This is a genomic window from Paenarthrobacter sp. NPDC089322, from assembly GCF_040684895.1.
In the GTDB taxonomy this organism is placed as follows: domain Bacteria; phylum Actinomycetota; class Actinomycetes; order Actinomycetales; family Micrococcaceae; genus Arthrobacter.
Genome location: NZ_JBFBGW010000014.1, coordinates 1 through 55,451, shown reverse-complemented (window position 1 = coordinate 55,451; position 55,451 = coordinate 1). Strand labels below are relative to the sequence as shown.

Below are 55,451 nucleotides of genomic sequence, written 5' to 3'. Positions count from 1 at the left end.
CTCATAGGTGCCATTAGCAAATCGGCGCTGGTCCCCTTCCACTTCTGGTTGCCGGGCGCCATGGCCGCCCCGACACCCGTGAGCGCCTACCTGCATGCCGCCGCCATGGTGAAGGCCGGCATTTACATCGTGGCCCGCTTGGCCCCGGGCTTCTCCGAAGCCGACTTGTGGCTGCCCATGGTCCTGGGCCTGGGGTTGGCCACCATGCTCGTGGGCGGGTACAGGGCGCTCAGGCAGACCGACATCAAGCTCATCCTTGCCTACGGCACCGTCAGCCAACTGGGCTTCCTCACTATGGTGGTTGGTCTCGGAAAGCCGGATGCCGCGTTGGCCGGCCTGGCGCTGCTGCTGGCCCATGGGCTGTTCAAGGCGGCCTTGTTCCTGGTGGTGGGCATCATCGACCATCAATCCGGGACCCGCGATATCCGTAAGCTTTCCGGAGTCTTCCGTTCGTCCCGCGCGCTTGGCGTGGTGGCCGCCATAGCTGCTGCCTCCATGGCCGGAGTGCCGCCGTTGGCCGGCTTCGTGGCCAAGGAATCAGTTTTCGAAGCGTTCGTACACTATGGTGCTGGCACTGACGCCCCCGCGTGGGGCCCGTGGTTACTGGTGGGCCTTGTGATCGGTTCCATCCTTACTTTCGCGTACAGCGCCCGGTTCATGTGGGGTGCTTTCGCCACCAAGTCAGGCGTTGAGCCGACACCGTTCAAAGCAATCAAGCCGTCCTTCCTGGCCGCACCGGCCATCCTGAGCTTCCTCACCATCGCATACGGCTTGTGGCCTGTTCCGGTTGATGGTTGGATCCAGCCTTACGCTGCGCTTTTTGCCGGCATAGAGGGCGCCGTCGACGCCGGGCACTTGGCTTTGTGGCACGGGCTTACTCCCGCTCTGGGTCTGACTGCGGTGACCTTCCTCGTGGGCGCAGCAATGTTTTACGGCCGCAATCTGGTCTCCCGCGCACAGGGGCTGGTCCCCGACTGGGTGGACGGCGACCGCGCTTACCAGAACACGATCGGTGCCTTGGACGACGTCGCAGTGTGGGTCACCGGACGAACCCAGCGTGGTTCCTTGTATTTCTACCTCACGGTCATTCTGACAGTGGCTTTCGCGGTGCCGCTCGCTGCGTTGATTGCAGCCAACAAGCCGCTGCCTGAGGATGTCTATTTCGTCGATCCCAACTCTCCTTTGCAACTGATTGCGGGAGTGGGTATCGTCGCCGGCGCGTTGGCCGCCGTCCGCGCCAACAAGCGATTCCTGGCAGTGCTCATGGTGTCCGTCACGGGCTACGGCATCGCGCTGATGTTCGCCCTGCAGGGCGCACCGGACCTTGCACTGACTCAGATGCTGGTGGAAACCATCGTGTTGGTTGCGTTCGTGCTGGCCATGCGCAGCCTTCCCGCCGAGCTGCGTGACCGCACAGGTGGCCGCCTCCGCGTCATTCGCGTGATCATCGGCGCAGCATTCGGCATCACCATGATCTTCGTGGCCATTTACGCCATGGGAGCCCGTGTGGCCACGCCCGTTTCCTTGGATTTCCCGCGGCTCGCCTACGAGGGCGGTGGTGGCCTGAACGTGGTCAACGTGACACTTGTGGACATCCGCGCGTGGGACACCTTTGGCGAGATTTCCGTTTTGGCCGTCGCAGCGACGGGTGTCGCAAGCCTGATCTTCGTCCGCAGCCGCGGCGACCGCATCAGAACCTCAGCCACGGTGCCCGAAGGCAGTGTGGGGCGCCGCACCGGCGTCGACCGTGACTCCCGCGATGGCGCCACCCTGGCAGTGGCACGGAAGTTCAGCGACGTCACCCGCGACGCCTGGCTCGTCGCCGGGCGCACGCTGGCGCCCGAGCGGAGGTCCATCATCTTCGAAGTGGTCACCCGGCTGATCTTCCACTCCATGATCGTCTTCTCCATCTACCTCCTCCTCGCCGGTCATAACCTGCCGGGCGGCGGATTTGCCGGTGGCCTGACTGCCGGCCTTGCCCTGACCATCCGTTACCTTGCCGGCGGCCGGTTCGAGCTGAGCGAGGCAGCGACAGTGAGTGCCGGCACCCTTTTGGGGACGGGACTCGCGACGGCGGCAGCGTCCGGCTTCGTTCCGCTCCTGCTCGGTGGACAGGTGTTCCAGAGCGCGATCATCGAGTTCTGGCTGCCCGTGTTCGGGGACGTCAAATTCGTCACCTCCACGATCTTCGATATCGGTGTGTACATCGTGGTGGTCGGGCTGGCCCTCGATGTCCTTCGCAGCCTGGGAGCCGAGATCGACGAGCACTTTGAAGGCAAAAAGGTACCGCTCGGCGAGGCCGATGTTGCCGAATCCACCGCGTCCGGGAAGGGTAACGCATGAGCATCAACCTGACCCTGCTGATCATCATGGGGGTGCTGTATGCGTGCGGCATCTACCTGATCCTGGAACGCAGCCTGACCCGTGTGTTGCTGGGACTGATGCTCCTGGCCAATGCCACCAACCTGCTGATTCTGTGCACGGGCGGGTATGCCGGCCTTGCGCCTCTGTTCACCAAGGACACAAACCCTGGTGACTACAACGATCCTTTGCCACAGGCGCTGATCCTGACCTCCATCGTCATTTCGTTCGCTGTTACGGCCTTCATGCTCGGCATCATCTACCGCACTTGGGCGCTGGCCCGCCAGGACGAAATCCAGGACGACCTCGAGGACCGCCGCGTGGCCAAGACTCCAAGCTTCGACGCAGAAGACGACGCCATCGTGCCATTGGAGACCTCGGAGTTCGCAGTCACTCCCGCAAGCCCCGACGAACGGGCGAAGGCCGACGCCACGGAAACCCCCGGTACGGCCCCAACCAAGGAAGGAGGCAGCGCGTGAACCTCGCAAACCTGTCGCCGCTCGCTGTCCTCCTGCCGATCCTGGGCGCGGCTCTTGCGTTCGTGCTGATCCGGCACACCGCTGCCCAGCGCATGGTCAGCATCGGCATCCTCAGCGCCACCCTGTTGCTCGAATGCGTGCTGCTGATGTCCGTCTGGGACGGCGGTACCACGTCCGTGACGCTGGGAGGCTGGTTGCCTCCGTGGGGCGTAGTCCTTGTGGTGGACCAGTTCTCCTCACTCATGCTCGTGGTTTCCACCGTCGTGAGCCTCGCAGTCCTTATCTACGCCACGGGCCAGGGCATGGCCGATGGCGACCAGGAAGCTCCCGTCTCGATCTTCCATCCCACCTACCTGATCCTGGTGGCCGGGGTGTCCAACGCCTTCCTGACGGGTGACCTCTTCAACCTCTACGTTGGCTTCGAGATCCTGCTGACAGCAAGCTACGTCCTGATGACACTGGGCGGGACAGGCCCCCGGATCCGTGCCGGTGTCACGTATGTGGTGGTCTCCGTGGTGTCGTCCGTGCTGTTCCTCATCGCGATCGCGATGATCTACGGGGCCACGGGAACAATCACCATGGCGGACCTTGCCATCAAGTTGGCGGAACTGGACCAGGGCACCCAGAACCTGCTGCATGTGATGCTGCTGGTGGCGTTCGGGATCAAAGCTGCCGTGTTTCCACTCTCGTTCTGGCTCCCGGACTCCTATCCCACGGCGCCGACCCCGGTCACGGCTGTGTTCGCCGGCCTGCTCACCAAAGTTGGCGTCTACGCGATGGTCCGGACCGAAACTCTTCTCTTCCCCGGGGACACCCTCAACGTACCTTTGATGGTGGTTGCCTTGCTGACCATGGTGGTGGGCATTCTTGGTGCCCTGGCGCAGAGCGACATCAAGCGTCTGCTCTCCTTCACTCTCGTCAGCCATATCGGCTACATGGTGTTCGGGCTGGCAATGTCTTCGGTCACGGGCCTGGGCGCGGCGGTCTTCTACGTGGCCCACCACATCACCGTGCAGACCAGCCTGTTCCTGGTCACGGGGCTCATAGAACGCCGCGGCGGCTCTTCCTCCGTGGACCGGCTGGGCGGGCTGGCCAAGCTTTCGCCGCTCTTGGCCTTGCTCTTCTTTGTCCCGGCGATGAACCTCGCAGGCATCCCGCCGTTCTCAGGCTTCCTTGGCAAACTTGGACTCCTGCAGGCGGGAGTTGAGCTGGGAACGCCATTGGCCATCGTGTTGGTGGCGGGCGGCGTTGTGACCAGCCTCCTGACCTTGCTGGCCATTGCCCGTGTGTGGAACAGGGCGTTCTGGCGCAAGCCCGAGGACGCGGAATTTCCCGATCCTGTGCTGCAGACGCCGGGAAACATCGGAGTCCTCCCCAGGACCATGGTGGGATCCACGGCAGGACTGGTGGTATTCGGCGTGGCACTCACGGTCTTCGCCGGCCCGCTCTTCCAGCTTGCCGGCGGTTCAGCGGAGATCATGCTGGACCGTTCGGCGTACATCCACTCTGTCCTGGGCGACTCAGCCCCTGTCCCGCCTCTTGCCCAAGGCGGTGCCAAGTGAGCCGCAAACCCATTTCCTTCCGCACCGAATTGCCCCTGCTTATCTGGCTGGTCATCGTTTGGGGAGCGTTGTGGCAGGACTTCAGCCCTGGCAATCTTTTGTTCGGCGCGCTGATCGCTGTTGTCGTGGCAAAGCTCTTCTACCTGCCGCCGGTTGAACTCAGCGGCCGCTTCAACGTGCTGCGTGCAATTCCATTCGCTGCGCTGTTTCTCGCCAAAGTCGTGGCAGCGAGCTTCCTCGTCCTTTACCTGGCCGTAGCCAAAGGGCCCAAGGTGCGCAGCGCCGTCGTCGAGGTTCCGTTACGGAGCCATTCGGATCTCATGGTGACGGCCACCGGGCATGTCATCTCGTTGATCCCTGGCTCGCTGGTGGTGGAGGTGGACCGGTCAACTTCCACCCTGTACCTGCACGCGCTCAATATCTACAACGAAGCCGATGTCGCGAAGATCCGACGCGAAGTCCAGAACATTGAGGCAGGACTCATCAGGATCATGGGCACGCCGGAGGAAGTCGAGGAGCTGCGGGATGAATCCCGTACGGGGATGGAAGGGGCAGCGCTGTGAAGGAACTCGTTCTGGTGGTTACCGCCGTCATCCTGAGCCTGGCTGCCGCCGGTGCCATCATCCGCATAGCGATCGGGCCGTCGTTGCTGGACCGTGTACTTGCTTCCGACGTCCTGCTGGCGATCGTGGGGGCAGCCCTGGCGATCGACATGGCCCTGAATCGACACCTCAACAACCTCATGCTGCTCGTGGCCCTGGCCGTCATCGGCTTCATCGGTTCGGTGACAGTGGCCCGCTTTGTTGCCGAAAGGAGGGAACAGAGCAATGAGTCCTGAAACCACCGGTGTGGACGCCGTCATCGATGCAGTAACCGCTGTCTTCCTGGTGGTCGGCGCCCTGATGTCCCTCGGCGCAGCCATCGGATTGCTGCGCTTCCCGGACCTCATGAGCCGCATGCACGCAGCCACCAAGCCGCAGGTCCTCGGGCTGTTCCTGATGCTCGCCGCCATAGGTCTCCAGATGCGCACCTGGTGGGTATGGCCGGTGTTGCTGGTGGCGTGGATCTTCCAGCTGCTGACGGCGCCCGTGTCCGCGCATATGGTGGGCCGTTCCGCCTACCGGACCAAGCACGGACACCGCGAGCTCCTCACCAAGGACGAGCTGGAAGCCGTAGTCCAGCGGGCAGCAGGCGAACAGCCGGGGAACAACACGCTCGACGGCGGCCGCTGACTTTTGCGGTTCGGCCCTCTGAGTGGTCGGTTCCGCACGGTGGGGCCGCGCTCCGGCGGGGTCGGTGCGGTGCGGCGGGTCGTTGCAGTCCGGCGGGGCGGCGGTCAGACGATGTCGTGCGTCTTCGCGAAGCGGGCGATGGCCCGCTGTGTGCTTCGACTTGAGAGGACCTGGATCAGCGTGCTGACGAAAGCCGAGATCAGCGCGAACGTCAATGCCGAGCGCAGGCTTGTCTCCAGGTCGTCGTGACCCTTGGGCGGTTTGTTGCCGGTGACTTTTTCCCAACCGATGTTGACCAATTTGGTGCCGACAAATCCGGCTCCCAGGCTCACGCCGGCACCTAGCAGCTTCAAGAGGAAGTTCATGCCACCAGCCTAGCCTCACATCCCCTCAGCTTGGCGTTGTTGGAGGGTGGCGTCAGTTGCGGTTTCCCCGCTCTTTGAGGAACGCCGCCAGAGAACCCCGGGGTGCCAGGACGGGGACAACGTCGTGGTCAGCCGACCATACGGCACTCACAGTAGGAAACTCAGCGATTTCTTTGAGCAGGTAGTACGTGGGCGGCATCAGTTGCAGCTTTCCTTCTGCCTCTGCGGCGAGGATGTCTTGCACGGGCATCCATAGGGACTGCCAGGCTTCAGTTGTCTGATGCTGTGGCTCGGCACCAGGAGAAGGCCTGGCAACATAGAAGTAGGTGTCAAAGCGCTTGGGCATGTCCACGGGTGTGATCCAGTTGGCCCAGGGGCGAAGCTCAGCAGCGTCAAGGTTGAGTCCGGCCTCCTCGGAAACCTCCCTCAAGGCCGCTTTCAATACCGTGCCTGCCTGGACATGCAACCGGTCTGGTTCCACAGCAATGGACGTGAGGTGCCAAGCCGCGCCGTGTTGCTCGAGCAGGCCACCGGGGAAGTCCCAGCCTTCACTGTCTGCGGCATCCACTCGTCCTCCGGGGAAGACCACCATGCCGGCGGCGAAGTCCATGGTGGACACCCGGTGCTGGACGAACGCTTCAAGTCCACGCGGTGCATCGCGGAGCAGGATCACACTAGCTGCGAGTCGGGGCTCGGCTACTGGAACGTCGGAACCGGAAGTCATGGAGACATTCTCGCAGGTGTGTTGTGGGGCCTGGTGTGCGTGCCACAACGCGGGCGAGGCGCGCGGAGTTGGCCTCGCAACGGGAATATGACCGATCCCATGACTCCGAAAAGCCCTCCGGGTGTAAACTGAACCACGCCCATAAGGGCGGATTGATAACGACAGGGGAGCGCCGCCGTCGAATCCTGCAGGCATGCAGGTGACGCGAGGGCGCTGAGAGTGCGGACAGCCGCAGACCCTCGAACCTGATCCGGTTAGTACCGGCGCAAGGGAGTCGAGCTTCTCAGAGTGTCCGGAACCGGGTGGCGCATGCCGGCCGGGATTTCCGGGGAGCACTTTCCCCTCCTGTAACCTCAGGAGGCAGAAATGACCACGGCAAGCGTGAAGAAGACCAGTTACACCTGGCGTGTTGTAGACATCGTGGTGGCAGCTTTGATTGCCATCGCAGGCGGCGTGATCTTCTGGGCATGGTCCCAGGGCGCCGCGATCGTATCCATTCCCATGAACGCGGCCTACCCGCCCCTGACCGGTTTGATCGCCGGTGGTTGGATGATCCCCGCGGTCCTGGGGATGCTCATTATCCGCAAGCCGGGAGCGGCGTTGTTCTGCGAGACCGTGGCCGCTACCGGTGAACTCATCATGGGTTCCCAGTACGGCACAACGGTCCTGATCTCGGGCCTTCTCCAGGGCTTGGGCGCTGAACTCGTTTTCGCCGCCTTCCGCTACAAGAAGTTCAACCTCTCCACTGCCCTGCTCGCGGGAGCCGGCGCGGGTCTCTTCTGCGGCCTCAACGATTCCTTCATGCCGTGGGGCTGGAACATCGCCTACGAAGCCGTGGACAAGCTGGCTTACATCGCGTTCACCACGATCTCCGGAGCCATCATCGCCGGCGCGTTGTCCTGGGTGGCCACGCGTGGCCTCGCCAAGACCGGTGTGCTGAGCGCCTTCGCGTCCCGCAAGGCCGCTTCGGAGCCCGTCTTCAACTGATGTCCTCCACGCAAAACGGCGTCCGGCCTGCCGCCATCACCGCCGAAGGGTGGGGATGGCGGCATGCCGGCCGTTCCATGCCGGCGATCCAGGGCCTTGACTTACGGATCGAGCCCGGTGAGCGCGTGCTGCTGCTGGGACCCTCTGGCGCGGGCAAGTCGACGTTGCTTCATGCCCTCGCCGGGGTGCTGGGTGACGAAGAGGACGACTCGGACGAGACGGGCTCGCTCCTGATCGACGGCGCTCCTCCCCGGGAGCAGCGTGGCCGCGCCGGGCTGATGCAGCAGGACCCGGAAACCCAGGTGGTCCTCTCACGCGTGGGGGATGACGTCGCCTTCGGCGCGGAGAACCTGGCCGTGCCCCGGGAGGACATCTGGGCACGTGTCCATGAAGCGCTCGACGACGTCGGGTTGCGTACCGCTTCCGGCCGCGGTTTGGCGTTGGACCACCCGACGGCGGCACTCTCCGGCGGGCAGAAGCAGCGCCTCGCGTTGGCCGGCATCCTGGCGATGCGTCCGGGGCTGATCCTGCTGGATGAACCCACCGCCAACCTGGACCCCGCGGGCGTGCTGGAGGTCCGCGACGCCGTGCGCCGTTGCCTCGACAAGACGGGCGCCACCTTGGTTGTGGTGGAACACCGTGTGGCCGTGTGGAAGGACCTGGTGGACAGGATTGTCGTCCTGCAACCGGGCCGGGCCGCAACACCCAGCACAGGAGCGGGCACGCCGGGTGTCCTTTTGGACGGTCCACCGGAGCAAGTACTCTCCGAGGCCCGCAGCATGCTGATGGCTGCCGGTGTGTGGGTGCCGGGGTACATCCCGGAAACCCGCACCAGGACGCAGGCGCCGGAAGCAGCCGCACAGCTCCTCATTGCGGCGCAAGACGTTGCGGTCTCACGCCAGAAGCCCCGGCGCCGCGGTTTCAAGACGATTCCGCCATTGCCGGTCCAGTCTGACATCACCGCGCAGGTGAGGGCCGGGCAGGCGCTCACCGTCACGGGTCCGAATGGTGCAGGCAAGTCAACCTTCGCGCTCACTTTGGCCGGTCTTCTGGCGCCGGTGGACGGCAAAGTCTCTGCCTCGTTGGACCTTTCACAGGGCGTGGGCATCGATCCCTTCAAGTGGAAGGCCGATCAGTTGATTTCCCGCATCGGCACCGTGTTCCAGGAGCCTGAGCACCAGTTCGTCACGGGAAAGGTGTTGGATGAGCTGATGTTCGGCCCCCGGCATCTGGGCCACGGCGAAGAGCGCGTCGATGACCTGTTGGAACGCCTCAGGCTCACGCACCTTGTTGACGCGAACCCCTACACCTTGTCAGGGGGAGAAAAGCGTCGGCTCAGCGTCGCCACGGTCCTGGCAGCCCATCCCAAAGTCCTTGTTTTGGACGAGCCCACGTTCGGCCAGGATGCCAACACGTGGGCGGAACTGGCGTCGTTCCTGTCGGAATTGTTGGATCAAGGAACGGCCGTGGTCTCGGTGACCCATGACGAGGAATTCAGCGCAGTCCTTGGCGGTGCCGAGCTGAGGCTCGCTCCGGCAACGATGGCCGAAAAACAGGAAGCCGGTGCTGCATGAGGGACGCCCTGAGCCTGCGTGGAAACCATGCGCTCCTGACGCGCGCCAATCCGTTGGCGAAGTTCGTGGCCGTGTTCCTGATCTCGTTGGTGCTTGCCCTGTCGATCGACTGGGTGTCGGCATCCACTGCTTTGCTCGCTGAACTGGCCCTGTTTCCCCTTGCCGGCCTCACACTCCGGCTTCTGTGGCAGCGGGCGTGGCCCCTCATCATCGCGGCAGCGGTCGGCGGCTGGAGCACGGCGATCGTCGCGGCTGACAGCGGCGCTGTACTGCTCGACGTCGGACTCTGGTCAATCAGCGAAGGTTCCCTTGAGCTGGGGCTGGGTTTCATGCTGCGCGGTTTGGCTATTGCCCTTCCCGCCATCCTGCTGATGGCCTGCACTGACCCCACGGATCTGGCCGACGCGCTTGCGCAGAAGGCCAGGTTGCCGCACCGCTTCGTCCTCGGGTCCTTGGCTGCCATGCGCCTGGTGGGGCTCATGGCAGAAGAATGGCAGACCATCGGCATGGCCCGCCGTGCCCGTGGCGTCGGCTCCCAAGGCAGCCCTCTGCAGCGGCTGAAAGCGACGCTCGGGCAGAGCTTCGGGCTGCTGGTGCAGGCTGTCAGGCGCGCGTCCCGACTGGCCGTGACCATGGAAGCCCGCGGCTTCGGCGGGGGACAGCGGACGTGGGCCCGCGAATCGACCTACTCACTGCTGGATGCCTGGGTGGTCCTTGGTGGCCTGGTGATTGCTGCGGCTGCCGTGCTGACCGCTGTGGGTGCCGGGACGTGGAGTTTCGTTTGGTGAAAGCCGCGAACGAAGCTTAGCCCTGCTGCCCTGCCTGGATCCGTTCGAAGCCTTCGCGTGTCAGGAATCCCAGCTGTGCCTCCTTTTCGGCGAGCTGGATGATGGGTCCCAGTTCGAAGCACGTGGCCTCCAAACGGCGCAGGGCCTTGGCGTTGCGCGCATCCGGTTCCACGACGATCCTGTCCTTGCCCGGCAGGGAGAACATGTACCGGATGAGCGAGGTAGCGAGCCGCGGAGTGAAGTGCGGGATAGGCCGCGTGGCAGGTGCCAGCAGCAAGTGCATGCCGATGTCTTCTTCGCGGGCGGGGTAGGCCTCGCCCACGGGATCGTGCAGCGGTTCGTAGGTCTGGAATAGTGCGAGAGGTTCGCCGTCCAGCACTACCAGGAAGGCGTGGTGAGTCTCCAAGGAGTCAAGGAACTCGTAGATTTCCAGGACGTCCTCGCGGGAGTGCTCCAGCATGCCCCAAAACCGGGCGCGGGGTTGGGTGACCCACTCGTGGATGAGGTCCAGGTCAGCAGCGGGTTCCAGCGGGACGATCCGCAACGAACCCCAGCCGTCCAGATCCTCGGTGTAAATGGTGGTGCGGGCGGAGAAGTCCTGGGTGGTGGTGGTCATGATTTCCTTCGGGGCCGGGATGCTAACAGATTTGAGGGGTCTTGGGCGTCGCGCCGAAGCAGGTTCCAGTCCGTGACCACCGGGATCAAATCCCCCGCGGCCCACAGCGGCAACTGGTCAGCGAAGTGCGGGGCGTCAGGTTTGCCCGCCGCTCCGAACGGGACGATCCAGCGGCTGCTGGCCCGGTCGGAAAGGTCCCACACGTAGCGTGCAACAGGGCCACGGAAGCTGCGGTCTTCCACTCCGGGCAGGCTTTCGGTGCAGAGTACGCATCCGGTGTCCCCGCTGAGGGGGGTAGTCGGCGACGAGATGCCAAGGCCGGCGGGAAGCACATGGACAGGCAGCACCGTGTGCCGCTCACCCCAGGCCGGCCCGTCCTTCAGCGGCACCTCCGCGTACGCTTCCTGAAGCACTGTCTCTTCCATTGCCGCCGCGGCTTCGGCAGGAATGTCGAGGCCAAGTTCCGAACCCCGGACCACCAATGTTTCAAGGGCAAAACCTATGCGTGACCCCACCGACAGCCAGGGCCCGAACAAGGGGGAGTAGCCGGTGGGTTCAGCCAGACGAGCCAATGCCGGATGACGTGCAATGCGTTGGACCAGGGCGCCGCGCCAGGACGCAAAGGCGCCGGCCTGCCGGCTGTCGCCTCGCATGTGGCCATCCCAGGCGAGGAGCCAGGACCGCAGGGCGCCGGCCTCCTCGGAAAGGTCTTCAGGACCGAGGCCATCGATAAGTCCGCGGAAGAGCGGCCAAGGGCCAAGCAAAACGTCGGTGTGGATGTCCTGCATGTGGTCCACCGTCAGCGCGCCGGCCGGCTGCGTCTCAAGGAGCTCACGGATCCGCCGTGCCCGGTGGGGTGGCGCAAATTCCAGGGCGACGGCATCTCCGCCTCCCGCGGAACGATCGTTTGCGCTGACCACCAGCTGCTCAACCTCCGTGCGGGGCAGGGCAACATAGTGGCCGTCCCAGGCATGGCGGGCAGAGGACGCAGGTACCGGCAACTGACGATTTGCAGGATTTCGTTGGGGAACCAATCCAGCCACGAAATGCCGTACCGCACCGGAGGAGTCCGCAGTCGCGACGCTGTTGACCGGCTCCACCCATGCGTCGAGTGCCGCCTCCACGTCGGCGACGCTCCGGCTCCGCAGCAGCGGCAGGAGGGCCTCGAAACCGAGCCGCCCCTCAACCCGGGCGGGGAAGCGCAAACTCAGGGCGCCGCCGTCGGGCGTTCCCGAGATGACCGGACCCCTGGCGGTTTCGATGACCTCCACGGTCTCGCTCGTGAGAGCGTCGCCGCTGCGCACGTGGATGGTTTCGGTACTCACGACGGCGGGTTCCCAGCCCTGCGCGCCGCGCGCCACAAGACGGTCCTCACCGGAGTCGGTGGCGGGGACCCGGCGGAGTTCCTCTTCGAAGAGGTCCTGGTAGTCGGCCATGGCGTTGGTGATGGCCCACGCTGTGTGGCCGCTGTGCCCGAAGTGCGGCAGCCCAGGGACACCGGGGAAGGCAAACCCCACCACGTCGAACTCCGGGCAGGCGAGACGGAGTTGCTGGTATACGCCCGGGAGTTCCATGAGCCGGTGGGGGTCTCCAGCGATCAACGGAAGTCCGCTCGCGGTGCCTGATCCGTGGGCTGCCCAGGCGTTGCTGCCGGACCAGACGGGGGCCTCGATGCTGAAGAGGCTGATGGCATCCTCGCCCAGGGTGCGTGCTACGTGGGCCCGGAACAGCTTGTTGGGGAAGGTGGAGAACAGGATGTGATGCACCAGGAAGACGCCCAGCGGTGTCCACGGGTTCCAAGGTTCCGGGGTAGAGCCGGACGCTTCAAACTCCGGGCCGCTGCGCAAGCCGTCGGCCAATGCCTGGTTGACCCCTGCGACGTACTTTCCGCACCAGCGCTGTGTGTCGGGATCCAGCCGTTCGAAGCAGCGGCGGGCCGTGTCATCCAGCCTGGCCTGCCTGGCGAAACGATCCCATGCAACGGCTTCCGCACCCAGCACTTCAGCCGTGCGGCCTTCGGAGCGCCACCGTTCCGTTTCGATCTGCCAGGAGCGGTCCGTGGCGGCGTTGACGCCCTGGAGGAAAGCGAGTTCATCGGCGTTTTCGGCCCACATACTCGGGATACCCCATTGATCCCGGTAGGTGCCGGCGCCGCCCGCCGGGGCGGAGTTGTGCGTCGGGGCAGGCGTCATATTCTCTGGCTGCTTTCAAGCTTAGGTTAGGCTTACTTAAGTTCAAGATAGGTGGAGGTGCCCCGGTTCTCAAAATCGTGGCTGTTCGTGAAGGAGTGTTGCTTGAAGCGCAGTTGGGAGGGCGTCGTCCTCAAGGTCATGGGCGCCAAGGACTTCAGGCTCGAGGTGACCGGACGCGATGAAATCACCCCGGACTTCCTCCGCATCCACGTCCGCGACGGAGGGCTTCTGGCGGCCACCGGCCTACACCCCACCATGTGGATCCGGCTCTGGTTCGACGACGCCGGGAAAGGGCACCAGCGCGCCTACACCCTGGTGAGCCCCGACCCCGCCACGGGGACCTTCAGCATGGACTTCGCCATGCACCGCGGCATCGCCGCCGATTGGGCACGCACCGCTGCGCCGGGTGACATCATCGAAGCCACCGTCCAAGGCAGTGCCTTCACCTACCCCCAACCCGCCCCGCGGCGGATCTGGGTGGTTGGCGACCCGGCCTCGATTCCGGCCATCAATTCGCTCCTCCAGGAGCGCGACGCCGTAGGCCGTACGCCGGTGACGGCTTGGCTTGAGTACCAGCACGACGCCGACCCCTCGCTTAAGGTGCGGACGTCAGGGAACGACGTCGTCACCTGGATTCCGCGCAAACGCGACGGTGCCGCGCTGGTTGAGGAGGTCTGCGCGGCGCTTACTCCTGACGCGGTCTCAGCCGCGGAAGACTTCTTCTGGGTCGCTTGCGAAGCATCCAGCACACGCGCCATCGTCAAGCACCTGCGCAAGGTTTTGGGCGTGGACAAGCACCGGATCGACGCGCTCGGGTATTGGCGGGCTTAGGCCATGGCTACTCGCGCCAGTTGAGGAACCCCTTTTTGCCTTCCGGTGGTGTCAGCACGACGTCCCGGCCGTACTTCTTCTTTGCGTCGGCGCCGAAAAAGGCATCCGGGATGATCCGAACGGCCTTGATGACCTTCCCGTCCTTCAGGAAAACAAAGAGGGCAGGCGACGCCGTGTAGCGGTTCTCCTTCGTCAGTGGTTCCCCGAACGCTACCTCAATGTCTTTGGCAAGGGTTCCTTCCGTGATGAATCCAGCTTGGTCCCAGTCGAAGTCGGTGGCCTCAGCGAGCTTCAACTCAGTTCCGTTCGTGGCTGATTCCAGGACCTGGCTGTTGAGTTTTTCGTTTGATTCGGGCATGACGGATCCTCCTAGTGAGCAGGCGGCCAAGGCGCAGGCCACGACAAAACTGAGCAGCCCGGCGAGGGCGGCGTGCACCACGCGAGGCCGCGACCGCCGTCGGGAAGGTCCCAAGAGCGGGCCCGTCACGAGGTGGTCCGGGACTCGTCGTTGAAGTCGGGATCCTGCCCGGGGACAGGCGGGGCGTTACCCGCGTCGCCAGTTTGGTCCATGGGGACCTCGTTGGATGGATGTGGCAACAGATCGGGGCCTACCACTACGGCGTCTCCCTTGTTGACGGCTTCTTCGACCAAATCAGCGAGTTCCTCGGCGCTGGCATCCGGGTTGGCCACCGCGATGTTCCGTCCTACCTCGTTGTTGTAGAGGTCCATGGCCTCGCGGGGAGCGGGATTACCCGGCAACTGCTCGTGGGCCGTGGCGTAGTCTTCGGCCCAGTCGACACCGAACTCCTTCACCATGAGGGCGTTCCAATAAGCGTGGCGGAAGGCGTCGTTGTGGTCATCGTTTTGATCCTCGCTGGGAAACCTCTCGTCCGCAACACTGAAGGCGTCATCGTGGATTCCCTTGAAGGCATTCATTTCGAAAGGGCCCAGGCCGTTGAGCAGTTCGGCTTCCTTTTCGGTGACGTCGCGCTGGTCCACCACGAACCGCAGCGGGTCCCAGTCACCGGGCCACTGCGTGGTCTCGGCGTCGCTGACCTGGTATTCGTCCAGGATCTCCTGTGGGGAGGGCCTGCCCGGGTCTGCGTTGGCGGTTGTTGATGCCGTGATGGTGCTGCCGCCGAAACTTGCTGCACTGCCGGCGCTGGCGTCCATGGAGGCAGCCGATTGTTCCTCGGCGTTGGTCAGCACGGACCTTGAGGCTTCTTCGATGCCTCGGGACGTCATGTCCAGCAGCGGCCGTAGGCTTGCCTGCCATTCCCCGGCAAAGCGCTTGGCATCCTGCCCTTGCCAGTGGCTGCCTTGCGAGACCAGCGAATCGAGTTCGCGAGCCTTGCTCATCAGCAAGGACGCGCCGGTGGCCAGGGCTTTTGAGAGAGCTTTGAGTTGGTCGACGTCGGCGCCGTAGAAAGGCATCTTTCCCCCTTGGACTGTGCTGTCCATGCTTAGGCATCGCCGCGGGGTGGCACAATGGGGAGTTCTTCCCTTGTGCAATCCGAAGTGAGCGGACTGTTGGCGGGACTTGCGCCGTCGAGTATTTTTATCGCACGGACCGGGTACGGTGTGATCCTGACCGCGAAATCCTTCCCTTGAGCTGGCTTTCTAAATCACTTGTGATATTTTTTATGCATGACGCAACCGACCGCCGAAAACGTAGGCCTCCTGCTCCGCAACGCCCGCAGCGAGAAGGGCTGGACGCAGGGGCAGTTGGCATCCGAGCTGGGAACCAGCCAGAGTGCAATCGCCCGGATGGAACAGGGCAAGCAGAATCTCAGCCTCCGGATGATCGAACGCTTGGAGGCAATTTTCGGGCACTCCATCGTGAAGGTCGGGAAGCCGCAGATGACCCACCTCCGCGTGGAAGGTGGTCGTACGCTCTCCGGCGAAGTGGATGTGAACAGCAGCAAGAACGCGGGCGTCGCCCTGTTGTGTGCCAGCCTGATCAACCGTGGCACCACCACGCTTCGGCGGCTGGCGCGCATCGAGGAAGTCAACCGCATCGTTGAGGTCCTGACGTCCATCGGTGTGGAGTGCACCTGGCTTAACGGCAGCGACCTGCGCATCCGCAGGCCCGAGGTCCTGGACATGGACATGATGGACGTGGACGCCGCACGCCGTACCCGCAGCGTCATCATGCTGCTTGGTCCGCTCCTTGACGAGACCGACGAGTACCTGCTTCCTTACGCCGGCGGTTGCGACCTCGGCACCCGCACGGTTGAGCCCCACATGCAGGCCTTGCGCCAGTTCGGGCTCAGGGTGGGCGCCAAGTCCGGGTTCTACTCCGTGGTGGCGCCCCCCGCCGATCAGTTAGACCGTTCGTTCGTCCTGACCGAGCGCGGCGATACCGTCACCGAGAATGCGATCATGGCCGCTGCGCACCGCGAAGGAACCACCGTGATCCGCAACGCAAGCCCCAATTACATGGTGCAGGACCTGTGCTTCTACCTGCAGGGCCTTGGCGTGGACATCGAGGGCGTTGGCACCACCACGCTGCGTATCACGGGACGCTCCAGCATCGACGTGGACATCGAGTACTTCCCTTCCGAGGACCCCATCGAGGCCATGAGCCTTATCACCGCGGGCATCGTGACCCACTCGGAGGTCACCATTCGCAGGGTTCCCATCGAGTTCATGGAAATCGAACTCGCGATGCTGGAACAGATGGGCCAGAAACTGGAAATCTCCGGGGAATACATGGCGCGGAACGGCCGGACCCGCTTGGTGGACGTGACCACCAAGCCCTCCGAGCTCCGGGCACCCCAGGACAAGATCCATCCCATGCCGTTCCCTGGCCTCAACATCGACAACCTGCCCTTCTTCGCCGTGATCGCCGGCAACGCCGAGGGGCAGACGATGATCCACGACTGGGTTTACGAGAACCGCGCCATCTACCTGACTGAACTCAACAAACTCGGCGCCCAGGTGCAGCTCCTGGATCCGCACCGGATCTACGTCAATGGACCCACCCGGTGGCGCGCCGCGGAGATCGGCTGCCCGCCTGCACTACGGCCGGCCGCCTGCCTGCTGCTGGCAATGTTGGCAGCGCGGGGTACGTCGGAACTGCGCAACATCTACGTCATTGAGCGTGGCTACGAGGACCTGGCAGAGCGGCTGAACACCATCGGCGCAAAGGTGGAGTACTTCCAGGACTGAATCACAGCCTCTTTTCAGAGGGCGATCTTGTAGACGTGGTGGACGGACTCCTTGGCGAACGTGTCGGTGAACGCGCCGTTCTCCGCGGAGATGGTGCGGTTCTCGTTGAGCACTTCAACACGGGTGCCGTTGATGCCGTCGGGGAGCTTGAAGGTACGTTCCCCGGTGGTGGCGTCCTGGGTCATGGCGAAGATGTATGCTGATCCGTCCTTGACCTTCAGCATGGTGTCCAGGCTGTCACCGAACCTCCATACGTAGGATTGCGTGTTCAGGACGGGGGCAAGCGCCTTGACCTCGGCGTTGACCTCGCCCATGGCCCGCACCTGGTCCCGGGCGCAGTCCCGGTTGGAAATACGCACGTCTGCCAGCGCGTCACCGGACATGCAGGGGTTGCTGTCGCCCCCGCCCGGTGACTGGGTGAACCACACGATGCCCCGCGACTCATGGATGAGCATTGCCCAAACCTGCGCTTTGACGCGCTCAGCTGTCATCTGGTCCGAGAGGTCGTGTTCGCCCTCGGGGCTCAGGACTGTCGGGAGGGACCAGATAGGTGTGTGGACTCCCCGGGCAATGTTGACTTCCTGCTGGATCTGCATGGCTTTGGCGTACGCGGACGCTGTTTGGCACGTAGCCGTGGTTGTCGGGTTGTAGCCGGTTGGTGTGCGGAGCCGCCAATCCCTGCACGCCCCCGCATAGTAGTAGTTGGAAGTCGAAGACACGTCCACGGTTTCCCAGTAGCGTCGGGTGATGTCCATGGGCGCGTCATAACTGATGAGCGAGGGGGTCCAGTTGGCGTAGGTGAACCGGCCTTGCTCCTTCGACTTGGCTTCCTCGACCGTGCGGTACATGTGGGCGACGCCCTCGTCCCAGCCGAACCGTCCATCCACCTCGTCGTCGATGTAGTTGCCCGGGAGCTGCCCCCAGTCCAGGGGTGCGTCTTTGGGTCTCATGAGCGAGAACATGCCGTTTTGTTCGAAAAGGCGATGGTCGGTGTCCGGGTTGAACTGTACGTAGAAGTTGATGCCGTGCGCCTTGTCGAACTGCATTTGGGGGCCATTGGCTGATGCGTACCAGACGCCGATGGGGAAGAACGCCGGGTCATCCCAGCCTGCCGCGTCGGCTTTGGCAAACTTCTTCCAGAACTCCGGTCCGCCGTCCCAAGGAACCCTGGCAAGGCCCTCAAGGCTGCCTCCCTGCTCGGGGGCCGTTGAAGAGGGGCCGGCGGGCAGCGACGACGCAGGCGCAGACTGCCCCGGCGGGGTGAGGTTGGGAGACAGCGTCGGGGGCTCGGATGACGTTGCCGGGGGAGGGGCTGTACTCGGGGTGCACGCGGTAGCGAGCAGTCCCAAGAGGGCAAGGGCGGTGGCCAGTTTGCCGCTCCGGCTAGCCGCCCCGCGTGTGCATCCGGCCATGTGAGCCTCCGATCAGGTACTCAGGATAGTGGCCCCGCTTCGTCACCGGCAGGCCTTGGGCGCATTTGCCTCGAATTTCCCGTAAACGTTCCACTTCGTTGCCATGACCGTGGCGTCTGCTGTGACCCTCAGCTTCAAGGGCGCAGAATGGAGCCATGCGGACTTTCGGGGTTGAGGAAGAGCTACTCATCGTCGATCCCGTGACGGGCGAGCCCTTGGCCCTCGCGGACGCGCTGCTGGCTGGTAGCGACCAGCCAACGGAGGCAGGCACGGGCCTTAGCCACGAACTCAAGCTTGAGCAGATCGAAACCCAGACCCGGCCTTGCCACACTTACAGCGAACTCTTGCCGCAGATCAGGCGTGGGCGCGCCATGGCCAACGACGCCGCCAGGAAACACAACGCGAGGGTGGCCGCCATCGCAACGTCGCCGCTCGCGTCGAACACGCATACGACGCCGGACCCACGCTACGCAGTGATGCTGGAGCGCTTTGGGTTGACGGCCCACGAGCAACTGACGTGCGGGTTTCACGTGCACACCTCCGTGGAGTCGCCGGAGGAAGGCGTGGTGGTCCTCGACCACATCAGGGACAAACTGGCCGTGCTGACGGCAATCAGTGCCAATTCCCCCTACTGGCGCGGGCTGCCCACAGGCTTCGACAGCTATCGGATCCAAGCATGGAACCGCTGGCCAACTTCCGGTCCTTCTGCGGTTTTCGGTTCCCTGACCGCCTATCGCCGCATGGTGAAGCGGCTGCTGGAGACGGGCGTGCTCCTGGACGAAGGCATGATCTACTTCGACGCACGTATCTCACGGAACCATCCCACCGTGGAAGTCCGGGTGGCCGATGTCTGCCTGAGGTCGGAGGACGCGGCACTGATCGCGGTGTTGGTGCGGGCTTTGGTGGAGACGGCTTCCTTGGAAATGCTCGACGGCGTTGAGCCCGCCTCCGTGCCTACGGCACTCCTTCGGATGGCGAGTTGGCAGGCGAGCAACGTTGGTTTGCGCGGAGACCTCTTGGACTTCGGCGATTTCCGGCCACAGCCCGCGGCCGAGGTGGTGTGGGCATTGGTGGACTACCTTAGCCCTGTGCTGGATGACCAAGGCGAGCTGGAGTTGGTGAAGGCCGGGATCTCGGACATCCTCGAGCGTGGGAACGGAGCCCATGAACAACGCGAGGCCGCGGTGCGCTTCAGCAACCGCCAAAGGGGCGGGCATGCCGCAGCGGGTTCGCCGCCCACGGCCGAGGCCTTGGGAGCGGTGGTTGGGCATGCAGTGAAAATGACCATGCGGGGTGCCTCCGCGGCAGCGCACAAGGATGCCGCGGCTCACAAGGATGCGGCCCCGACGCTGACGAGGGTTCGGAGGCCCTAGTTCCGGCCCGGCTCCGCACTGGCGGGAGGTTCCTCCCACACCATCAGGTACGCGCCGGCGATACCTTCTATGAGGTAAAACACAAACGGCGGGATGTCCTTCTTCGCCACCAGGATAGCCCCGTAGACAGGCGCGCTTGCGGCAGCAGTGACACCGATCCAGCGTTTGGCGGGTGACGCCAACAGGCTCCCGCCCAGAGCGGCCAGGGCAAGGACGTGGAATCCGGAATATGCGAGGAAAGGCCAGTTGGAGCCTCGCCGATACGCAAATTTTTCCAGGTTGGAGGCCCGGTTCGCCAGGCTGGCCACGAACAGCGGTGCACCCGTGAGCAGGGCGCCGGCAGTGGCGATCGCCCATCCTTTGGCTTTCCCGTGGGGAAGTGCCCGAGCGAACGCGGCGAAACCCACCGGGACAGCCACCGTTCCTGCAGCAGCAAGATGCTGGCCAACGACCCAGCCGCGCTTTCCTGCCTGGAGCATCCGGAGACGCGCAGCAGCGTCAGCAGTGATATACACACGCTGCACGGGGGAGATGCCCGCAAACCAGATCGCCGTGCCGGCGGCAATGACTGCTCCGGCACGGCGATAAGGGCGGTTTCCGCTCATGGCAGCAAGGTTAGACCTGTTTGAGGGCCTTCTCCAGATCCGAAATGAGGTCGTCCACGTCCTCGAGACCAACAGACAAACGGACCACGCCATCAGTCAGGCCAATCGCCGCACGACCCTCCGGACCCATAGCCCGGTGAGTGGTGGTAGCGGGGTGGGTGATGAGGGACTTGGAGTCGCCCAGGTTGTTGGAGATGTCGATGACACCCAGTCCATCCAGCAAGGCAAACGCCGCCTCTTTGGCAGTGCGGCCAGCCGACGGCGAGAGTTCGAACGTCAGGACGGTGCCACCGGCCTTCATTTGCTTGGTGGCAAGCTCGTACTGCGGGTGCGACTTCAGCAGCGGGTACTTGACCCAGCTGATGGCTGGCTGCTGCTCCAGCCATTCCGCGATCTTCAACGCAGAGGCCGAGCTATGGTTCACGCGCAGCCCGATCGTCTCCAGGCCCTTGGTCAACACCCACGCATTGAAGGCCGAGAGGGAAGGACCTGTGTGGCGCATGAGCTGTTTGACCGGACCGTCGATGTATTCCTTGGTTCCAAGGATCGCTCCGCCCATGACACGGCCCTGGCCGTCAATGTGCTTGGTGCCGGAGTAGACGATCACGTCCGCGCCCAGCTCGCCGCAACGCTGCAGCAGCGGAGTGGCAAAGACATTGTCGACGACGACAGTCGCTCCCGCAGCATGCGCGAGGTCGCTGACGGCTTGGATATCGACGATTTCCTGCATCGGGTTGGATGGTGATTCGAAGAAGACAGCGGTGGTCGGCCGGGAGAGGGCGTCGCGCCACTGGTCCAGGTCCGGACCATCAACGAAGACCGTTTCAACGCCCCAGCGCGGCAGGATCTCGTTGAGGATCACAAAGCATGAACCGAACAGGGAGCGGGCCGCCACCACGCGGTCACCGGCAGCCAGCAAGGCACCCAAGGCGGTGAACACCGCGGACATGCCGGACGCCGTCGCAAAGCACGCTTCGGTTCCTTCGAGCAGGCGCAGCCGCTCTTGGAAGGTAGCTACCGACGGGTTGCCGTAGCGTGAGTAGACGAAGCGCTCGTCTTCGCCGGTGAAGGCGCGTTCTGCAGCTGCGGCGGATTCGTAAACGAAGCCGGAGTTCAGGAAGACAGGCTCGGCCGTTTCCTGGAAATTGGTACGGTCAAGTCCGCCACGGACTGCCTGGGTGTCAGGGCTCCAGCCGGCGGCGTCGGGATTGAAAGTCACTTAGTCGGTCCCCAGGTTCGTCGGCAGGCCACGGTTCTTCCAGCCATTCACGGTGCGTTCGCCGTAACGGTCCGGCTCACCTTCAAAGCCTTCAAGCACGTTGTAGGACGTGAAGCCGGCTTGGGTTGCTGCGATGGCGGCAGAGATGGAGCGCTGGCCGGAGCGGCAGATGAACACGAGTTCAACGCCGTCGCCCTCGGGAGCCTGCTGCTGCAGGTCCTCGAGGAAGCGGGAGTTCGGGATGCCGCCGGCGAGGTTCCACTGGATGAACAGGGGATCGTTTTCCGTGGCCTTGGTATCGGGGATGCCGATGTGGGCCCACTCGCCCTCGGTGCGCACGTCCACCAGGATGGCGCCCTCTTCAAGCTTTGCCCACGCGTCGTGCGGGGTCAGGTCACCTGCGTAGCTCATGCGTGTCCCTCGAATGCTTCCTCGTCCTCGTAGTTCTCCAGCTGGTCCACAGCGCTCGCGACTGCGGCATCCGCGCTGGCGATGGCAGTGGGCAGCACGACCGCCTGAGCCACGATCACGTCAGTGCCGTTGAACGTCGCTGACGGGCTGCCGTGCAGTACGTAGCCTTCGGCGAGGGCGTTGCTGATGCGCTCGCAGAAGTCGCGGGTATCTGGGCCGGTAATCAGGCGGTAGGAGAGTTTTTCTTCAGTGGGTTCAGGCATTGGGCGGTGCTCCTCAGTCACGCTTGCAGTTCGAAGTGTCGAATACGCCGAGTAGTCACCTGAGGCACCCCGCCGGAGAGAGGGTTGCCGACCAGCAAGTCAGGGCTTAACGCTGGTGCTCATTACTCAAGAAAAACGTAACATCCACGGGCGCGGCGCCGCATTTGTTGCAGTGCCGGTGGGCGTCATCTTGCGTAACGGCGGCTACTGTGACTGCTGGTTCCGGAGGTCCCGGACGGCCGCGCCCACGGTGGAATAGAAATGGTCCGGCGTGAACCGGGCGGCCGTGCCCAGATGGACCAGCTTGTCCTTGACGGGCCCTTTCAGCTCAGCGAAAACCAAGTCGACACCCCGACGGGCAAGCCACTCGTCCAACGTCACAAGGTCATCCAGTGCCGTGGTGTCGATGCCCGTGATGGGTTCGGCCGCGAGGATCACATGCGTGACGTGGTCCTCGGCCTCATCCAGTTCTTCCCGGACAAAGCCCGCCAGGACCTGGCCGTTGCCGAAGAACAAGGGAGCGTCGAACCGGAGGATCAGGAGGCCCGGGATGCGTGCGCCCTCGGGATGGCGGGTGAGGTCGTGGTAGCCCGGCCGGCCTTCCTGCCCACCCAGTTCCGTCCGGTAGGGATTCCAGGCCCGCCGGACAAAGTCGAGCAGCGCCAGGGCAATGGCCACCAGGATTCCCTGCAGCACACCCACCAGGAGCACCCCGAGGAACGCCGCAAGCATCACCACGGACTCGCTGCGGCTCAGGCGCAGCAATCGGCGGACCCCAGCCGGGTCGGCAAGGGCAATGGCCGCGGCGATCACCACGGCGGCCAGCGTTGCGGAGGGCAGATACTCGGTCACCCCCGGTGCCAGCAGCATGAAGGCCAGGACCAGGGCCGCTCCGACGGCGCCCGTGAGTTGCGATTTTGCGCCCGCGTCCACGGCAACTGGAGTCCGCGAACTGCTCCCGCAGATCGGGAAACCGCCAAGGAATCCGGTGGCGGCGTTGGCGGCGCCCAGAGCGGCCATTTCCCGGTTTCCGGACACCCTCTTTCCTTCCTTGGCAGCCAGCGATTGGGACAGGACGCCGGTGTCCGCAAACGCCATCAGGGCAATGCCTGCTGCTGGCGGGACCAAAGCAAGGGCATCGGCCCAGCTGATTCCGTCCAGTGCCGGCGCCGGAAGTCCCTGCGGCAGCGCCCCGGTGACCTTGACGTCGTCGTTCAATCCCCACAGGGCCGTAGCCAGGCAGGAGGCCACCACTGCCAGCAACACCCCGGGCACTTTCCATTTCAGGAGGCGCGGGATCCAGATCAACGCCAGCGATCCCAGCCCCAAAGCCACGGCGATGTAGTTGGTGCCGCCGTCGACCACCGATGTGAAGGCCTTGCCGAGTTTCTCCCAGATCGATCCGTCGCCGGCCTCGATGCCAAGGAACGCCGGCAGTTGCGACAGGCCAACGTACACGGCAAGGCCGTTGAGGTACCCGAGCCTGATGGGTTTGGACAGCAACCCGGTGATGGTTCCCAGGCGCAGCGCAGCACCTAGGAGCATGATGACGCCAACCAATATGGCCAGGAGCCCGGCCAGTGCCACCGACTTCTCCCCGCCGCCCACGGCGAGCGGCATGATCGCTGCCGCGATCAGCGGTGCCAAAGCCGAGTCCGGGCCGAGAACCAGGATCCTGGACGGCCCGACGACGGCGTACACCAGCAACGGAACAACAGTCGCGTAGAGCCCGGTGACGGGAGGGAGTCCCGCGGCCTGCGCGTAGGCCATGCCTGCCGGAACCAGCAAGGCGAACAAGGCGGCGCCCGCCACAAGATCGTGCCGCAGCCACTCCCGCTTGTATCCCTTGAGGGCCCAGGCGCTGCGCAGTTTGTCGAGGGAGGTTCGGACTGCCGGGGGCGCACTCATACAGCGATCATTCCGGACCTAAGCGGAATGGGGAACCCGGACGGTGGCCTGGCCCCTCCAAATATGACGCTGCGGGAGCATAATTGACGCAGTACGACCCCCTGTAACTTCGCATGAAATCAGGTCGCGGTGATCGGACAAAGCGGTTCTACACTCAAGCCCATGCTGCATTTCGGATGGTTCGTGGGCCACGGCTTCGGGGTCCAGGGGTGGGGGACTCCCGGCTACAGCCTGGGCTACGACTGGAAGAAGCCTGCCCTCTACCAGGAGGCCGTGCGGGCGTTCGAACAATCGGGCCTGGACCTGTTCATCATCGAGGATTCACTGACTGTCCCGGACACATACGGCGGCACGGCCGAGGTCTCGCTGGCGCATGCGTCCTTCGCGCCCAAGCACGATCCGCTGGCGTTGGTCCCGTACCTCCTTTCGGCCACGGAGCACCTCGGGATCGTGCCGACGGTCAGCGCCTCCTTCTATCCGCCCTTCACGGCGGCACGCCTGCTGGCCACATTGCAGCACTTCTCCGACGGACAGTTGGGGTGGAACGTGGTCACCTCCGGCAGCGACCTTGCCGCCCAGAATTACGGCCTGGACCAGCAGATCGAACACGACCTCCGCTACGAGAAGGCCGAGGAATTCGTCGACGTCGTCAGGCGGCTTTGGCGGAGCTGGGAACCTGACGCTGTGCTGGAGGACGTTTCCGCCGGCGTTTTTGCCGATCACCGGAAGGTGCACCCGATCAACCACGAGGGTGACTTCTTCAAAGTCCGGGGACCGTTGAACACTGCACCTTTGCCCGAGGAACCAGTCCTGGTGCAGGCCGGTGCCTCACCGCGTGGCAAGGCATTTGCGGGCGGCCACGCCGATGTGGCGATTGCGTTGGCACGTGGTGTGGACGGTATGAAGGCCTACCGGGATTCGATCCGGGACGAGGCGGCGAAGGCCGGCAGGAATCCTGACGACATCAAGGTGCTGTTCGTCCTGAAGCCCACGGTGGTTGGTTCTGCTGCAGAGGCCGAAGAGCTGCGGGCCCAACGGCGGGAGCTCACACAGCGGGATATCGACAGCCAACTCAACTCCATCTCCTATTTGTCCGTGATCGACTTCAAGCAATTCGACCTCGACGCACCACTGCCGGAGTTGAGCACCAACAGTAACCAAGGCACTCTGGAACACTTCGCCAAAGCGGCCCCGCCCGGTTCCACCCTCCGCCAGATCCTGCAGGCCCGCAGCGGCGGCGCCGGCGATTCGATCATTGGCACGGTGAGCGAGATCGCCGACTACCTGGAGGAGACAGGCGAGGCCGTGGGCGGGGACGGCTTCCTGTTCTCGGGTTTCGTGGATCCTGTCACGGTACACGGCGTGCTGGACAAGCTCACGCCCGAGCTGCGGAGGCGCGGGCTGTTGAGGACGAGTTACGGCAACGGCGGGTTCCGGCAGAACCTGCTGGACTTTTGACGATGACCGAGGACTCCAGGACGTTGGTGATCGGCACCTCGCATGTCCACCCCCGCGAGGTGGCCCTCGTGGCCCTGGACCCACTGTTTCACGTGGAACTCAACCATGATGCGTTGACTTTGATCGGCCGATCACGGGAGGTCGTGGAGCGGGCGGCTGCTTCCGGGCAAAGGGTGTACGGGCTCAACACGCTGCTGGGCTCCGGCCGGGACACGGTTGTGGAGGAGAAGGCCGTCCTCGCGTACCAGGTGCAGGTGGTCCGGTATCACAACAGCGGCGTAGGCGAGTATCTGGACAGGTCTTCCGCGCGTGCGGTCATCCTGGCGCGGCTCGTCGGCTTCAGCCGCGGCGGTTCCGGTGTCAGGCCGGAAACGGCGCGCTTCTACGCTGAGCTGCTGAACCGTGGTGTGTTCCCCGCAATCCCGCGCGAGGGTTCGGTGGGCTCGTCCGACCTCACCCAGCTCGCCGCCGTCGCCGCCGTTGCGATCGGCGAGGGAACAGCAATCGATGCGGCGGGAACCCTGGTGCCCGGCGCCAAAGCGCTCGCGGACGCCGGACTCCAACCACTTACCCTCGCACCCGGTGAGGCCCTTGCGTTGGTCAGCGCCAATGCGTATTCCGTAGGTTCCGGGACTCTCGCCTTGGTGAGGCTGCAGCAGGTGGCTGGCCTGGCCGACGTCGCGCTGTCCCTGTCGCTGGAGACCATCGCACGGTACGACGGCGGCGGGAACCTGAGTCCCTTTTCGGCGGCGATCCAGGCGGCCAAGGCGGTGGACGGCCAGCGGAAATCGGCCGCCGCTGTTCGCCGGCTGTTGAGCGGCGGGTGGCTGGAAGACGTTCGTCCCGAGGTATCTGTGCAGGACGCACTCTCATTCCGTGCCGCTCCGCAAACGCACGGGGCTTTCCGCTCCCTGGTGTCGCAGCTTGGCCTGGCGTTGGAGGTGGAACTCAACGGACGCGGCGACAACCCCTTGGCAGACGTTGAATCAGGACTCATGGTTTCCGGCGGGAACTTCCAGCCGATGCAACTGGCTCTTTTCTTCGAGGGACTGCGGCTGGCGTTGGCGCACGTGGGCATCTCCAGCGAACGCCGCATTGCCAAGCTATACCCGCCGCAGCGTGCCATCCGGGCCAAGCACTTGCAGGCTGCAGCTGATGGCCCGGGCGGGGAGGGCGGTCTGGTGGAGGAGGAGTTGCCCGGACTGCTCTGGTACTCCGCTGCCGGGCTGCTGGCCGAACTGAAGTTCCTGGCCGCGCCTGCCACGCTGGGAGCACCCACTCTTTCGGCCGACGTCGAGGACCACTCGAGCCTGGCCCCGCTAGCTTTGCAGCAGCTCGAAAAGTCCTTGGACGCCGCTGAGAAGCTTTTGGCGATCGAAGCGCTGACGGCGTCCTTCCTGCTGCTCGAAGCGGGAGCCGCGAAACCGCTCGGAAAGGGGACTGCCGCCGTCGTGGGTCGACTCGCTGACTTGCTCGCGGACCGGCCGTCGGCACCTCAACTCGTCGAGCGGGCGCGGAGCGAATTACGGGAACTCGTGGACTCCGTGGAAAGCCAGGAAGGAGAGAAGGCGTGGTGAATACAGCGATACCTAAGCACGGTGCCGGGCCTTTGTTGCCCGCCGGCCTGGACGCCTCAGTCCTGGACAAAGTGGGAAACACGCCGCTGGTGAAGCTCGAAAACCTGGGCCGTGGACTGGGCAGCACCATCCACATCAAGCTTGAGTCGGAAAACCCCGGCGGGTCCATCAAGGACCGGACCGCCCTTAGCATGGTGAGGGCGGCGGAGAAGTCCGGAGAGCTGCAGCCGGGGGCCACAATCGTCGAGAGTACGTCGGGCAACACCGGGATAGGCCTGGCACTCATTGGCCTGCTGACCGGGCATCCCGTGGTAGTGGTCACCGGCGACACCATCTCGGAAGAGAAGCTCGCCGCGCTGCGGCAATATGGTGCCCGCGTGGTGGTGACGGACTGGAGCGCGCCGTCGGAGTCGCCGGAAAACGCGCGCGCCGTGGCGGCACGGATCACTGCGGAGACACCGGGCGCCTGGCGGCCCATGCAGTTCGACAACCCGGCCAACCCGGCCGCGCACTACACAACCACCGGGCCGGAAATCTGGGAGCACACCCGGGGGAAGCTCACCCACTTTGTGGCAGGGATCGGTACCGGTGGAACCATCAGCGGCAATGGCCGGTTCTTGAAGGAACGGGTGGCGGCCGAACGGCCTGGCGGGCATCTGGAAGTGGTAGGTGCCGACCCTTACGGTTCCGCCTACAGCGGGGGACACCCAGGAGAGATCCTGGTGGATGGCGTAGGCAACTCCTGGCCGGAGCCGGAATGGCCCAAGATCTTCGACCGCTCCATCGTGGACCGTTTCCTGCGCATCCCCAACGACGAGGTCTACACGACAGTCCACCGGCTCCTCGACGAGGAAGGGCTCGCACTGGGGCCATCATCCGGGCTCGCGGTCGCTGCTGCGGTGCGGGTGGCACGCGCGGCGCCGCACGGCTCGGTGGTGGTGGCCATAGCCCCCGACGCCGGCACGAACTACTTGAGCAAGGCCTTCAACCCGGTGTGGCTGGCGGAAAACGGCATCCGCCTCGCCGCCGACTCCGTCCCCGGCGAGTAACCCTCTCTCACTGTTGGCCGGGTTTGTGGGGACGCTCTCTCACTGTTGGCCGGGTTTGTGGGGACGCTCTCTCACTGTTGGCCGGGTTTGTGGGGACGCTCTCTCACTGTCCCTTGCGTTAGGCTCCAACCATGCCCGAACAGGATACAAAGCCGCGCCTCGCCGGATACTTGGACAAGCAGCAGCCCGACCTCTATGCAACCCTGAGCCACTATTCCCAGCAGCTCGTCGATGAAGCCGACCGTCTTGGCGTGCCGCGCCGGACACTGGAGCTCATCAACTATCTCGCCTCGCAGATCAATGGCTGTGCCTTCTGCCTGGATCTTCACCATCGCCGTGCCTTGAAGTACGGGGAAACAGAACAACGCCTGTCCCTCGTAGCCGTGTACAAGGAGGTTCAGCTGTTCGAGCCCGCCGAAGTCGTGGCCATGGAACTGGCAGAGCAGATCACCCGGATGAGCACATCCCGGCCCAGCCCGGAGCTCTTCGAGCGGGCCCGGCGACACTACAGCGACGAGCAGATCAGCGTCCTGTGCATGGCAGCCATCGGAATCAACGCTTTCAACAGGCTCTCCATTCTGAGCGAGCACCCGGTGCGTGCGGCGAAGAAATAGCCCCACCACGAAGAGGGTGTGCCTCCACGACCCTCTTTGGAATGAAGTCAGCCCTTGTGCAACCGGATGAGGTTGCACAAGGGCTGTTTGGTGTTCAAAGCAGGTCAGGAAGCCACGGCTAAAAACCTAGGAAGCGGCAGCAATCTTGGACCGGCGTCCGTACTTGAAATAGAAGAACGCGTAGCAGGCCCCCACGAACGGGATGCCAAACAACAGCGCTGCCACCTGGTTCGGGTCGAACGCAATGCCTATCAGGGACACCACACACAGGGCGAACGCCAGGATCGGAACCAGCGGGAAGAACGGCGCCTTGTAGGGGAGCGTGCTGAGGTCTCCACCGTTCTTCACAAATGTCCGCCTATAGACAAAGTGCGATGCCACGATGGACATCCACACGCCCACGGTAGCGAAACCCGCGATGGAAACGAGCACCAGGTACACGGTGGCCGGTGCCACGATGCTGCTAACAAGGGATGCCAGGCCGCCGAGCATGCTCACGCACAGGGCAATCATCGGGATGCCTCGTTTGGTGAGTTTCTTGAAGGCCTTGGGGGCGTGGCCCTCGTCGGCGAGCGAAAAGAGCATGCGAGCACAGGAAAAGAGTCCGCAGTTTCCGGCCGACAGCAGCGCCGTGATGATCACGAAGTTCATGATGTCCGCGGCAAACGGAATGCCGAGCATGGAGAAGACGGTGACGAACGGGCTCTCGTCCACGCTGACTTTCTCGTACGGGATGGTTGCTGCGATGACGGTAATGGCGCCAACGAAGAAGATCATGAGCCGGATGACGGTGGTCCGCATGGCCTTGGGGATGTTGGCGCCCGGGTTGGCCGTTTCACCGGCTGCGACGCCGATCAGCTCGGAACCTGAGAACGCGTAGAAGACTGCAAGGCAGGTGACAAAGACGCCCGTGAACCCGTTGGGGAAGAGTCCTTGGTCGGTGGAGAAGTTTTCGGTCAAGGACGGGTAGCCGCCTTCCGCCAGCGGGTGGAAGCCCAGCAGTGCGGCGCCGCCCAGGATGATCAGGCCGACGACGGCGGCGACCTTGATCAGCGCGAACCAGAACTCTGATTCGCCAAAGACGCGCGATGAAATCGCGTTGAGCGTGAACAGGACGGTGGCGAAAACGAAACACCAGACCCAGACGTCCACGCCCGGGAACCACCGTTGCATCAGCAGGCCGGCAGCTGTGAACTCCGAGCCCAGGGCTACCGCCCAGCACAGCCAGTAGAGCCAGGCTGTTGCGAAGCCTGTGGCAGGTCCTATGGTCCGGGCTGCATAAATGTGGAATGCGCCTGACACGGGGAACGCAACGGCGAGTTCCCCGAGGCATGCCATGACCAGGTAGACCACCACGGCCCCGATGAGGAACGCGATGACTGCGCCCAAGGGGCCGGCTGTAGCAATGGTGTAGCCCGAGCTAACGAACAGGCCGGAACCAATGACGCCGCCCATCGCGATCATCACCAGGTGCCGGGCCTCCATGGAACGGCGAAGCCCTGTCTGCGAGGCGGCTGCTCCAGGCAGGACCTCGGTTGCCGATGCCTCGGCTGTAGTTGGGGAGCTGTGTCCCATATTCCCTCCGGGAAGTAGACAACAAAGTCTGAGAAGAATGCGTGAAGAGGAGTGATCCAACTAACACGAGAACAAGATTCATCACATGACGAACCTCCAATTCAAGGAGGATAAGAAACGCGATTGAACCTCTTGAGCACTCTTGGCTGAGACAAAGATTTGCTAATCAATGAGTCACGCGAGCAATTACTCTACTGGTGATCTGCTAAGTTCCTTGCGGGGCTTCGTAGATGCCTCAGCGGAGCCCGGTGTTACTCGATTCCGGCAAACAACTCATTGAGTTCCGCCGTGAGCTGCTTCCTTACGGCGGGCGTGCCGATCTCGTGGCCGTTGATGTGGTTGACAGGAGCAATCAGCCGGATACTCGAGATCAGCCACACCGCGTCAGCATCGAAGAGATCCTGTGGAACGAGCGGTCCGTATCCGAGCTCCCAGCCGGCAGCCTTGGCCGCGGCAAACAGGGCACCCTGCGACGTACCGGGAAGGATTCCGCTGTCATGCTGCGGCGTGATCAGGCGGCGAACAGTCTTGACGGAACCGTCGCCGTCGTCGACGGTTTCAAGGTGCGCCAGCAGCACGGTGGACGTCGGCCCCTCAAGGACCCTTCCATCGCTCGAGGTGAAGATGGCGTCATCGGCACCTTGCTTGTGCGCGTAGCGCAGCGCCGCCATGTTGACGGCATAGGACAGCGTCTTGGCGCCCAGTAGCAGCCACGGAGCGCGCTCGCCGGCGTCGGTGTCAAAGCCGCGGTCCAGAAGCACGACGTCGATACCCGTCTCACGCTGGCGGCGACTGCCCGCGGGTGAGGGCGAAGCCTGTACCCAGCATGTGGGGCTCGCGGCGCCTTCCACACCGCGGGTCACCAGCAGTTTGACGACGACTTCGTCGTCTTCCGGCGTCGGAGCGGGGTGTGAGCTGCGGAACTCAGCGATAGCCGTATCGATGGCCCTGCGCCACGCGTCCTGTTCCGGGATGGCGAGGTCCAGCGCAGCCGCCGAGCTGCCCAGGCGGTTCAAATGTGCCTGCACTTTCCGCGGACGCCCTTGAACCGCAAGAAGCGACTCGAACACGCCGTCGCCGCGCGTGGCACCGAGGTCCGTTGCCATGAGTTGGGGCTGGCTGGAATCAGCAACACGTCCGTTTTCGAAAGCCGGGTCCAGGAAAACGAGGACCGTTGGGGCAGGTGAAGTCATGTTCCCAGCTTAGTGGCGCCCAACAGGGGCATTTCTGCCGGTTAGGCTGTCATCAACGTTAGTTCTTGGACCGTGGGGGTTTGTCGAGTGCTTTTTCCGTTTCCGCTAGGCCTGGAATGGACTTGGCTGCTGGGGGCCTGGGCCATTGCGGAAGTCATTATGCGCATAGTGCTCCTGGGGATCATCCCCGGCAACCGCCGCCCTACAACAGCCATGGCCTGGCTTCTTGCGGTTTTCCTCATTCCCTCGGTGGGGTTCGTCCTGTTCCTGCTCTTCGGCAACTTCCGCTTGTCCAAGCGCAGGCGCGAGCAGCAAGAGGAGGTCAATGCCCGCGTCCGGGCTGTGACGTCCGACCTGGCTGATCCCGTGAGCGCGTACTCCGGACCGGAATGGGTGAGGTCCGCGGGGGAGCTCAACCACCGGCTTGGTTCGTTGCCCATGGTCGATGGCAACAAGGTGGAACTGATCCCCGGGTACGAGGAGTCCCTCAAAGCCATGGCTGAAGCGGTGAGGGGTGCCAAGGAGTACGTCAACGCCGAGTTCTACATCATGAGCAGCGACTCTGTCACTGATGAACTGCTGACCGAGCTCGAGAACGCCGCCGAACGCGGAGTCACGGTGCGACTGCTCTTCGACCACATCGGAACCCTGCGCATCAAGGGGTACCGCCGCCTCGTCCGCAGGCTCAAAGCAGGCAAGATCCAATGGAAACGCATGCTCCCGCTGCTGCCGATCCACGGGCAATGGCGGCGACCTGACCTCAGGAACCACCGGAAAATCCTGGTGATCGACGGGGTGCTGGCCTTCACCGGCTCCCAGAACCTGATCGAGCCTTCCTACAACAACCCCAAGCACCGCCGCGCCGGCCGGAAATGGGTTGAGCTCATGGCACGGCTTGAAGGGCCGATCGTGCCCACCCTCAACGTGGTCTTCGCGACGGACTGGCTTAGCGAAACCGACGAGTCACTTGAAGGCCAACTCCGCCTGCCGTCCCAGCCTCCACCCGGCCATGTCACAGCCCAGGTGGTGCCCAGCGGCCCCGGATTTGCCACTGAGAACAACCTTCGCCTGTTCAATACGCTGATTTACTCCGCCCAGCGGCGGATCTCCATCTGCAGCCCGTACTTCGTGCCGGACGACTCCCTGCTCTATGCCATCACCACCGCCGCCCAGCGAGGGGTGGACGTGGAACTGTTCGTCTCGGAGAAGGGCGACCAATTCCTGGTGCACCACGCCCAACGCTCCTATTACGAGGCCCTCCTGGGCGCGGGCGTTCGCATCTATCTGTACCGGGCCCCGTATGTCCTCCATGCCAAGCATTTCACCATCGACGACGAAGTGGCCGTGCTCGGTTCCAGCAACATGGACATGCGCTCCTTCTCCTTGAACATGGAGGTTTCGGTGATGCTGTTGGGCGCCGAAACCGTGAACCTGATGCGCGCCGTGGAGTCCACGTATCGCGAGGTATCCCGCGAGCTTACCCTCGACGACTGGGTGCACAGACCCCCTCTGGCCAAGTATGTGGATAACGTGGCGCGGTTGACCGCCACCCTCCAATAATCAGGCGGGGAAGTCGGCTCCAAGGGTGGACAGCACACCGAAGGCCTTGGTGCGGATCTCTTCGTATTCGTCGTCGGCAACCGAGTCAGCCGTAATGGCTCCGCCGACCCCAAGGCTTAGCGTCCGTCCGCGTCGACCACCGGGGTTAACCACCAGCGTGCGGATGACGACCGCGAGATCCGTTGCCGCGTTCAGCGAAAAGTAACCCACCGCGCCGGAATAGATCCCACGCGGACCTGCCTCAAGCCGGTCCAGGATGTCCATGGTGCTGATTTTTGGGGCTCCCGTCATGGAGCCGGCAGGGAACGCAGCAGCCACGGCCTCGGCCCGCGGAGCACCCGGACGGAGCTGGGCGTCAACCGTGCTCACCATCTGGTGGACTGTGGCGTAGCTTTCAATCGCGCAGAGCCGGCTCACTGTGACAGAACCAGGAACGGCGTAATGGCTGAGGTCGTTCCGCAACAGGTCCACGATCATGATGTTCTCCGCGCGGTCCTTGAGCGACTCTTCAAGCTCATGACGCAAGCGGATGTCCTCACCGTCGTCCTTGGAGCGGCGGCGGGTGCCCTTGATCGGCTCGGCGCGCATGCCGCCGTCGGACAAGATACGAAGGAAACGCTCCGGTGACGTGCTGGCCACCGCCAGTTCGCCGAATCGCAGGTAACTGGCGAACGGAGCCGGGTTCCGGCGTCGAAGGTTAACGTAACTTTGCCAGGGATCCAGTCCGCTCGCGTCGGCTTCCAAAGTGGTGGTCAGGCAAACTTCGTAGGAGTTGCCCTCGCTGATTTCGTGTTGCGCGTCGGCGATCTTGCGCTTGTAGTCGGTGGCGCTGTCACGGCAGGTGAACTCGGGAACGGGACCGGACGCGGAAAACGCGGCAGGCGTCACGACGGCGGCCGTCGGGGGCGCGGTGGCAGCTTCCACGGCGGTTCGAGCCTCCTGGAACCAGGCGTCGGCGTCCGGCGCGTCCAAGGCGAGCAGCCATACGGCGCGCTCGCGATGATCCAGTACCAGCGCCCTGCCGGCGAAGAGGAGGGCGGCGTCGGGGGTGTCCGATCGGACGTCGTTGCCGCCGGTTTCGCGCTTGAGTTCGTAGCCCAGGTAACCCAGCCAGCCGAGCGTGAACTGGCCTTCGTAGCCTTCAGGTGCCCGGACGGCCCGCCTGCCCCACACGGAATCCAGCCAGCGGAAGAAGGGCCCGGACATCTGCACGGTGGCGCAGCCTGCCGTCAGTTGGGAAGTCCCCGCTGAATGGAGCACAGATTGACCGAACGTGCCGCCGTCGTCGGCCATGATGCTGAAGCGGCTGCGGGCGGCAGCCTGGGTGCCGCCGGTGATGGCCGTCGCAGAATTCGAGGAGTCGAGCCAGGCGGCGTTCGGTGCGGTCCCGTAGAGCCGCTGGAAGAGGGCCTCGGCATCAGGCGCGGCTTCGACCCGCTCGGATCGCAACTGAAGGCCGCGGCGTGAGCTGAGCTCGGGGGCCAAAACTGCTGCCAAGGACGGCAAGTAAGTCAGGGTGAGGAGGACGTCGTCCGGCGCGCTGCCATCGGCGCGGTTTTGCACGCTGATATCGGCTGCCCGCGCCACCGGATCCGCGGCGAGCCAGTCGTCCTCCTGGGCAGCCCAGGTGTCCCAGTACGGTTCGTAGGTGCTTCCGTCGCGCGCCAAGGCACGTCGACGACGGTCCTCGCCTGTTGCTTCAACCCATACGACTGCGTCGAGCATGGACCGGGCCGCTTCAGCGGCAGCGCCGACGCCTTCCACAATCACGATCTCCGCGGGCAGCGTGACGCGGGGTTCGCCGTCGTAATGCCGTTCCCAGTCCCAACTGGTCCACTCGGCCGCTTCGCCCTGGCTCAACGGCGTGAGAACAGTGGCGACGTACCGTTCGATGCCCGTGGCGAGGCCGTTCCAACCCGGGTAGATGTCCTCAAGGTGGAACAGCGAAACTTTGTGGTGCTCCCGCAAGCGGGCCGCCAACTCGACGGCCAGCGTGGTCTTGCCTGCGCCGGACCGCCCGTCTACAGCGATGATCACGGGTGCAGGGGTCATGACATAGAGGTTACCTGCTGAGGCTCGCGGGCTGGATTCAGCTCAATTCCGGCCTGTTCCGAGATGGCTTCCTTGACGTGCTGCACAATGCCGGGAATCGCAGCCTTGATGAGGGTCCACGTGTTGTCGAAGTCCGTGTGTCCGCCGTACCAAGGGTCTTCGATGCCCTGATCCAGGGAGCTCCGGCCGGCCATCCGGGGATCGAAGCTGCGCAGCATCTTGACCTTGGCAAGGGATTCCCGGTCCGGAGCGCCTTCCTGAAGCCAGCCGAAGTGGTCGACGTCGAGGGCAAGGATCAGGTCACGCTCGGCGAACCATTCCCGACGCCATTCGCGGGCGACATGGTCCTCGGAAGCGATGTGGTGTGCTGTGAGTTTGCGGGCTGCCCGGGGGTCGATGGGGTGCCCGACTTCGTACGCCGTGGTGCCCGCTGAGTCGACGTCAACGAGCTCGCCGAGTCCTTCCGCTGCGAAGGCTTCGGTCAGCATAAGTGCCGCCATGGGGGAGCGGCAGATGTTTCCCGTGCAGACCGTGATGATGCGGTATGGGCTCGTCTTTGAGTACATGCAGCAAGCATGGTTGATGGCACCCCTTCTTGGCTAGGGGGACACTTCACAAGTAAGTCACTTTTGGTGTCAAAGCTGTCACAGGGTAGTGGGGCGCTGCGGCCATTGGGCTGCTTTAGCTGGCTGCGGGGGCTTTCCCGCTTTGGGACTTGGCAGCCGACGCGGCCTCGGCGGCAAGCGCTTTGGCGGCCAGATATACGGTGCGTACGACGGCGGCGCGTCGCCTTTGTGCGCGGCCTGGCGCCGAGCCGGCCATGAGTCCGTCGAGGGCGGGCAGGACCGGGGCGGCATCGCACAGACTCACGATGGTGATGAGCAGATCTCCGGCATCCTCCCTGGACACTCCGGGGAGCGCGGCAAGGGTGCTGTTGACCTTGGAGGCGCAGTTGGCCATCCGCTTGGGGAGGCCCACCACTTCGGTGCCGCGTTCCAGGCCTTCCCAGAAGAGCAGTCGGGGTGCCGTGGCGTCTTTTTGGTGGTGGTCGAAGAGCCTCCCGGCATAGTCGGCCATGGCTTCGGGGCCGCTGCCTTCGATGGGAACCTCATCCATGAGGGAGGTCAAAGCAGCAACGATGACGGCGTCGAACAGTGCGTTCTTATTACCGAAGTACTGGTAGATCCGCTCTTTGTTGACGCCGGCCTCGGCTGCTATCCGATCGATGCGGGCGCCGGCGAGGCCACGCGCGCAGAACTCGGACGTAGCCGCCTCCAGCAGCAACGCCTTGGTCCGCTCTGTGTCCCATGCCATAGCTTCACTTTAGCATTTTCCAACTAAGTGGTTGTAATTGCTCCTGCAGGCGGTTACTGTGAGTTCAAGCCAATTACAACTATCTGGTTGGAGATGCCATGACCACGCAAGCTACTCCCGACATCGCTACCGCGGAAGCCGGAGCGCCCGCCGTCGTGCAGGCCCCCGCGTTCCCGCAGGCGACCGCCGTCGCGCAGGCAACCGCCGCCACCCCGCCCCGCCCACCCATGCCTTCCGTCCACGTTCGCGCTGTCATTACGTGGCTGGCGATCTTCCCGCTCGTTTCCATCGGCATGCTGGCTTTGGGTCCGCTCATGGATTCCTGGCACCCCGTGCTGCGGGCGCTCCTGCTGACGGCGTTGGTGGTTCCTGTGGCGGTGTATTTCGTAGTCCCCAAGCTCATGGCCGGCCACGGACACCTGGCCCGCAAGGCAGCGCAGCGTAACGCGCAACGGGCAGCCCGCAACTCCGATTTACCCAAGTAGGTCGCATTTGTGCGCGTTCTGGACGTCCAAAACGCGCACAAATGCGACCTAGTTGGGTGGGGAGGCTGGGTTAAGACGTGCGCGCAGCCTCCACCTCGGCGCTGTTCGCGTAGGCCGCTTGCGTGCCCTTCTTCGTCGCTGCCAACGCAGCGGCTACTGAGGCAAACGCGGCGGCTTCGGCCAGGGAATCACCCGCGGCCAGGCGTGCTGCGACGGCGCCCGTGAAGGCGTCGCCGGCTCCCGTAGTATCCACGGCTGAAACGCGCGTCGGGGCGATCCGGGTGAGCTGGTCCGCGGCTCCCCGGGCCAACGAATCCAACACCACCGAACCCTGCGAGCCAAGCGTCACGAGTACCCGTTGCATGCCGCGGTCGGCGAACTGGCTGCGGACCGGCTCCCACGCTGCGACATCCGCGTCCGCCGCGGGGATAACAGCTTCGCTGCCAAGGAACAGGGCGGCCTCGTGCGCGTTGACCAGCAGCACGTCAGTCAGTCCTGCCAGTAACCCGGGTACCTCAGAGTAAGGCGAGAGGTTCAGCAGGACTGTGGCTCCGGCGTCGTGCCCTGCCTGGGCGGCGGCAATCACCGTATCGATGCCCACTTCCAAGCAGAGGCAGACCACTGCGGCGTCCTGGAAAGCGGCGACGTCGACGTCGGCGGGCGAGAGAGTGCCGTTGGCGCCGGCGGAGATGATGATGCTGTTCTCGCCGTTCGCGTCGACGGAGATGACGGCGACGCCGGTGGCGGCGTCCGAGCGGCGGACGCGCGAGACGTCCACGCCGGCGTTGGCCGTCGACTCCAGGAGCATGGCGCCGTTGGGGTCATCGCCCACAGCACCGATCAGCGTCACGGCCCCGCCCAACTTGCTCGCAGCCACGGCCTGGTTGGCGCTCTTGCCGCCCGGGTTCACGGCAAAACCGTTGCCGTGAACGGTCTCGCCGGGCTGCGGGAGGCGCTCGGTGTAGATGGTCAGGTCCGCGTTGAGGGAACCCACGACGACGATCCCCGCCTTGGGTGCGCTGGTTTCAGTACTCATACGGTCACCTTTGCTTCCGAGGCCTCAGTAACTTCAGCGTCGACGGGCTTGGGGATCAACAGCGACGCCCCGAACGCAGCAAGCGTAATGGCGAGGCCCACCACCACGACCGTCAGGTACGACGCCTTGGCATCACCCAGCGACGACGTTGCCACCAGCACGGCGGGAAGGACCAGGAAGCTCAGTCCCGCGCCAAGGTTGAAGGCGCCCGCGTTCATTCCCGGCAGGAATCCGGGGTTTCCCTGCGGCGAGAGGACCACGCCGAGTCCGTTGAGCATGATGTTGACGGTACCGGCGTACATGATGCCCAGCAAGGCCGTTCCCGCAATCATCATGGGCAGGTTGTTGAGGCCGAAGAACGCGATGATGGCTAAGGAAACCAAGCTGCCGACCAGGCCGATGCGCAGGACTTTGGTGTAGCCCAGGACGGGGGCGAGGCGGCCGCTGATCGGTCCGAACAGCCAGCCGAGGAGCGCGTACGGAGTAAGGATGATGAGCGACATCTCGGTGGGGCCAACGCCGAAACCGGGATCGGCGGCCTGGACGTATGCGGGAACAATGCCGTTGATCACTGCGAAAATGCCGGTCATGGTGAGGGTGGTGGTCAGCAGAGGAGCCCACGTGGAGCGCTGGCGCAGGTGCACGGTTTCCACCATGGGCTGCTTTGCCCGCTTCTCCACGGTCCAGAACGCCAAGAACGCGACGGCGGCGATCACCGTGAGGACGACGGCGAGCGTGAGGGTGCCGGCGTCGAAAGCGGTGGCAAGCTTTGCGCCCTCGTTCAGTGCGGTGAGCAGCGCGCCGACAGCGATCACGATGAAGAACACGCCCAGCCAGTCCATGGTGGTACCGGCGGCGGGCTTGCTCTCCCCTGCCAGAAGGGCGGTCAGGGCTGTGGCGATGACGGCCAGGGCGACCATGAGCCAGAAGATGCTGCGGAAGCCGAAGTTCTCTGCGAAGTAGCCGCCCACGAAGGAGTCAACGCCGGCCACGCCACCGTTCACGGCAGTGATCAGGCCCATGAGGGCACCGTACTTACGGTTGTTGGACACTGCGGAGCGAAGCATGATGAGGCAGAGCGGGACAGTGGGGCCGCTGACGCCCTGGATGATGCGGCCAACAAACAGCCACGTGACGTCCGGTGCCAGTGCGGCAATGACTGAGCCGACGGCCATGAGGAGCATCATGCCGAGGAGGATTTTCTTGCGGCCCACGATGTCGCTGAGGCGCGGTAGGAACAGCGAGAACAGCGCCGCGGCCGTAAAGAACCAGGTCTGGGACAGGCCGATGGTTGCCTGATCGGTTTGGAGTTCGTTGCCCATGGTGACCAGGGCCGGGCTGAGCATCGAGGCGTTGAGCTGGAAAGCCACGCAGGCTGCGAGCAGGGCGACCATGAGGGCGGTGACATTGCCCTTCGCTGTTGTTGCTGGGGTGGTCATTACTTTGCCTCTCCTGCCGCCACGGACTCGACCGCCACGGCTTCGGCAGCCTGGGTGACGTCGGCGTCCGTGACGTCGGAGTCCGCGACGTCGGCACTCGGTGACGGGCCGCCGTCGGGCTCTCCGATCCTCTCGATCGCGTCGGTGACCAAGTCCCAGAACTTCTTGTGGTCGAGGTCAACGGCCACGGAGGTGTGGCAATCCTCGGGTGCCGGGGCGCGGAAGTCGGCCACCGTCATGCCGAGCGTGAGCTTGCCTTGAAGTTCTATGTCCACGGGGACCCTGCGTGTGGTCATGACGGTGGGGTCGATGACGTAGGCGACGGCGCAGGGGTCGTGCACCGGCGGGAAGTCGAAGCCTTGCGCGTCTTTGTAGGTCTTCTTGAAGAACTCCATCAGTTCCAGGACAAATGTGGCGGGCTTGGTGCCGATCTTGGCGATACTCTGGACGACTTCGTCGGTGGCAAGGGCTTGATGCGTGAGGTCGAGGCCCACCATCACTACCGGCCACTTTTCGTTGAAGACGATGTGGGCGGCCTCAGGATCGATGATGATGTTGAATTCGGCCACGGCGCTCCAGTTGCCCACGTGGTACCCGCCGCCCATGAGGACGACTTCCTTGACGCGCTCAACGATCCGGGGTTCCTTGCGCGCGGCCATGGCGATGTTGGTCAACCCGCCGGTGGGAACCAAAGTGACGGTGCCAGGCTCATGCGCCATGACGGTTTCGATGATGAGGTCGACGGCGTGGCGCGGGTCCAGCTCGACTGTGGACTCGGGCTGCTCCGGGCCATCCATTCCGCTGTCGCCGTGGATGGTGGGGGCGGTTTCGATGGTACGGACCAACGGGCGGTCGCAACCTGCGGCGAACGGGACGCCCGTGATGCCGGCGATCGTGGCCACGGACAGCGCGTTGCGGGTGACCTTCTCGAGCGTTTGGTTTCCAACCACGGTGGTCACGGCCAACAGTTCGATGTCCGGGTTGCCGTGAGCCAGCAGCAAAGCCACAGCGTCGTCATGGCCGGGGTCGCAATCAAGAATGATCTTTTTGCGGGTGTTCGTTTCCACGTTCTCTCCACGTCATTGGGGCCTGTCCGGTTTTGTTGATGTCTCAGTTGCCGCGCCGGACAGGGCTGTCAGCATTCAGAGGAATCATGGCACCCGTTCGGGGACTGCGTCAAACGCTTAACGTGAAATACGTCAAGCGCTTGATGCCCTGGGCTGCGTGGGAGGTGTGCAACAAGGCTAGGATCGATGCATGGACAACCCCGACCGCCTTGGCAAGCGCGCGCCCCGAGTCACGGCCGCGATGGTGGCCGCCCGGGCGGGGGTTTCGACGGCGACTGTTTCCTTGGTTGCCAACGGCAAGACACAGGGGAGGGTCTCCGAAGACAACATCTCGCGTGTCCGTGAAGCCATCGCCGAACTGGGGTATGTGGTGGACAGCATCGGCAGTTCCCTTGCCCGCGGGGTCAGTTCCATAGTGATCCTCGTGACCCCGGACGTTTCAAACCCGTTCTTCGCGAATGTGATTGCCGGGGTGCGGGAGTCCTTGGGGTCCTCGTATCAGTTGCTGCTCTCCGTGACCGATGCCGGCGAGTCACCGCAAGCCGACGACGTCCGGAAACTCCTTGCGCTCCGGCCGGCAGGGCTCCTTGTCGGTGCACCGAGCGCTGAGTTCCTCCAAGACCTTTCTGCAGCGGGACCGTTGGTTTTGCTGGATGCACCGGGCTTGGAATCGTACGCACCGTCGGTGAACCTCGACGTCGCCCAAGGTGCGCGCGAACTCGCCCGACACCTGGCTTCCGCCGGGCATACCCGTGCTGCGTACGTCGATGGCATTACCGGGACGGCAACGTTCCAGCTCAGGCGTGAGGCTTTCCTTGTCGAGGCTGCCGCCTGCGGCCTCGTGGTCTCCGAAGACCACATCATCAGCACCTCCATCGATGTCGGTGCTGCCGCGGCTGCCTTTGCCGAAGCGTGGCCGCAGTGGCAGCGCGACGGGGTGACCGCCGTCGTATGCGGTACCGATACCCACGCCTATGGCGTGCTGCAGGAGGCGCGGGTGGAAGGTGTCCGCATCCCCGGGCAGCTCGCAGTGGCCGGCTTCGACGACCTGCCGTATTCAGCCACCAGCAACCCGGGCCTCACCAGCGTCCACCTGCCCGCGACGCCGCTGGGCCGCAAGGCGGGCGAGCAGTTGCGCGGGCTCATCGAAGGCGTGCCCTTGGCCGAGGCCCACGTGACTTTGGAGAGTTCGTTGGTGGTCCGGGGGTCCACGGTCCCCGGGTAAGGCCTAGTGGATGACCGCCAGCAGGATGCCCACCAGGACGAAGAGGCAGCCGAAGATGCGGTTCAGGATCTTCTGGCCACGCTCGTTGTGGGTGAAACGCTGGAAAGACCTTGCCGCGAGGGCGAAGAAGAACCACATCACCATGATGTCGATGGCCAACACCGTTGCCGTCAACACCACGTATTGCTGCAGTAGGGGCTCGTTCGGCCGGATGAACTGCGGCATGAAGGCCAGGAAGAACACGATTGCCTTGGGGTTCAGCAGGTTCACCCAGATGCCACGCTGGAACATGGACAGGGCGGGCTCGTTCTTCTTGTTCTGGACTTCTTCCTTATCCAGGTCGGGTTTGTGCAGGAACTGGCGGATGCCCAGATACACCAGGTAGGCGGCGCCCGCGTAGCGGATGATGTTGAAGATCACCGGCGAGTTGGAGACCAGAACACCCACGCCCAAAGCCACAATCACGATGTGGATGACCAGGGCAACCTGCTGGCCAAGGATGCCCCAGATGGAGCGTCGGAACCCCGAGTTGAGCGAGTTGCTCATGGTGAAGATTGCCCCGGCGCCGGGAGTGAAACTGATCAGGGTGCCGGCGCCAACCAAGGCCAGCCAAAGGGAAAATTGCACCATCTCAGCTTATGTCGGTGGGGCTGGTGGTTGGGACGGGGTGCTTTCCCGCGGGTTTTGCCGGGCGGCGGGCTCGGGGTGCGTACCGTCACGACCCACTTTGGCCGCGCCAGTGGCGGAATGCACCCTGGATGGGTTGATTTACGCCGCGGCCGGGCTCAAAGAAGGTCGTGAAGGTACAGCCACAGCCCGCAGCGATGAGGCAAACTGGTCCCGTGAGCGGAATCCCCTGGGTCCTGCACGTCGATCTCGACCAGTTCATCGCAGCGGTCGAGATCTTGCGGCGGCCCGAACTCGCTGGAAAACCCCTCATAGTGGGCGGTCGGGGAGACCCCACGGAGCGGGCCGTGGTGTCCACGGCATCCTACGAGGCGCGCGCGTTCGGCGTCGGTTCCGGCATGCCGCTGCGCATCGCCGCCCGGAAAGTGCCCGACGCCATCATCCTTCCCGTCGACCAGGAGGCCTACCTCGCGGCATCCGAGGTGGTGATGCAAACCCTCCGCGAGCAGCCCGGAGCTACAGTGCAGGTCCTCGGCTGGGATGAGGCCTTCGTCGGCGTGAGAACAGAGGATCCCGAAGCCTACGCCAAGCAAATCCAGGAGGCGGTCCTCGAAAACACCCAACTGCACTGCAGCGTGGGCATCGGTGACAACTTGGTCCGCGCCAAGAACGCGACGGATTTTGGCAAACCCGCGGGCATCTTCCGGCTCACCGAGCAGAATTGGCTCGAGGTCATGGGCGCCAGGCCGACCATCGAGCTTTGGGGCGTGGGGCCCAAGATTTCCAAGCGCCTCGCCACCCACGGCATCAATACCGTCAACGAGCTCGCCGCCGTCGATCCCGCCAGCCTCGTCCAAGAGTTCGGCCCGAAAATGGGCCCTTGGTATGCCCAACTCGGACGCGGCGAAGGGGCCACCGAAGTCGACGACACCCCATGGGTCGCCAGGGCACATGGCCGTGAAACCACTTTCCAGCAGGATCTCACCGAACCCGCGCAGGTCAGCGACGCAATCAAGGAACTCACCGCCAGGGTCCTCGAAGACGTCGCCGCGGAAGGCCGACCGGTGGTCGGACTCACACTCAAGGTCCGCTACAAGCCGTTCTTCACCAAAACCTACGCGCGGAAAATTCCCGAAACCTTCGACCGCGACGAGGTCCTGGCCCAGGCCCTCAACCTCACAGCAAAAATGGAACCCGACCGCCCCATCCGCCTGTTGGGACTCCGCGCCGAAATGGCCATGCCGCAGGACGCCCGCAAGGGCCACACGCCCACGCGCAGCGGCTGGTGAGGCCGGCGTCGCCGAAAAAGACGTACGACGGCGGACTGGCAGCTACCAGCGCGGGTGAATCGCTTCGCGGAAGTAGCGGTCGTAGATGTCGCGTGCCCCTGGCGAAAGTGCGGCCCCGACGGATTGGAGATCTCCCGCGTCAGCGTTTGCCCGTGCCTGCCCGGCCGATCGGGCACCGGGAATGACCGTGCTGACCCCGTCCTGAGCGACGACCCAGGCGAGGGCCGCTTGGGCGGTGGTCACGCCGTCGGGCACTAAACCGCTGAACTCCTGCGCGGCGGTGACGCCGGCCGTAAAGTCGACGCCGGAGAAGGTCTCGCCAACGTCGAACGAAGCGCCGGTCCGGTTGTAGTTCCGGTGGTCATCTTCCGGGAACTCCGTGTCCTGCGTGTACTTGCCGGACAGGAGGCCCGAGGCCAGCGGCACCCTGGCGATGATGCCCACGTTGGCCTTCTTGGCTGCGGGAAGGACCTCGTCCAGCGGCTTCAGGCGGAACGCGTTCAGGATGATCTGGACGGACGCCGTGTTCCCGCGCTTGATGGCTTCGAGCGCCTCATCCGTGCGCTCGACGCTGACGCCGTAGTTGCGGATAGCCCCTTCGCTGACGAGCGTGTCCAGTGCGTCGTAGACTTCGCCGGTGCTGTAAACGGCGGTGGGAGGGCAGTGCAGTTGGACGAGGTCCAAGGTGTCCTGCTGGAGGTTGCGGCGGGAACGGTCAGTCCAGGCCCGGAAGTTTTCGAGGACATAGTTTTCCGGCACCTGATCGACGCGCCGGCCCATCTTGGTGGCTACCGTGATGTCCAGCTCAGGGTTGGCCCGCAGGAAGCGCCCGATGAACTGCTCGCTCCGACCATCACCGTACACGTCGGCGGTGTCGAAAAACGTGACCCCGCTCTCTACGGAGGCCTCAAGGACGGAAAGGGCGTCCTCTTCGGTGACGTCGCCCCAGTCGGCCCCGAGTTGCCACGTTCCCAATCCAATGACGGATACTGATCGGCCGGTCCTGCCAAGAATGCGCTTTTCCATGGGTTTGACTATATGCGTTACGCCCGCGCGATGACCTCCCCGTTCGGGATGAGGAAGTAGCCGTCATCGGTTGCTCCCCAGCGGTGCCAGCCCGCGGCGATCCGGGCAAGATCGGCTTCGTTGGCGAAACCGTATTCCAATGCTTGTTCGGCAAAAGCTGAATGCAGCACGCGCTCGCTCCAGACCCGCGACTGCCAGGCGCGTTGCTGTGCCGTGGCGTAGAGCCAGTTGCTGCTGCTCGGGGAAACCTGTGCAAACCCGGCCTGCTGCGCCCAGGAGACCAGGCGTCGGCCGGCGTCGGGTTCGGCGCCGTTGCGGCGTGCGATCTTTTGGTAGAGCTCCATCCAGTCGTCGAGTTCCGGGACTTCGGGGTACCAGCTCATGCCGTGGAAATCGGCGTCGCGCACGGCAACGATGGCTCCGGGCTTGGCGACTCGACGCATTTCCCGCAGGGCGGCCACGGGATCGGTGAGATGCTGCAGCACCTGATGGGCGTGGACGAGGTCGAAGGTTTCGTCTTCGAAGTCGAGGTCGTAGATGTTTCCCGTGCGGAACTCCACGTTCCCCACGCCACGGTCCTTCGCCAGTTCCGTCGCCTGGGCGATGATGTCCGCCGAACGGTCCAAGCCGATGACGTGACCGGGCGCAACCAGCCCCGCGAAATCGCAAGTGATGCTGCCAGGTCCGCAGCCGACGTCGAGCACTGACGTCCCGGGCGTAAGGTGCGGTATCACGAACGCGGCCGAATTTTCGGCCGTCCGTGAGGCGTGGGCCCGGACAACCGACTCGTGGTGCCCGTGGGTGTAGACATCTTCAGGCTGCTGCGCGTTCATAGGGAAACGCTACAGCTTGGCCTCCCCAAGTAAGTCGCATTTGTGCGCGTTTTGAGCGTCCAAAACGCGCACAAATGCGACCTACTTGGGTTCCGGGCGGGCAGCTTCCCGGCGGGCTTCGATGGTTGCGTCCACCATGTCGGTCATGAAGCGGCGGACCACGTCCAATTCGGCGTCGCTGTAGGAGCCCATGGCCTGACCCATCCGCATGGCCAGTGGGAGGAACATGGCGCTGCCGTCGCGGTAGGCCTTGGGGGTCATGTGCAGTTGGACCTGCCGGCGGTCGGTGCCGAGGCGTTCCCGGGTGACGTGTCCGGATGCGTGCAGGCGGTCAACCAGCGCCGTGGTGGCGGGGGAACTGAGGCGCAGTTCGCTGCGGAGGACGCCCGGCGTGACCACCCTGCCTGCAGCGGAGTGTCGCATGATGACGGCCAACGCGTTGAGGTCAGTCCGATGCATATCGTTTTTCCCGCCAGCCGTGTCCACGTAGTGGTTGGCCTCCAGGGTGAAGTCCTGTAGGAGTCGGATCAGGTCCTGCGGAACGCCGCCTTCCGGGCGCGGGTTTGAAGCGTCCGACATCGCGCCCTCCCGCCTGCTTGTCCTTGGTAACTGCCTTCCGGATATTACTCCCAGCCCTCCGGGTTTCCGGCATCAGCGCCCTCAAAGGCTTGGATTACTTCCATGATAGAGATATTCTATGGTGGAATAAAGAGACTCCCAAGCTTTCGGAAGAAGGATTCATGAGAACGCAGAAAGTACCGTTCTGGCTGCGCTGGCTGGTGCCCGTGGTGCTGGTCATCACCTGGCTCGGCATAGCGGGAGTTGGCGGCCCGACGTTCGGGCGGCTGGAGGAAGTCTCGTCGAACGACCAAACGTCCTTCCTTCCCGCCGGTGCAGAAGCCACCGAGGCGGGCGATTGGCAGGCGAAGTTTCGTGAGTCCGAGGAAGTCCCCGCAGTGGTGATCGTCGAGGGGGATGCCGCGTTCACCCCGGCCCAGCTTGGCGAAGCAGCCCAGCTGAAAGCCGACATCGAGGCCCTCAAGCTGGGCAGCGCCGTCGTTGGTCCCATTCCTTCGGAAGACGGCAAGGCCGTCCAGTTCATCGTTCCGCTCGCCGAGTCCGACGAGTTGCGCGAAGCCGTCCAGGAACTGCGCGACATCGTCCAACCGGGAGCCCCCGATGGCATGCGCGCCTACGTCACCGGCCCGGCTGGGCTGACGGCCGACCTTGTTAACGCCTTCGGTGGCATCGACGGCATTCTCCTGCTCGTGGCGCTCGGAGCTGTATTCGTGATCCTGCTGCTGGTCTACCGCTCGTTGGTGCTGCCGATCGCAGTGCTGTTAACCTCCGTGTTCGCGCTCTGTGCAGCGATTCTGCTGGTGTTCGGCATGGCCAAGGCGGGCTGGATCCAGCTCAACGGACAGAGTCAAGGCATCCTGTCCATCTTGGTGATCGGCGCAGCCACGGACTACGCGTTGCTCTACGTGGCAAGGTTCCGTGAGGCCTTGACCCACACCACGAATCGCACGCAGGCAGTCCTCACTGCGTGGAAGGCGTCGTTCGAACCGATTCTGGCCTCCGGCGCCACTGTCATCATCGCCCTTCTCTGCCTTCTGTTCTCGGACCTGAATTCCAACAAGGCCTTGGGACCCGTGGCGGCGGCGGGTATTGTGTGCTCGCTTTTCGCCGCGCTGACGCTACTGCCCGCGTTCATGGCCCTCTTGGGCCGTGCCGCCTTTTGGCCCTTCCGGCCCAAGCTGCTGCCCGACGGCGAACGCGAACCCGAGCTGGCCGCCGGACTTGAGGGGCAAAAGGGTTTGTGGCGCGCCACGGGCCGTTTGGTTGCCCGGCGGCCGCGCGTCGTGTGGGTCGCTTCGGTCCTGCTGCTCCTGGTTGCCTCCGCCGGAGTGCTCCAATTGAAAGCCAACGGAGTCCCGCAGACCGACGTGATCCTGTCCGCGTCCGACGCTGTTGACGGTCAGGACGCGCTGGCGCGGCATTTCGACGCGGGTAGCGGCAGCCCCGCCGTCGTGGTTGCCTCCGAGGCGGACGCGCAGCAGGTCCTGGAGAAGGTCAAGGCAGCCGACGGCGTCGGCGACGCCTACCTCCTGGCTGAAGGCAACGTGCCTATCACCGGCGCCCCGGGCGCGCCCGCCGATCCGGCCGTCCGGGATGGCAAAGTCCTGATCAACGCGACACTGAACTCGGCGGCGGATTCGACTGAGGCCGAGGAAGCTGTGAAGGCGCTGCGGGTTTCGGTCAAGGAGGTCGACGGCGGCGCGCTGGTTGGCGGGGTCACGGCCACCGCGCTGGACACCAACACCACCGCACAGCGGGACCTCGTGGTGATCATTCCGATCGTCCTGGTGGTCATCCTGATCATCCTGATGCTGCTGCTGCGCTCGGTCGTGGCGCCGGTCCTGCTGGTGTTATCCGTGGTGCTGTCGTATGGCGCCGCGATGGGTGTCTCCGCGTGGGTGTTCAACGGAATCTTCGGGTTCTCGGGTGCTGACGCAACCGTTCCCTTGTTCGGATTCGTGTTCCTGGTGGCCCTTGGCGTGGACTACAACATCTTCCTGATGAGCCGGGTGCGGGAAGAGTCCCTCAAACACGGGACGCGCGCCGGCATCCTGCGGGGACTGGGCGTGACGGGCGGTGTCATCACCTCCGCGGGCGTCGTGCTGGCGGCAACGTTTGCCGCACTGGGCGTCATCCCCATCATGTTCCTTGCGCAGCTGGCGTTCATCGTTGCGTTCGGTGTGCTGCTGGATACCGTGCTGGTCCGCTCGCTGCTCGTCCCGGCTCTGGCGTACGACATTGGGAACCGGATCTGGTGGCCGGGGAAGATGGGGCGTGGTTCTGATGACAGGGCGCGTCGCCGCGAGGAGGAAGCCGCGACGGTGGGCATCTAGGCCGTCAGTGGTGGGCGTGCGTCCCGCGGGGCCGCGACCGGCGGGACGTCACGGGCGGGGCCGTGACCCGCGGGGCCGCGACCGGCGGGACGTCACGGGCGGGACGCACTCATGGGCTCGCCGTCACAGGCTCGCCAGTAAACCCGTGGTCCGCTCGACTGCCCCGGGAACCACGGAATAATACGCCCAGGTTCCCCGCTTTTCACGGTGCAGCAGTCCGGCATCGACCAGTATCTTCAGGTGGTGGGACACGGTTGGCTGGCCAAGATCCAGAGGCCCGGTGAGATCGCAAACGCAAGCTTCGCCGCCTTCCGCATTCTTTACGATGGAGAACAGGCGGAGGCGGTTGGGGTCGGCGAGTGCTTTGAAAACAGACGCACGTACTTGCGCCTCGTACGCATCCAAGCCAGGATCAGTCGCCGGCGGGCAGTAGTTCGGGTCCGTCGAGGCGAAGGTGGGCAGCGCGGTCATGTACCCCATTATGCCCGAATATTGATATTCATCAATGAATGGACGGAACCACGACGTCGTCCGCGGAGCGCGACGATACAGGGAAAAGTAGTGCCAGCAAACCGAGTCCTACGGCCGCGCCGATCAACTGGGCGGCGATAAAGCCAGGTGCGGATGATGGTGCGATGCCGGCAAAGGTGTCGCTGAACACACGCCCCACGGTCACGGCCGGGTTGGCAAAGGATGTGGACGACGTAAACCAATATGCGGCGCCGATGTATGCGCCAACTGCGGGCGCCGCCAGAGTGCTCCGCTTGGTAGCTGCCAGGGAGGAGATCAGCAGGAGCAGCCCTGCCGTTGCGACAATTTCCGCCAGAAGGTGGCCCGGCGTGAGCCGGTCCTTGGTGGAGATGGCTGTGCCTACCTCGAACATGGCGTTCGCCAGCAAGCTGCCGCCAATCGCTCCCACGGTTTGTGCCAGGACGTATGTGCCCATTTCGGCCAGGGTCAGGCCGCTCCCGCTGCGCCTCCCCAGGATCCAGTCCACCAGTGAAACGACAGGGTTGAAGTGCGCGCCGCTGACTGGTCCAAAGATGACTATGAGCACCGTCAGCCCCAGCACTGTTGCCGTGCTGTTCTGGAGCAGTTGCAGGCCGGTATCCGTGGGGGAGAGTTGTTGGGCCGCAATTCCGGAGCCGACGACGATGGAAACCAGCAGTGCTGTACCGACGAATTCGGCCAGGGCACGTCGCAAAAGCGGTGGCAGGTGTGAGGTCATGGCACAAGCTTGACGCAGGATAGATAGTTCAGTCAAAATTGAATCAATGGAAATTGAGCAAAACGAACCCCTCGAAGTGAGGGTGGCCAGGTATGCCGCCCTCGCGGATCCTGCGCGCTTGCGCATCGTGGACCTCCTGACGCTCGGAGATCTTTCGCCGTCGGAACTGCAGTCGGAACTCGGCATGCCGTCCAATCTCTTGTCGCACCACCTCCGGGCGCTTGAGGATGCAGGCCTCGCCGTGCGGCATCGCTCGGAGGCTGATAAGCGGCGAAGCTATCTTCGCCTGGCGGCCGGCGCGTTGGATCGCCTGACGCCTGGGCGCGGGCACGCCGCGCGTAGGGTCTTGTTCGTTTGCACGCGGAACAGCGCACGCTCGCAGATTGCGGAAGCACTCTGGCGGCAGGTGAGTGAAATCCCGGCTTCTTCGGCAGGGACCCGTCCGGCGGATGCCGTGTCCCGGGGTGCTGTGGATGTTGCCCGGCGTCATGGGTTGGACCTAAGCGGTCTTACGCCCCGGCAACTGGCGGACGTTGCCCGGGCCGATGACCTTGTGGTGACCGTTTGCGACAACGCGCATGAAGAGTTGCCCGGCTTGCGAGGGATTCACTGGTCCGTTCCTGATCCTTTGCGTAGCAATAGCAAGCAGGCGTTTGAGGATGCGTTTGAGGACATTTCCCGGCGCGTTGCCGACTTGGCACCCCGACTCCGCGTTGCCTGAATCCAATTCAACCAAATATTGACAATCATCGATCTATCGGCCGATACTCAATGCATCGACAACCATCAATATCCAGGTGCGAGCAGCGGTACGGCACGACGACCTTGACCACGCAAGACCCACCGAACCAGGAGAAACCCGTGAGCACCGAAACCGTCAAGAAGCCCTCCGTCCTCTTTGTTTGCGTCCACAACGCGGGTCGCTCGCAGATGGCTGCTGCGTTTCTCACCACGCTCTCAAAGGGGGAGATTGAGGTCCGCTCCGCCGGCTCGCAGCCCGCTGACAAGGTCAATCCCGCCGCAGTTGAAGCGATGTCCGAACTTGGCATCGACATGTCCTCGGAGATTCCCAAGGTCCTCACCACCGAGGCCGTCAAGGAGTCCGACGTCGTCATCACCATGGGCTGCGGCGACGAGTGCCCCTACTTCCCCGGCAAGCGCTACGAGGACTGGGTCCTCGAGGACCCGGCAGGGCAGGGTGTCGACGCCGTGCGCCCCATTCGCGACGAAATCAGGACCCGCATTGAAGGGCTGATTGCCGAACTGTTGCCGGCGCGGCACGTAGACGCCCAGTAGCACCAGCGACCCTTCCGAAGGAGACTCCGTGAGCACCGAACAGTTGATCATCGTCGGGTCCGGCCCTGCCGGGTACACCGCTGCCATCTACGCCGCACGGGCCGGCTTGAACCCGCTTGTCCTTGCTGGCTCCGTCACGGCCGGCGGTGCCTTGATGAATACCACTGAGGTGGAGAACTTTCCCGGATTCCCGGGAGGGATCCAAGGCCCGGAGCTCATGGATGGGCTTCAGGAGCAGGCTGAGAAGTTCGGCGCCCGCATAGTGTTCGACGACGTCACTGAAGTTGACTTGAAAGGTCACCTCAAGCGCGTAGTCACCGGGTCGGGGGAGACGCACGAGGCGCCCGCCGTCATCCTCGCTACCGGTTCGGCGTACAAGGAACTGGGGCTGCCGGAAGAGAAGAAGCTCAGCGGACATGGTGTCTCCTGGTGTGCCACATGCGACGGCTTCTTCTTCAAGGAGCAGGACATCATTGTGGTTGGCGGCGGTGACTCCGCCATGGAGGAAGCCACTTTCCTGACGCGTTTCGGCAAGTCTGTGACCGTCGTGGTGCGTAAAGGGGAACTGCGTGCTTCCCGCATCATGGCCCAGCGCGCCAAGGACAACCCCAAGATCACTTTCGCCTGGAACTCTGCAGTCACGGCGATCCACGGTGACGGGAAAGTAACCGGGGTGACCCTCACCGACACCCGTACCGGCGAAAAGCGTCATCAGGATGCCACCGGGATCTTCGTCGCGATCGGTCACCTACCTCGAACTGAGCTGGTGGCGGGGCAAGTGGACCTCGATGCCGAGGGCTACATCAAGGTGGACGCACCCACCACCTGCACCAATCTTTCCGGAGTCTTCGCCTGCGGCGACGCCGTGGACCACCGCTACCGTCAAGCAATCACGGCGGCGGGCACGGGATGCGCTGCTGCACTTGACGCCGAGCGCTACCTTGCCGCCTTGGAAGACGCGGAAAGCATCGCCACAGCCTTGGTCGAAGAGCCCACGCACTTCTGATAAAGCCAGCCCACACGAAACAGAGGACCGCATGGAATCCCTGAAGAACCTCCCCGTGGCCGTCATAGGCGCCGGACCCATCGGACTCGCCGCCGCCGCACATCTGCTGGAACGCGGCCTGGAGCCCGTGATTTTCGAAGCCGGTTCCGGTGCAGGTGCAGCAATCGAAGAATGGCGCCACATTCGCTTGTTCTCTCCGTGGCGGTTCAACCTTGATGCGGCCGCCGTCCGTCTGCTGGAGGCCGGGGGATGGGAATCACCCAGGCTTACTGCGCTGCCCTACGGTGGGGAGATCATGGACAAATATCTGGCCCCTTTGGCTGCGACGCCCGAAATTGCTTCACGCCTGCTAACCGGGGCGCGAGTACTCGCGGTCACCCGCCAGGGCCTCGATAAGACCCATGTCCGGGACCGCGACACAACACCTTTCGTTGTCCGCGTTGAACATGAAGGCAGGGAGGTCCGCGACCATGTTGTGTCCGCGGTCATCGACGCTTCCGGGACTTGGTCCACGCGCAACCCGCTCGGCACATCCGGCCTGGCCGCAATCGGCGAGCACGCTGCTGCAGAATGGATCTCATCACCGTTGCCCGATGTCACCGGCAGGGAGCGCGCGGTATTCGCGGGCCGTCGGGTGCTGGTAGTTGGTGCCGGTCACTCAGCCGCGAACACCCTGATCAACTTGGCAGACCTGGCCAAAGAGGAGCCCGAGACCCGGATCAGGTGGGCTGTCCGGGGCGCCTCGGCGGATAAGGTTTACGGTGGTGGTGACGCCGACGGGCTGCCCGCGCGGGGGCAGCTGGGCTCAAGGCTCCGCCGCTTGGTGGAATCAGGGAAGATTGAACTCCACACGGGCTTTGCCATTGCATCCCTCAACTCTTCTGACGGGGGCTTGACCGTAAAGTCCGGTGACGGACGCACAGTGGTGACGGACGTCGTCGTGCCCTGTACGGGCTTCCGCCCCGACCTGGACATGCTCCGCGAAGTCCGCCTCGACCTCGATCCTGCTGTGGAAGCGCCCACAGCACTGGGGCCGCTGATCGACCCTGAGTTTCACTCCTGCGGCACTGTGCCGCCGCATGGCGCCCGGCTGCTCGCACATCCGGAAAAGGACTTCTACATCGTCGGCATGAAGTCCTACGGCCGAGCGCCTACCTTCCTGCTGGCCACAGGTTATGAGCAGGTCCGCTCCGTAGCCGCGGCGCTCGCCGGCGACCACACGGCGGCGGACACAGTCCACCTTGAGCTGCCCGAAACCGGGGTCTGCTCAAGCGACGCCGGGACCAGCTGCGACGTTCCTGCTGCGTCGGCCCCCGTCGAGGACGAAACCGGCTGCTGCGCCGCGCCCGAGCCTGTCTTGATCGGATTCCCCACCGGACTGGTCCATGGACGCTCCGGACAAAGCTAGCAGCGGCTCGCTTCGCGAGCTGGACACCTAAAGGGAGAACTGCCATGACCGAACACCAGGAAACGACGCTGGGATTGCAGGACAACACCGAAGTCCTGCACCGTATCAGCAACCGCCTTGCCGACCGTTTTGCCGGTACTTTCGCCACCGAGACGGTGGAGCGCTATGTCTTCGAGTCCTACGCGGCATTGGCACGAACAGCAAAGATCAGTGCCTATTTGCCGGCGACCACGGAGCATTTCGCCACTGACCGGCTCCATGCATTGGCTAAGTCCAAGGGTTCCGTCATCACGGAAGCTCCGGAAGTGCTGTTCGTTTGCGTTCAAAACGCCGGCCGTTCGCAGATGGCCGCGGCCCTTCTCAATGTAGAAGCCCGGGGCAGGATTCGTGTCCGCTCGGCTGGATCCATGCCAGCTTCGCAAATGGATCCGAATGTGCTGACGGTGATGAAGGAAATGGGGCTGGACTTAGGCCGGGAGTATCCTAAGCCACTCACCGACGACGTCGTCCGGGCCTCGGACGTGGTCATCACCATGGGGTGCGGGGACTCGTGTCCCATCTACCCGGGTAAACGCTATGAAGACTGGGAACTTACCGACCCGGCGGGCCAGCCCCTCGAAACCGTCCGCGAGATCCGCGATGAAATCCATGAACGAGTCAAGGACCTGGTGGCATCATTTACGAAAGAGCCCTCATGACCCAACACAAACCAGCGGTCCTCTTTATCTGTAGCAAGAACGGCGGCAAGTCCCAGCTTGCAGCCGGCCTGATGCGCGATCGTGCCGGGGACGCTGTCACCGTTTTCTCGGCAGGCACCAGGCCTGGTCCATCCTTGAACGGGCAAGCAGTGGAGTCCCTGTCCGAGGTGGGGATCGACATCACTGGCGAGCACCCCAAACCGGTTACGGACGAAGTCCTTGACTTGGTGGACACGGTCATCGTCCTTGGCACAGAAGCGAAACTCGATCCTCCTGCCGGAAAGCGGTTCGAAGTCTGGGAAACCGACGAGCCTTCAGAGCGCGGGATCGAGGGCATGGAACGCATGCGTTTGGTCCGGGACGACATCAAAGCGCGGGTAGGGAAACTGCACGGGGAGATTGCCGGCAGCGAGCTGTAACTACGCGCTGACCGCGTTCCGCTCGCGGTAACCATCAGCCGCATACACACCCAAAACCCGCACTTCCGTGGTGAAGAACTCGAGTTCCTCGAGCGCGCGCCTTAGCCGCGCATCCTCCGGGTGGCCTTCGACGTCGGAGATAAACATGGTGGCGGCGAACTCGTTGCCCACCATGTAGCTCTCCAGCCGTGTCATGTTGAGGCCGTTCGTCGCAAAGCCACCAAGTGCCTTATAGAGGGCAGAGGGGACGTTGCGGACCCGGAACACGAACGTGGTGATGGCCGGTCCGGGGAGTTCTTCCTTCGTTGGAAGCTCACGTTCCCTAGCCAGCACAACAAAGCGTGTGGTGTTGGTGGGGTCGTCCTCGACGCCTGATGCCAGGACTTCCAGCCCGTACAGGCTGGCGGCAAGCGGGGGAGCGAGAGACAGTTTGCGGGGATCGTTCCAGTCGCGGACTTCCCGTGCTGACCCGGCCGTGTCACCCGCGATCACGGGCTTGAGTCCGGCTTCCCGGATGATGCGGCGGCACTGGCCCAAAGCGTGGATGTGGCTGTGCACTTCCGTTGCGTCTTCGATAGTGCTGCCAGGGATGCCCAGGAGATCGAAGCGGATCGGCAGGAAATACTCACCGACGATCTGCAGCTTGGATTGGGGCAGCAATACGTGGATGTCGGCCACCCGTCCCGCGATGGAGTTCTCGATCGGAATCATGGCCAGGTCCACGTCCCCGGTGGATACGAGGTCAAAAACGTCCTCAAAGCTGGCACACGGCACGCTTTCGAGTTCGGGAAACATTTCTTTGCATGCGAGGTCCGAGTTGGCTCCGGGTTCGCCTTGGTACGCAATCTTCTGGGACATGGTGCTCATGGTTTCATGCAGAGTGTGGGCCTGCGCAAAAGCGTCCACGGTATGGCCAGCAGCACCCAAGTAGGGGGCAAATTTTCGCCTATTTTGAGCGCAAAAACCCCCCCAAAAAGACCAAAAAATGAATA

54 protein-coding genes and 2 riboswitches (1 of these 56 running past the window's edge) are annotated in these 55,451 nt (G+C 63.9%); of the genes, 27 read left to right on the top strand and 27 right to left on the bottom strand.

Features of this window, described 5'->3' with window-relative positions; translation table 11 throughout:
- The 6 genes in view from AB0N65_RS14260 to mnhG are tightly spaced (each overlapping or abutting the next) and all read left to right on the top strand, a layout consistent with a single transcriptional unit that may run on beyond the window.
- A protein-coding gene (locus tag AB0N65_RS14260; RefSeq protein WP_364162646.1) for a Na+/H+ antiporter subunit A crosses the window boundary here: on the top strand, positions 1-2,343 show its 3' portion. 645 nt of this gene lie to the left of the window's left edge; 2,343 of the gene's 2,988 nt are visible here — the last part of the coding sequence; the start codon falls outside the window, past its left edge; the stop codon is at positions 2,341-2,343.
- Positions 2,340-2,840: a Na(+)/H(+) antiporter subunit C gene (locus AB0N65_RS14255; protein ID WP_364162643.1), complete on the top strand. Its 501-nt coding sequence runs from the start codon at positions 2,340-2,342 to the stop codon at positions 2,838-2,840. The genes AB0N65_RS14260 and AB0N65_RS14255 overlap by 4 nt, the downstream gene beginning before the upstream one ends.
- Positions 2,837-4,402 carry a Na+/H+ antiporter subunit D gene (locus tag AB0N65_RS14250; protein WP_364162640.1) on the top strand — a complete coding sequence of 522 codons (1,566 nt, stop codon included), beginning with the start codon at positions 2,837-2,839 and terminating at the stop codon, positions 4,400-4,402. The genes AB0N65_RS14255 and AB0N65_RS14250 overlap by 4 nt, the downstream gene beginning before the upstream one ends.
- A complete protein-coding gene (locus tag AB0N65_RS14245; protein WP_364162637.1) occupies positions 4,399-4,965 on the top strand; it encodes a Na+/H+ antiporter subunit E in 567 nt (188 codons plus the stop codon). The genes AB0N65_RS14250 and AB0N65_RS14245 overlap by 4 nt, the downstream gene beginning before the upstream one ends.
- Positions 4,962-5,240 (top strand): monovalent cation/H+ antiporter complex subunit F, encoded by a 279-nt coding sequence (locus tag AB0N65_RS14240; RefSeq protein ID WP_364162634.1) that lies wholly within the window; start codon positions 4,962-4,964, stop codon positions 5,238-5,240. Before AB0N65_RS14245 ends, AB0N65_RS14240 begins: the two co-directional genes overlap by 4 nt.
- A complete protein-coding gene (gene mnhG, locus AB0N65_RS14235) occupies positions 5,230-5,634 on the top strand; it encodes a monovalent cation/H(+) antiporter subunit G (protein ID WP_364162631.1) in 405 nt (134 codons plus the stop codon). The genes AB0N65_RS14240 and mnhG overlap by 11 nt, the downstream gene beginning before the upstream one ends.
- A 104-nt stretch (positions 5,635-5,738) precedes the next feature.
- Here mnhG and AB0N65_RS14230 read toward each other — a convergent pair whose 3' ends face one another.
- Together AB0N65_RS14230 and AB0N65_RS14225 are read right to left on the bottom strand one after the other, a co-directional pair.
- Positions 5,739-5,999, bottom strand: coding sequence for a DUF4235 domain-containing protein (locus AB0N65_RS14230; protein WP_364162628.1), 261 nt, complete (start codon positions 5,997-5,999; stop codon positions 5,739-5,741).
- Between the two features lie 52 nt (positions 6,000-6,051).
- Positions 6,052-6,723 (bottom strand): NUDIX domain-containing protein, encoded by a 672-nt coding sequence (locus AB0N65_RS14225; RefSeq protein ID WP_364162625.1) that lies wholly within the window; start codon positions 6,721-6,723, stop codon positions 6,052-6,054.
- A gap of 153 nt (positions 6,724-6,876) precedes the next feature.
- A riboswitch (TPP riboswitch) is annotated at positions 6,877-7,013 on the top strand.
- 76 nt (positions 7,014-7,089) lie between these two features.
- Here AB0N65_RS14225 and AB0N65_RS14220 point away from each other — a divergent pair.
- The 3 genes from AB0N65_RS14220 to AB0N65_RS14210 are packed head-to-tail and all read left to right on the top strand — an operon-like array spanning position 7,090 to position 10,072.
- On the top strand, positions 7,090-7,710 hold the full coding sequence (locus AB0N65_RS14220) for an ECF transporter S component (protein ID WP_364162622.1): 621 nt from the start codon (positions 7,090-7,092) through the stop codon (positions 7,708-7,710).
- Complete coding sequence (locus AB0N65_RS14215) at positions 7,710-9,284, top strand: ABC transporter ATP-binding protein (protein ID WP_364162619.1); 1,575 nt, start codon at positions 7,710-7,712, stop codon at positions 9,282-9,284. The genes AB0N65_RS14220 and AB0N65_RS14215 overlap by 1 nt, the downstream gene beginning before the upstream one ends.
- Positions 9,281-10,072 carry an energy-coupling factor transporter transmembrane component T gene (locus AB0N65_RS14210; protein ID WP_364162616.1) on the top strand — a complete coding sequence of 264 codons (792 nt, stop codon included), beginning with the start codon at positions 9,281-9,283 and terminating at the stop codon, positions 10,070-10,072. The genes AB0N65_RS14215 and AB0N65_RS14210 overlap by 4 nt, the downstream gene beginning before the upstream one ends.
- Positions 10,073-10,088: 16 nt before the next feature.
- On the opposite strand, the gene AB0N65_RS14205 is transcribed toward AB0N65_RS14210, so the two are convergent.
- Together AB0N65_RS14205 and AB0N65_RS14200 are read right to left on the bottom strand one after the other, a co-directional pair.
- A complete protein-coding gene (locus AB0N65_RS14205) occupies positions 10,089-10,688 on the bottom strand; it encodes a GNAT family N-acetyltransferase (RefSeq protein WP_364162613.1) in 600 nt (199 codons plus the stop codon).
- Positions 10,685-12,880, bottom strand: a complete 2,196-nt coding sequence (locus tag AB0N65_RS14200) for a penicillin acylase family protein (RefSeq protein ID WP_364162610.1) — start codon at positions 12,878-12,880, stop codon at positions 10,685-10,687. The genes AB0N65_RS14205 and AB0N65_RS14200 overlap by 4 nt, the downstream gene beginning before the upstream one ends.
- 102 nt (positions 12,881-12,982) lie before the next feature.
- Between AB0N65_RS14200 and AB0N65_RS14195 the strand changes: the two genes are divergently transcribed.
- Complete coding sequence (locus tag AB0N65_RS14195) at positions 12,983-13,711, top strand: siderophore-interacting protein (RefSeq protein ID WP_364162607.1); 729 nt, start codon at positions 12,983-12,985, stop codon at positions 13,709-13,711.
- 7 nt (positions 13,712-13,718) lie between these two features.
- On the opposite strand, the gene AB0N65_RS14190 is transcribed toward AB0N65_RS14195, so the two are convergent.
- Together AB0N65_RS14190 and AB0N65_RS14185 are read right to left on the bottom strand one after the other, a co-directional pair.
- Positions 13,719-14,069 (bottom strand): hypothetical protein, encoded by a 351-nt coding sequence (locus AB0N65_RS14190; protein ID WP_364162604.1) that lies wholly within the window; start codon positions 14,067-14,069, stop codon positions 13,719-13,721.
- A 125-nt stretch (positions 14,070-14,194) separates the two neighbouring features.
- A complete protein-coding gene (locus AB0N65_RS14185; RefSeq protein ID WP_364162601.1) occupies positions 14,195-15,145 on the bottom strand; it encodes a hypothetical protein in 951 nt (316 codons plus the stop codon).
- A gap of 213 nt (positions 15,146-15,358) precedes the next feature.
- On the opposite strand from AB0N65_RS14185, the gene AB0N65_RS14180 reads away from it, so the two are divergent.
- Positions 15,359-16,882, top strand: coding sequence for a UDP-N-acetylglucosamine 1-carboxyvinyltransferase (locus AB0N65_RS14180; protein WP_364162598.1), 1,524 nt, complete (start codon positions 15,359-15,361; stop codon positions 16,880-16,882).
- Between the two features lie 14 nt (positions 16,883-16,896).
- Here the strand turns inward: AB0N65_RS14180 and AB0N65_RS14175 are convergent, their stop codons facing one another.
- Complete coding sequence (locus tag AB0N65_RS14175; RefSeq protein WP_364162595.1) at positions 16,897-18,294, bottom strand: hypothetical protein; 1,398 nt, start codon at positions 18,292-18,294, stop codon at positions 16,897-16,899.
- A gap of 155 nt (positions 18,295-18,449) precedes the next feature.
- Here AB0N65_RS14175 and AB0N65_RS14170 point away from each other — a divergent pair, with 155 nt between their 5' ends.
- On the top strand, positions 18,450-19,667 hold the full coding sequence (locus tag AB0N65_RS14170; protein WP_364162592.1) for a glutamate--cysteine ligase: 1,218 nt from the start codon (positions 18,450-18,452) through the stop codon (positions 19,665-19,667).
- On the opposite strand, the gene AB0N65_RS14165 is transcribed toward AB0N65_RS14170, so the two are convergent.
- The 5 genes from AB0N65_RS14165 to AB0N65_RS14145 form a co-directional block, all read right to left on the bottom strand.
- Positions 19,664-20,272: a hypothetical protein gene (locus AB0N65_RS14165; protein WP_364162589.1), complete on the bottom strand. Its 609-nt coding sequence runs from the start codon at positions 20,270-20,272 to the stop codon at positions 19,664-19,666. The two genes, AB0N65_RS14170 and AB0N65_RS14165, sit on opposite strands and share 4 nt — an antisense overlap.
- A 10-nt stretch (positions 20,273-20,282) precedes the next feature.
- Positions 20,283-21,491, bottom strand: coding sequence for an O-succinylhomoserine sulfhydrylase (locus AB0N65_RS14160; protein WP_364162586.1), 1,209 nt, complete (start codon positions 21,489-21,491; stop codon positions 20,283-20,285).
- Complete coding sequence (locus AB0N65_RS14155; protein WP_364162583.1) at positions 21,492-21,902, bottom strand: rhodanese-like domain-containing protein; 411 nt, start codon at positions 21,900-21,902, stop codon at positions 21,492-21,494.
- A complete protein-coding gene (locus AB0N65_RS14150) occupies positions 21,899-22,165 on the bottom strand; it encodes a DUF1737 domain-containing protein (protein ID WP_364162580.1) in 267 nt (88 codons plus the stop codon). The genes AB0N65_RS14155 and AB0N65_RS14150 overlap by 4 nt, the downstream gene beginning before the upstream one ends.
- 14 nt (positions 22,166-22,179) lie before the next feature.
- Positions 22,180-22,292, bottom strand: a riboswitch (SAM riboswitch).
- A gap of 77 nt (positions 22,293-22,369) precedes the next feature.
- Positions 22,370-24,073 carry a SulP family inorganic anion transporter gene (locus AB0N65_RS14145; RefSeq protein ID WP_364162577.1) on the bottom strand — a complete coding sequence of 568 codons (1,704 nt, stop codon included), beginning with the start codon at positions 24,071-24,073 and terminating at the stop codon, positions 22,370-22,372.
- Between the two features lie 129 nt (positions 24,074-24,202).
- Here AB0N65_RS14145 and AB0N65_RS14140 point away from each other — a divergent pair, with 129 nt between their 5' ends.
- From AB0N65_RS14140 to AB0N65_RS14125, 4 genes are all read left to right on the top strand, one after another.
- Positions 24,203-25,531, top strand: coding sequence for an NtaA/DmoA family FMN-dependent monooxygenase (locus AB0N65_RS14140; protein WP_364162574.1), 1,329 nt, complete (start codon positions 24,203-24,205; stop codon positions 25,529-25,531).
- A gap of 2 nt (positions 25,532-25,533) precedes the next feature.
- On the top strand, positions 25,534-27,108 hold the full coding sequence (locus AB0N65_RS14135) for an aromatic amino acid ammonia-lyase (RefSeq protein WP_364162572.1): 1,575 nt from the start codon (positions 25,534-25,536) through the stop codon (positions 27,106-27,108).
- Complete coding sequence (locus AB0N65_RS14130) at positions 27,102-28,157, top strand: cysteine synthase family protein (protein WP_364162569.1); 1,056 nt, start codon at positions 27,102-27,104, stop codon at positions 28,155-28,157. Before AB0N65_RS14135 ends, AB0N65_RS14130 begins: the two co-directional genes overlap by 7 nt.
- Before the next feature lie 131 nt (positions 28,158-28,288).
- Entirely contained in the window at positions 28,289-28,771 is a 483-nt protein-coding gene (locus tag AB0N65_RS14125; RefSeq protein ID WP_364162566.1) for a carboxymuconolactone decarboxylase family protein, read from the top strand.
- Positions 28,772-28,897: 126 nt separating this feature from the next.
- Here AB0N65_RS14125 and AB0N65_RS14120 read toward each other — a convergent pair whose 3' ends face one another.
- Positions 28,898-30,346 (bottom strand): amino acid permease, encoded by a 1,449-nt coding sequence (locus AB0N65_RS14120; RefSeq protein WP_364162563.1) that lies wholly within the window; start codon positions 30,344-30,346, stop codon positions 28,898-28,900.
- Between the two features lie 251 nt (positions 30,347-30,597).
- On the bottom strand, positions 30,598-31,539 hold the full coding sequence (locus AB0N65_RS14115) for an aminodeoxychorismate lyase (protein WP_364162560.1): 942 nt from the start codon (positions 31,537-31,539) through the stop codon (positions 30,598-30,600).
- Between the two features lie 87 nt (positions 31,540-31,626).
- Here AB0N65_RS14115 and cls point away from each other — a divergent pair, with 87 nt between their 5' ends.
- On the top strand, positions 31,627-33,099 hold the full coding sequence (cls, locus tag AB0N65_RS14110; RefSeq protein ID WP_364162557.1) for a cardiolipin synthase: 1,473 nt from the start codon (positions 31,627-31,629) through the stop codon (positions 33,097-33,099).
- Here cls and pabB read toward each other — a convergent pair whose 3' ends face one another.
- The 3 genes from pabB to AB0N65_RS14095 all read right to left on the bottom strand — a co-directional run bounded on the left by pabB (position 33,100) and on the right by AB0N65_RS14095 (position 36,465).
- Positions 33,100-35,151, bottom strand: a complete 2,052-nt coding sequence (gene pabB, locus AB0N65_RS14105; protein WP_364162554.1) for an aminodeoxychorismate synthase component I — start codon at positions 35,149-35,151, stop codon at positions 33,100-33,102. It abuts the gene before it with no gap.
- The gene (locus tag AB0N65_RS14100) at positions 35,148-35,717 is read right to left on the bottom strand and encodes a low molecular weight protein-tyrosine-phosphatase (RefSeq protein WP_364162551.1); all 570 of its coding nucleotides are present in this window, start codon (positions 35,715-35,717) and stop codon (positions 35,148-35,150) included. The genes pabB and AB0N65_RS14100 overlap by 4 nt, the downstream gene beginning before the upstream one ends.
- A gap of 115 nt (positions 35,718-35,832) precedes the next feature.
- Positions 35,833-36,465, bottom strand: coding sequence for a TetR family transcriptional regulator (locus AB0N65_RS14095; RefSeq protein ID WP_364162548.1), 633 nt, complete (start codon positions 36,463-36,465; stop codon positions 35,833-35,835).
- 98 nt (positions 36,466-36,563) lie between these two features.
- Between AB0N65_RS14095 and AB0N65_RS14090 the strand changes: the two genes are divergently transcribed.
- Positions 36,564-36,950 (top strand): hypothetical protein, encoded by a 387-nt coding sequence (locus AB0N65_RS14090; protein WP_364162545.1) that lies wholly within the window; start codon positions 36,564-36,566, stop codon positions 36,948-36,950.
- A 70-nt stretch (positions 36,951-37,020) separates the two neighbouring features.
- On the opposite strand, the gene AB0N65_RS14085 is transcribed toward AB0N65_RS14090, so the two are convergent.
- The 3 genes from AB0N65_RS14085 to AB0N65_RS14075 are packed head-to-tail and all read right to left on the bottom strand — an operon-like array spanning position 37,021 to position 40,492.
- The gene (locus tag AB0N65_RS14085) at positions 37,021-37,986 is read right to left on the bottom strand and encodes a ribokinase (RefSeq protein WP_364162542.1); all 966 of its coding nucleotides are present in this window, start codon (positions 37,984-37,986) and stop codon (positions 37,021-37,023) included.
- Positions 37,983-39,425 (bottom strand): MFS transporter, encoded by a 1,443-nt coding sequence (locus AB0N65_RS14080; RefSeq protein WP_364162539.1) that lies wholly within the window; start codon positions 39,423-39,425, stop codon positions 37,983-37,985. The genes AB0N65_RS14085 and AB0N65_RS14080 overlap by 4 nt, the downstream gene beginning before the upstream one ends.
- Positions 39,425-40,492, bottom strand: a complete 1,068-nt coding sequence (locus AB0N65_RS14075; protein ID WP_364162536.1) for a nucleoside hydrolase — start codon at positions 40,490-40,492, stop codon at positions 39,425-39,427. The genes AB0N65_RS14080 and AB0N65_RS14075 overlap by 1 nt, the downstream gene beginning before the upstream one ends.
- Positions 40,493-40,682: 190 nt before the next feature.
- Here AB0N65_RS14075 and AB0N65_RS14070 point away from each other — a divergent pair, with 190 nt between their 5' ends.
- Positions 40,683-41,717 carry a LacI family DNA-binding transcriptional regulator gene (locus AB0N65_RS14070; RefSeq protein WP_364162534.1) on the top strand — a complete coding sequence of 345 codons (1,035 nt, stop codon included), beginning with the start codon at positions 40,683-40,685 and terminating at the stop codon, positions 41,715-41,717.
- Positions 41,718-41,720: 3 nt separating this feature from the next.
- Here the strand turns inward: AB0N65_RS14070 and AB0N65_RS14065 are convergent, their stop codons facing one another.
- Positions 41,721-42,347: a LysE family transporter gene (locus AB0N65_RS14065; protein WP_364162531.1), complete on the bottom strand. Its 627-nt coding sequence runs from the start codon at positions 42,345-42,347 to the stop codon at positions 41,721-41,723.
- 194 nt (positions 42,348-42,541) lie between these two features.
- Here AB0N65_RS14065 and AB0N65_RS14060 point away from each other — a divergent pair, with 194 nt between their 5' ends.
- Entirely contained in the window at positions 42,542-43,633 is a 1,092-nt protein-coding gene (locus AB0N65_RS14060; RefSeq protein ID WP_364162784.1) for a DNA polymerase IV, read from the top strand.
- 42 nt (positions 43,634-43,675) lie between these two features.
- Here AB0N65_RS14060 and AB0N65_RS14055 read toward each other — a convergent pair whose 3' ends face one another.
- From AB0N65_RS14055 to AB0N65_RS14045, 3 genes are all read right to left on the bottom strand, one after another.
- Positions 43,676-44,659: an aldo/keto reductase gene (locus AB0N65_RS14055; RefSeq protein ID WP_364162528.1), complete on the bottom strand. Its 984-nt coding sequence runs from the start codon at positions 44,657-44,659 to the stop codon at positions 43,676-43,678.
- 17 nt (positions 44,660-44,676) lie between these two features.
- Positions 44,677-45,492: a methyltransferase domain-containing protein gene (locus AB0N65_RS14050; protein WP_364162525.1), complete on the bottom strand. Its 816-nt coding sequence runs from the start codon at positions 45,490-45,492 to the stop codon at positions 44,677-44,679.
- 81 nt (positions 45,493-45,573) lie between these two features.
- On the bottom strand, positions 45,574-46,071 hold the full coding sequence (locus tag AB0N65_RS14045; protein ID WP_364162523.1) for a MarR family transcriptional regulator: 498 nt from the start codon (positions 46,069-46,071) through the stop codon (positions 45,574-45,576).
- A 161-nt stretch (positions 46,072-46,232) separates the two neighbouring features.
- Between AB0N65_RS14045 and AB0N65_RS14040 the strand changes: the two genes are divergently transcribed.
- Positions 46,233-48,404, top strand: a complete 2,172-nt coding sequence (locus tag AB0N65_RS14040) for an efflux RND transporter permease subunit (protein WP_364162520.1) — start codon at positions 46,233-46,235, stop codon at positions 48,402-48,404.
- A 123-nt stretch (positions 48,405-48,527) separates the two neighbouring features.
- On the opposite strand, the gene AB0N65_RS14035 is transcribed toward AB0N65_RS14040, so the two are convergent.
- Together AB0N65_RS14035 and AB0N65_RS14030 are read right to left on the bottom strand one after the other, a co-directional pair.
- The gene (locus AB0N65_RS14035; protein WP_364162517.1) at positions 48,528-48,875 is read right to left on the bottom strand and encodes a metalloregulator ArsR/SmtB family transcription factor; all 348 of its coding nucleotides are present in this window, start codon (positions 48,873-48,875) and stop codon (positions 48,528-48,530) included.
- Positions 48,876-48,906: 31 nt separating this feature from the next.
- Positions 48,907-49,632, bottom strand: a complete 726-nt coding sequence (locus tag AB0N65_RS14030; protein ID WP_364162514.1) for an aquaporin — start codon at positions 49,630-49,632, stop codon at positions 48,907-48,909.
- Between the two features lie 46 nt (positions 49,633-49,678).
- Here AB0N65_RS14030 and AB0N65_RS14025 point away from each other — a divergent pair, with 46 nt between their 5' ends.
- From AB0N65_RS14025 to AB0N65_RS14000, 6 genes are all read left to right on the top strand, one after another.
- The gene (locus AB0N65_RS14025; RefSeq protein WP_364162511.1) at positions 49,679-50,353 is read left to right on the top strand and encodes a helix-turn-helix domain-containing protein; all 675 of its coding nucleotides are present in this window, start codon (positions 49,679-49,681) and stop codon (positions 50,351-50,353) included.
- Between the two features lie 140 nt (positions 50,354-50,493).
- On the top strand, positions 50,494-50,928 hold the full coding sequence (locus AB0N65_RS14020; protein WP_364162508.1) for an arsenate reductase ArsC: 435 nt from the start codon (positions 50,494-50,496) through the stop codon (positions 50,926-50,928).
- Between the two features lie 28 nt (positions 50,929-50,956).
- On the top strand, positions 50,957-51,934 hold the full coding sequence (gene trxB, locus AB0N65_RS14015) for a thioredoxin-disulfide reductase (protein ID WP_364162505.1): 978 nt from the start codon (positions 50,957-50,959) through the stop codon (positions 51,932-51,934).
- 31 nt (positions 51,935-51,965) lie between these two features.
- Positions 51,966-53,342 carry an NAD(P)-binding domain-containing protein gene (locus AB0N65_RS14010; protein WP_364162502.1) on the top strand — a complete coding sequence of 459 codons (1,377 nt, stop codon included), beginning with the start codon at positions 51,966-51,968 and terminating at the stop codon, positions 53,340-53,342.
- Positions 53,343-53,386: 44 nt separating this feature from the next.
- On the top strand, positions 53,387-54,040 hold the full coding sequence (locus tag AB0N65_RS14005) for an arsenate reductase ArsC (RefSeq protein ID WP_364162499.1): 654 nt from the start codon (positions 53,387-53,389) through the stop codon (positions 54,038-54,040).
- Complete coding sequence (locus tag AB0N65_RS14000; RefSeq protein ID WP_364162496.1) at positions 54,037-54,459, top strand: low molecular weight phosphatase family protein; 423 nt, start codon at positions 54,037-54,039, stop codon at positions 54,457-54,459. Before AB0N65_RS14005 ends, AB0N65_RS14000 begins: the two co-directional genes overlap by 4 nt.
- Here the strand turns inward: AB0N65_RS14000 and AB0N65_RS13995 are convergent, their stop codons facing one another.
- On the bottom strand, positions 54,460-55,317 hold the full coding sequence (locus tag AB0N65_RS13995; protein WP_364162781.1) for a prephenate dehydratase: 858 nt from the start codon (positions 55,315-55,317) through the stop codon (positions 54,460-54,462).
- Positions 55,318-55,451 lie beyond the last annotated feature (134 nt).

Excerpts from the sequence above, each read along its gene's own strand:
- AB0N65_RS14255 (WP_364162643.1), top strand. The coding sequence starts at position 2,340 with ATGAGCATCAACCTGACCCTGCTGATCATCATGGGGGTGCTGTATGCG.
- mnhG (WP_364162631.1), top strand. The coding sequence starts at position 5,230 with ATGAGTCCTGAAACCACCGGTGTGGACGCCGTCATCGATGCAGTAACC.
- AB0N65_RS14230 (WP_364162628.1), bottom strand. The coding sequence starts at position 5,999 with ATGAACTTCCTCTTGAAGCTGCTAGGTGCCGGCGTGAGCCTGGGAGCC.
- AB0N65_RS14225 (WP_364162625.1), bottom strand. The coding sequence starts at position 6,723 with ATGACTTCCGGTTCCGACGTTCCAGTAGCCGAGCCCCGACTCGCAGCT.
- AB0N65_RS14220 (WP_364162622.1), top strand. The coding sequence starts at position 7,090 with ATGACCACGGCAAGCGTGAAGAAGACCAGTTACACCTGGCGTGTTGTA.
- AB0N65_RS14215 (WP_364162619.1), top strand. The coding sequence starts at position 7,710 with ATGTCCTCCACGCAAAACGGCGTCCGGCCTGCCGCCATCACCGCCGAA.
- AB0N65_RS14210 (WP_364162616.1), top strand. The coding sequence starts at position 9,281 with ATGAGGGACGCCCTGAGCCTGCGTGGAAACCATGCGCTCCTGACGCGC.
- AB0N65_RS14205 (WP_364162613.1), bottom strand. The coding sequence starts at position 10,688 with ATGACCACCACCACCCAGGACTTCTCCGCCCGCACCACCATTTACACC.
- AB0N65_RS14200 (WP_364162610.1), bottom strand. The coding sequence starts at position 12,880 with ATGACGCCTGCCCCGACGCACAACTCCGCCCCGGCGGGCGGCGCCGGC.
- AB0N65_RS14190 (WP_364162604.1), bottom strand. The coding sequence starts at position 14,069 with ATGCCCGAATCAAACGAAAAACTCAACAGCCAGGTCCTGGAATCAGCC.
- AB0N65_RS14185 (WP_364162601.1), bottom strand. The coding sequence starts at position 15,145 with ATGCCTTTCTACGGCGCCGACGTCGACCAACTCAAAGCTCTCTCAAAA.
- AB0N65_RS14180 (WP_364162598.1), top strand. The coding sequence starts at position 15,359 with ATGACGCAACCGACCGCCGAAAACGTAGGCCTCCTGCTCCGCAACGCC.
- AB0N65_RS14175 (WP_364162595.1), bottom strand. The coding sequence starts at position 18,294 with ATGGCCGGATGCACACGCGGGGCGGCTAGCCGGAGCGGCAAACTGGCC.
- AB0N65_RS14170 (WP_364162592.1), top strand. The coding sequence starts at position 18,450 with ATGCGGACTTTCGGGGTTGAGGAAGAGCTACTCATCGTCGATCCCGTG.
- AB0N65_RS14165 (WP_364162589.1), bottom strand. The coding sequence starts at position 20,272 with ATGAGCGGAAACCGCCCTTATCGCCGTGCCGGAGCAGTCATTGCCGCC.
- AB0N65_RS14155 (WP_364162583.1), bottom strand. The coding sequence starts at position 21,902 with ATGAGCTACGCAGGTGACCTGACCCCGCACGACGCGTGGGCAAAGCTT.
- AB0N65_RS14150 (WP_364162580.1), bottom strand. The coding sequence starts at position 22,165 with ATGCCTGAACCCACTGAAGAAAAACTCTCCTACCGCCTGATTACCGGC.
- AB0N65_RS14145 (WP_364162577.1), bottom strand. The coding sequence starts at position 24,073 with ATGAGTGCGCCCCCGGCAGTCCGAACCTCCCTCGACAAACTGCGCAGC.
- AB0N65_RS14135 (WP_364162572.1), top strand. The coding sequence starts at position 25,534 with ATGACCGAGGACTCCAGGACGTTGGTGATCGGCACCTCGCATGTCCAC.
- AB0N65_RS14125 (WP_364162566.1), top strand. The coding sequence starts at position 28,289 with ATGCCCGAACAGGATACAAAGCCGCGCCTCGCCGGATACTTGGACAAG.
- AB0N65_RS14120 (WP_364162563.1), bottom strand. The coding sequence starts at position 30,346 with ATGGGACACAGCTCCCCAACTACAGCCGAGGCATCGGCAACCGAGGTC.
- AB0N65_RS14115 (WP_364162560.1), bottom strand. The coding sequence starts at position 31,539 with ATGACTTCACCTGCCCCAACGGTCCTCGTTTTCCTGGACCCGGCTTTC.
- pabB (WP_364162554.1), bottom strand. The coding sequence starts at position 35,151 with ATGACCCCTGCACCCGTGATCATCGCTGTAGACGGGCGGTCCGGCGCA.
- AB0N65_RS14100 (WP_364162551.1), bottom strand. The coding sequence starts at position 35,717 with ATGTACTCAAAGACGAGCCCATACCGCATCATCACGGTCTGCACGGGA.
- AB0N65_RS14095 (WP_364162548.1), bottom strand. The coding sequence starts at position 36,465 with ATGGCATGGGACACAGAGCGGACCAAGGCGTTGCTGCTGGAGGCGGCT.
- AB0N65_RS14090 (WP_364162545.1), top strand. The coding sequence starts at position 36,564 with ATGACCACGCAAGCTACTCCCGACATCGCTACCGCGGAAGCCGGAGCG.
- AB0N65_RS14085 (WP_364162542.1), bottom strand. The coding sequence starts at position 37,986 with ATGAGTACTGAAACCAGCGCACCCAAGGCGGGGATCGTCGTCGTGGGT.
- AB0N65_RS14080 (WP_364162539.1), bottom strand. The coding sequence starts at position 39,425 with ATGACCACCCCAGCAACAACAGCGAAGGGCAATGTCACCGCCCTCATG.
- AB0N65_RS14070 (WP_364162534.1), top strand. The coding sequence starts at position 40,683 with ATGGACAACCCCGACCGCCTTGGCAAGCGCGCGCCCCGAGTCACGGCC.
- AB0N65_RS14065 (WP_364162531.1), bottom strand. The coding sequence starts at position 42,347 with ATGGTGCAATTTTCCCTTTGGCTGGCCTTGGTTGGCGCCGGCACCCTG.
- AB0N65_RS14060 (WP_364162784.1), top strand. The coding sequence starts at position 42,542 with ATGAGGCAAACTGGTCCCGTGAGCGGAATCCCCTGGGTCCTGCACGTC.
- AB0N65_RS14055 (WP_364162528.1), bottom strand. The coding sequence starts at position 44,659 with ATGGAAAAGCGCATTCTTGGCAGGACCGGCCGATCAGTATCCGTCATT.
- AB0N65_RS14050 (WP_364162525.1), bottom strand. The coding sequence starts at position 45,492 with ATGAACGCGCAGCAGCCTGAAGATGTCTACACCCACGGGCACCACGAG.
- AB0N65_RS14045 (WP_364162523.1), bottom strand. The coding sequence starts at position 46,071 with ATGTCGGACGCTTCAAACCCGCGCCCGGAAGGCGGCGTTCCGCAGGAC.
- AB0N65_RS14040 (WP_364162520.1), top strand. The coding sequence starts at position 46,233 with ATGAGAACGCAGAAAGTACCGTTCTGGCTGCGCTGGCTGGTGCCCGTG.
- AB0N65_RS14035 (WP_364162517.1), bottom strand. The coding sequence starts at position 48,875 with ATGACCGCGCTGCCCACCTTCGCCTCGACGGACCCGAACTACTGCCCG.
- AB0N65_RS14030 (WP_364162514.1), bottom strand. The coding sequence starts at position 49,632 with ATGACCTCACACCTGCCACCGCTTTTGCGACGTGCCCTGGCCGAATTC.
- AB0N65_RS14025 (WP_364162511.1), top strand. The coding sequence starts at position 49,679 with ATGGAAATTGAGCAAAACGAACCCCTCGAAGTGAGGGTGGCCAGGTAT.
- AB0N65_RS14010 (WP_364162502.1), top strand. The coding sequence starts at position 51,966 with ATGGAATCCCTGAAGAACCTCCCCGTGGCCGTCATAGGCGCCGGACCC.
- AB0N65_RS14005 (WP_364162499.1), top strand. The coding sequence starts at position 53,387 with ATGACCGAACACCAGGAAACGACGCTGGGATTGCAGGACAACACCGAA.
- AB0N65_RS14000 (WP_364162496.1), top strand. The coding sequence starts at position 54,037 with ATGACCCAACACAAACCAGCGGTCCTCTTTATCTGTAGCAAGAACGGC.
- AB0N65_RS13995 (WP_364162781.1), bottom strand. The coding sequence starts at position 55,317 with ATGTCCCAGAAGATTGCGTACCAAGGCGAACCCGGAGCCAACTCGGAC.